Origin of the sequence: Pedobacter frigoris, from assembly GCF_032678645.1 — a bacterium.
Classification (GTDB): Bacteria; Bacteroidota; Bacteroidia; order Sphingobacteriales; family Sphingobacteriaceae; genus Pedobacter; species Pedobacter frigoris_A.
The window spans coordinates 519044-575676 of sequence record NZ_JAVTSP010000004.1 but is presented as its reverse complement, the minus strand read 5'-3'; the positions used below and the strand labels follow the sequence as shown (position 1 = coordinate 575676).

Genomic DNA, 56633 nt, shown 5'->3' with positions numbered 1-56633 from the left:
TAGTATTTCAAATGCTCTTTCAGGGGTAATTGTTGCTTGTGTTTCTAAAGTATGTGCTTTCATTAGTCTATTCTTAATTATTAATTTCTTCTATTACTTTATTGTTCAGTTTTGGAACTGTGTATTGTTGTTTAATATTCTCTAAACTTACGATAATCCCCTTAGTGTAAGCATTATGCTTATAATTAAAAATGGTTTCCAATACATCGGGATCTATATACCTTGAATTGGTTCCATCGATAATTACATTGGTCTCTTTGGGGATTTTAGTCAGCACAACCTGTATGGCTGCTTTGTTGAGGAATGAAACTTCTTCGGCCAGTTTAATTCTGATGTTCTTTTTATTTCCTTCTTCCTGTATCTTATAGAAGTACGGATTACGCATATTTGTACGTAATAAGTAGAATACAGAAAACAGCATACCTATCGCCACACCCTTCAAAAGATCGGTCAGCAATACGGCTATAATAGTGACTACAAACGGGATAAACTGATCCCAGCCTTTGTGAAACATATGCTTAAATAAAGCTACACGTGTTAATTTATAACCAGTCACCAATAAAATGGCAGCTAAACATGCCAAAGGTATCATATTTATAAGACCCGGAATAAGAAGCAAGGATAAAAGTAGCCATACACCATGGAAAATGGCCGACATCTTGGTACGTCCGCCGGCATTTACGTTGGCAGAACTCCTTACGATAACGGAAGTCATAGGTAAACCACCCAATAACCCACTTACCATATTTCCTGCACCTTGTGCCATCAGCTCTCTATTTGTAGGTGACACTCGCTTAATCGGATCTATTTTATCCACGGCTTCAAGACTGAGTAATGTTTCTAAACTTGCCACAACAGCTATTGTAGCAGCTACAATCCATACTTTTCCATTCATTATCTGAGAAAAATCCGGCGCTACAAATAAGCCCTTGAATTCGGCCCAACTATTCACCATGGGAATAGCAACCATTTGATCTGCCTTAAGGGCATAACCAGTATTTTGAAATACTATTGTTAATCCTATACCCAATATAACTACAATAAGGGGTGCCGGGATTACATTTATTTTTTTGAACTTCGACCAAAAAACCAAGATCAATATAGACAGCCCGCTGATTATGATTGCTGCTACACTGAAGTGACTAAGTGCTCCTGATATCGCAGAAAATGTATTCTCATTATCTGTTTGAAAAAAGCTTTCATCTCCGAAAAAATCAGAATCCACTCCCAAAGCATGTGGCAGCTGTTTTAGAATAAGAGTTAATCCGATTGCAGCTAACATTCCCTCAATTACACTTGAAGGAAAGTAATTACCTATTGTGCCTCCTTTTAATAATCCGAGAATCAACTGCATTACCCCTGCCAATACTACTGCAAGCAGGAATGTCTGATATGCCCCAAGCTGATTGATTGCTCCAAGCACAATCGCAGTAAGACCTGCCGCAGGTCCACTAACACTTAATTGGGAGCCGCTTAAACTGGCTACAACTATCCCCCCTACTACTCCCGTGACTATACCTGCAAACAGAGGCGCACCAGATGCCAGTGCTATACCAAGACAGAGTGGCAACGCTACGAGGAACACCACAATACTTGACGGTAAGTCACGCTTTAAATTCTTTTTTAATATATATTTCTTCACTTCCAATCTTGAAAAGATTGAGTTTCCACTTTGCATAAAACGATGTTTTAATGTTTAACTAATTATAATATTGCCCAGCACAACTTGTGTAAACAAGAGCACCAAGCCTATGTTAAATTAGCACCGGTTAGGAGGCGGAGTTGGAACGGAAGGGTGAAATGGATCAACATACCGTTTAAAGTGTTCTATGAAGCTGTTTTTTATACCAAATTGATTAAGTACAAACGAAATATTGTAATCATAATGGAAATCCACTTTATAATCACAAAGTTTTACTTTGGCTTTACCGCCGTCCCCATCTGCACTATGTTCTGCTTCAATCTGCATGATCACAGAATTCATAATTTCCTTATCAATATGACTGAAAAATACAGGTGCACCAGAAATCATCATCTTTGCTGAAAAGATGCCCAGAAAGGCGATGACTATAAATACACTATATTTCCTAAGGAACATTTTAATTTTTCTTTTACATGTCAAAAATAACTCCAAAGATTCCTAACTAACAAATTAACTTGTAAAAAAAATGTAATTTAGTTGTTGCCCCATTTAATTTAAGCAAGGATAACCCGGAAAAAAAATAGTGTTTTATAGATAAATGCAGCTTTTACTGTAATTTAGGCGAATTGACTACAGGTTATTTATATAAATGAAAAAACTACTATTCGGCTTAGCATTCTTATGCCCCTTTCTAGCATATTCACAAAGCAATAATGCGCCTTCATCTTATGATTTACATGAGATTACAATAACAGGGTACCTGCAAACCCAATATCAAAAGGCTCAGTCAGCAGGAATTTTGTCCTTTTCTGGTGGAGATTTCACAAAAAACTCAAGCGAGCGCTTCATGATCAGAAGAGGGAGGTTAAAAATTGACCGGGTTGATAAATACTCCAGTATTGTATTCCAGATAGATGCGACACAAAACGGGGTTCAACTTATGGATGCATTTATACAATTCCATAAACCAGGTTCAAAAACATTCCTGTTCACTGCCGGTTTATTCAACCGCCCTTTCGGTTACTCTATTGTATATTCATCGGGATATAGGGATTTTCCTGAACGGGCCAGGGTTTTTCAGACCTTAATGCCAAGGGAGCGGGACTTGGGTGCAATGATTTCTTTTCGTCCAAAAAAGGATTTTAAGTTTATAACTGCAGAAGTAGCCGTAATAAATGGCAGTGGACACAGTGCAAGGGATTACGACTCTAAGAAGGATATCGTAGGAAATCTGGGTTTTAAATTTGATAGCCTGGCCAATAAAAAACTACATATCGGATTCGGAGGTTCTGTTTATAAAGGATTTGTACGCAGCGACACTGAAACCTATCTCAGCCTTCAAAACAACAGTTACGTAAAAAATACCAGTGCTGACAATGTAAATTGGTATGCAAAGCGCGATTATTATGGAGCCAATCTTCAACTCCAGTATGACAATACTTTTGGGTCTTCTTCTTTAAAAGCAGAATATATAAGCGGAACACAGCCAGGCGTAGGGGCATCCTCATCCATTACCGGACCTGTGGCCAGTACAAGTTTTTCTGCACAGCCTGCGACAGACTTATACCTGCGTTCATTTTCGGGATATTATATATGGTTTACGCAGCAGATTGCAAAAACACATTTAACCGCTCTGGTTGGTTATGATGTCTACGACCCAAATAAACATATCAATGAAAAAGAAATTGGAGCAGCCAACAGTTTCACTACCGCAGGAGATATCAAATTTAGTACTTTGGGATACGGATTAACTTACCTGATAAATCCACGTTTAAAACTTACCGTATACAACGAGCACGTAGTAAATGACCCTACCCAATTGCCACAGTATATTGATGATTTAAAAGATGATGTATTCACTACCAGGCTGCAATATCGCTGGTAATAGTTAGGTTTTTAATAGCATTTAGATGAAGAATAAAATAGAAGTACTTCAGGACAAAATTAAAAAAGCTCAAGCCGGTGGTGGTGAAGCCAGAATAGAAAGTCAGCATAAAAAAGGAAAGTTAACGGCTCGTGAACGCATTCACTTTTTAATGGACGAAAATTCATTTGAAGAAATTGGCATGCTTGTAACACACCGCAGTACGGATTTCGGCATGGAACGTGAAAAGTACCTTGGCGATGGAGTAGTAACAGGATATGGTAATATAAACGGTAGACTGGTATATGTGTTCTCCCAGGACTTTACTGTTTTTGGTGGTTCATTATCGGAAACTCATGCTGAGAAAATATGTAAGATCATGGAAATGGCCATGAAAAATGGCGCCCCCGTGATTGGATTAAATGATAGTGGAGGTGCCAGAATTCAGGAAGGTGTAGTTTCACTTGGCGGTTATGCAGATATTTTTTATAGAAATGTACAGGCCTCAGGTGTCATTCCTCAGCTCTCTGCAATCATGGGCCCTTGTGCAGGCGGTGCGGTTTATTCTCCGGCCATCACCGACTTTATATTAATGGTGGAAAACACATCTTACATGTTCGTAACAGGACCAAATGTGGTAAAAACAGTTACACATGAAGAGGTTAGTTCTGAAGAGCTTGGGGGTGCGACTACACATGCTACAAAATCGGGTGTGACACATTTTGCCTGTGCAAATGAAATAGAGGCTATAAATCATGTAAAAAAACTCTTGAGCTATATGCCTCAGAATTGTGAGGAAATCCCGGCTAACCTACCTTATACTGCTAAGGATGAAACCAGAAATTCATTGGATGTAATCATGCCGGAAAATTCCAATCAGCCATATGACGTAAGAACCGTCATCAATGAAATTGCTGATGAGGAAAGTTTTTTGGAAGTACACAAGGATTATGCAGAAAATATTGTAGTCGGTTTTGCCAGACTGGCTGGCAGAAGCATTGGTATTGTTGCCAACCAGCCTGCCTATCTTGCCGGCGTGCTTGACAACCATGCCTCTACGAAAGCTGCAAGGTTTGTACGTTTCTGCGACTGCTTTAATATTCCTTTACTTGTTTTTGAAGATGTTCCTGGTTTTTTGCCGGGTACTGATCAGGAATGGAATGGAATCATAACAAACGGCGCCAAGCTTTTATATGCATTTAGCGAGGCAACCGTTCCAAGAATCACCGTAATCACCAGGAAAGCTTACGGCGGAGCTTATGATGTAATGAATTCAAAGCATATTGGTGCCGACCTGAATTATGCCTGGCCGACTGCGGAAATTGCAGTAATGGGTGCCAAAGGTGCTGCTGAAATTATATTTAAAAAAGAGATTTCTACCGCTGAAAATCCCGGAGAGAAATGGTTGGAGAAAGAGAAACTTTATTCAGATATATTTGCAAACCCTTACAGAGCAGCGGAAAGAGGCTTTGTTGATGAGGTTATAGAACCATCACAGACGCGGTCTAAACTCGTTAAAGCATTTAAAATGCTGGAAAATAAAGTGGTAAACCTCCCGCGCAAAAAACACGGAAATATACCTCTATAATGAAGTTGAGCCGAACAGACATATTATTAATGGCATTTTGCACTGGCCTGATCGTTGCCAATATCTATTATTGCCAGCCTCTGGTAATTCTAGTTGCAAGAGAATTTGGACTGACAGAAAGTACTGCCGGAAAAATAAGTTATCTCACACAGGCGGGTTATGCTTTAGGCTTATTTTTAATCGTCCCTCTTGGAGATATGTTTGAGCGCAAAAAACAAATTTTATTGATTACAGGCCTGGCAGTTGCCGCTTTGCTTCTGGCAGGCTTTTCACATTCCTTCTTTCTTTTACAGGTAGCGTGTGTGCTCATTGGCGCCAGCTCTATCGTTCCTCAATTAATTTTACCGATGGCTGCAAACCTCAGTTCAGATGAAGAGCGGGGCCAAACCATCGGAATCATCATGAGCGGCTTGCTGATAGGGATCCTTGCATCCAGAGCCGTAAGTGGCAGTATTGGTTTCATCTGGGGATGGCGTTCTGTATATTTTATGGCCGCCGCAATATGCACGCTGTTACTGGGGCTTATGGCTAGAAGATTCCCTGTGAGTAAGCCGTCATTTCAGGGAACCTATGGCGAACTGATGTCGTCCATGTGGCACTATGTCAAAACTCAGCCCGTCTTAAGGGAGGCTTCCCTGATCAATTTTTTAGCCTTTGCCATACTGAGTGCATTCTGGACCACCATGGTTTTATTTCTCGCAAACCCTCCTTTCAGTTTCCAAACACTCCAAATTGGATTATTCGGGATAGCTGGTGCCGCAGGTGCATTGGCAGCCCCTTTGGTTGGAAAGCTGAGTGGTGGTAAAAATCCACGTAAGAATTTAATTATAGGGTTAAGCCTGCAATTGATCAGCATACTTACGTTTTACTTCACCGGGAACCATTTGTTCTTGTTTGTAATCGGAATCATATTAATTGATATTGGACAGCAGGCTATCCACGTTACCAATCAGACAAGGATATATGCTATCTTACCTGAAGCGCGTAATCGGCTGAATACTGTCTTTATGTCCATCAGTTTTGTCGGAGCATCTGTCGGCTCTGCCCTCGGTCTCTGGCTTTGGGACAAAGGACAATGGCCTTTATTTTGTTTGGGAAGTGCGATAGTCATCATCTTGAATATCATTATTTACTATGTTTACAATCATAAACTTCAAAAGTAAATTGCATGTCAACGATTCAAATTGAACAAATAAGGGATGACCTGACCTGGCGAATCAGGCATGAGGCAATGTATCCTGATTTACCATTGGAAGCTGTAAAGTTAGACGACGATGCTGAAGGAACGCACTTTGGACTATATGCGGATGATCAACTCAGTTCTGTAATTTCTATTTTTAATGAAGGGACGGTATATCGGTTCAGAAAATTTGCCACTACAGTGGATGCTCAGGGCAAAGGTTATGGCACAGCGCTATTGAAACACATTATTGAATATGTAACTTGCATGGGAGCCACTATGCTCTGGTGTAATGCGCGTGTGTCAGCGACACCATTTTATGAAAAATTCGGTTTTATTAAAACCAACAAAACATCCCGGAACCACAATATAGATTTTGTCATTATGGAGTTACAACTTGACAATTAACTTGCTGCTCTTGCCTTAGTTTCTATATTTGTTTAGAATTACAACATTAAACATGACAAAGAAAAAAGATGATAAACAGAAACATGTTTCTGTAGTTAATAAGAAATCGCTTCAGTTTTTTGAAAAATACATCAACAATCCTTCACCTACAGGATTTGAATATCCTGGCCAGAAACTATGGCTTGATTATTTGAAACCTTACATAGATGAAAGCTTTATAGATAATTACGGCACTGCTGTGGGCGTAATCAATCCCAAAGCAGATTTCAAGGTAGTAATTGAAGCGCACGCAGATGAAATCTCATGGTTTGTAAACTATATTACGCCCGATGGTCTGATCTATGTGATCAGAAACGGCGGTTCTGATCATCAGATTGCCCCTTCAAAAAGAGTAAATATACATACTGATAAAGGCATGGTTAAAGCTGTATTTGGATGGCCTGCAATACATACCAGAAGTGGTGGCGAAAAAGAAGAAGCTCCTGCACTTAAAAATATATTCCTGGACTGCGGATGTACTTCAAAGGAAGAAGTTGAGAAACTTGGTGTACATGTCGGTTGTGTAATTACCTATGAAGATGAATTTATGATACTGAATGACCGCTACTATGTAGGCCGGGCATTAGACAACAGGGCCGGAGGTTTTATGATAGCTGAAGTTGCCAGGTTACTGCAGGAAAATAAAAAGAAATTACCCTTTGGGTTGTATATAGTAAATTCCGTACAGGAGGAAATTGGATTAAGAGGAGCAGAAATGATTGCCCACAGGATTAAGCCCAATGTAGCGATTGTTACAGACGTAACGCATGATACTTCTACTCCTATGATCAATAAGATTACACAAGGCGACTTATCATGTGGTAAAGGCCCGGTTGTTTCTTATGCTCCGGCAGTACAAACTAATTTAAATAAACTACTCATAGAAACTGCTGAAAAGAATGATATTCCTTTTCAGCGTCAGGCATCATCCCGCTCAACAGGCACCGATACTGATGCTTTTGCTTACTCCAACGGTGGCGTACCCTCAGCATTGATTTCTTTACCTCTACGGTATATGCATACTACAGTAGAAATGATTCATAAAGAAGATGTTGACAATGTGATCAGCCTGATCTACCATTCATTATTGAATATCAAAAAAGACCACGACTTTAAATATTCAAAATAAAATTACGTTGATAATCAAGCGTGTTTGGATCATTCCAGACACGCTTTTTTATTTATATATCATCTCGTTTTATTACATTTATAAATCATCCATCTATAAAAACATCTTATTAATAATAAAACCACCCTTCATTATGAGCGATCAATCAGCAAAATTTATAGAGAAAATTCAGACATCATATAAACCAACTGGCTCCTCTATTTATTTAGGAGCCGGTATATTGGACGGTCAGGTATTGGCAAATGCTGAAGTAAACCTTTCCCTCAAAATGATGAACCGCCATGGCCTGGTTGCAGGCGCAACCGGAACAGGAAAAACAAGGACACTACAGCTTCTTGCCGAACAGCTATCTGATGCCGGCGTGCCAGTATTCATGTTGGATGTGAAAGGTGACCTATCCGGATTAAATCAACCCGGATCAATCAATCCAAAAATAGAGGAAAGAGCCGCTCAATTAAATAAGCCATTTAGTCCGTCAGGGTTCCCTGTGGAGATCTACTCCCTTTCAGGTAAACTGGGGGCTCAGATGAGGGCTACGGTATTAGAATTCGGACCAACTCTACTGGCAAAGATCCTGGATCTTAATGACACGCAGACAGGGGTATTGGCTGTGATCTTTAAATATGCCGATGATAACAAACTACCTGTTATAGACCTGAATGACCTTAAGAAATTGGTATCTTATTTATCCGACGGCATGGGCGCAGACGAAATTAAAGAGTCTTATGGCAAAATATCAGCAGCTACATCGGGAACAATCCTGAGAAAAATAGTCACTATCGAACAACAGGGATTAGGGGCCATGTTTGGGGAAACATCATTTGATATTGAGGATTTATTTGGCAAAACTGATGGCAAAGGAGTAATTAGTTTATTAAATATTTCTGATGTACAAAATCAGCCTGTACTTTATTCGACCTACCTCTTAAGTTTACTGGCCGAGATATTTTATAATATGCCTGAAGTCGGTGACCTGGACAAACCTAAGCTGGTATTTTTCTTTGACGAAGCACATCTCCTTTTTAAAAACTCTTCCAAAACATTTCTTGAACAGATTGAAACAATTATAAGACTGATCAGATCTAAAGGAATAGGCGTTTTTTTCTGTACGCAGGCCCCCACTGATGTACCTGAGAGCGTACTATCTCAACTTGGGAACAGGGTGCAACATGCATTAAGGGCCTTTACTCCAAATGATGTTGATGCACTGAGAAAAACGGTTAATACTTATCCAAAATCAGAATTCTATGAAATTGATAAAACGTTGACTTCATTAGGAACCGGACAAGCCTTGATAACTGTACTGAATGAAAAGGGAATACCAACTGAAGTATCAGCAACCATGCTTACTCCGCCAAGAGCTATAATGGGACCATTGAGTATCGCCGATTACAACAGTTTGATTCAGGCAAGCTCATTGAATGAGAAATACCAAAAATCCATAGATCCCGAAAGTGCGTACGAAATACTTACCAAAAGGGTAAATGATAAACTTACTGAAGAACAGGATGAAGCTGTACAAGAAGAAGTTCCATCTAAAAAAGGCGAAAAAAGCATAGTGGAGCAAGTGATGGGAGCAACCATAACCAGACAGATAGGCAAAGAAATTGTCAGGGGAATCTTCGGGATGTTAACAGGAAAAAAGCCTCGCAGTACAGGAGGAAAAGGGTTTTTCGGATTTTAACTTCCTCAATATCCATATCATACAAAAAAGGATAAATTTAATTTTTCAAAAAACAGAAGTGTTTTTTACCATGAATATAAACCTAATGATTATTTTCGCTGAATGAAACCAACCTTATTAATACTAGCTGCTGGTATGGCAAGTCGCTATGGCAGTATGAAACAAATTGACGGGTTCGGCCCGAATGGTGAAACAATTATTGACTATTCTATATACGATGCAATTAAAGCAGGTTTTGGTAAAGTTGTATTTATCATCAAAGAAGAGTTCTTAGAAGATTTTAAAGCTATTTTTGAAGCAAAGCTTAACGGCAAAATTGAAACAGATTACGTATTTCAAAACTTCGACTTAAAACAATTTGGCATTCAGGAAGAAATCTACCGCGAAAAGCCATGGGGAACTGCTCATGCCATTCTCTCAGGAAGAAACGCAATTAAAGAGCCTTTCTGTGTAATTAATGCTGATGATTATTATGGACTTGACTCATTTCAGAAAATGGTTAAATTCCTGACAACAGAAGCTTCTGATAGCAATTACTCAATTGTTGGATACAAAATGGGTAAAACTTTGTCCGATTTTGGTTCTGTTTCACGTGGTGTTTGCAAAACCAATGATGCCGGTTATCTTGAAGAAATCACAGAAAGAACACAGGTCTATAAAAAAGGAGATAGCATCGTTTACGAAGAAAATGGAGTAGAGTATCCTCTAGAGTTTGACACTCCAGTTTCTATGAATTTCTGGGGATTTACACCTGCTGTTTTTAAACTTACGGAAGAATTGTTCAGGACTTTTGCAATCGAGAATAAAGATAAACCAAAGGCTGAATTTTTTATTCCATTAATTGGAGAGAACTTGGTTAAAACCAATACTGCTTCATTTAAAGTTATACCTACAGACAGTCAATGGTTTGGTGTTACTTATAAGGAAGACAAACCTATTGTACAGGAAAGTATCGACAAATTGATTAAAGAAGGTGCCTACCCTGAGAATCTTTGGAATTAATCAGTTCCAAATAAAGGAATAAAAAGAAAAGCCTCTGATCAACGCGATCAGAGGCTTTTTTCTTTTTGACAAAGCAGATAATTATTTCTTATCGTCTTTTACTTCTTCGAAGTCAACGTCAGTAACATTATCTCCATTATCAGAAGTTTGTGCACCATCATTCGCATTAGCTCCTTCTGGCTGCGCAGTGCCATCCTGGCCTGCTTTATACATTTCTTCTGAAGCTGCATTCCATGCATTTTGAAGTTCTTCCTGAGCCGCATCGATATCAGCAAAGTTTCTTGCTGCATGAGCGTCTTTCAATTTCTTCAAGCCTGCTTCAATAGGAGCTTTTTTGTCTTCAGAAATTTTCTCACCAAACTCCTTCAATTGTTTCTCAGTAGAGAAGATCAAAGCGTCTGCACCATTGATTTTTTCTGCTTCTTCTTTTGCAGCTTTATCTGATTCAGCATTTTTCTCTGCTTCTTCTTTCATTCTTTTGATCTCTTCATCAGTTAAACCAGATGAAGCTTCAATGCGAATCTTTTGTTCTTTACCAGTGGCTTTATCTTTAGCACTTACGTGTAATATACCGTTAGCATCAATATCAAAAGCAACTTCAACTTGAGGAACTCCACGTGGTGCTGGTGGAATACCATCTAATATGAAACGACCAATTGTACGGTTTTGAGCAGCCATTGGGCGCTCACCTTGTAAAATGTGGATTTCTACTGAAGGCTGGTTATCTGCTGCTGTAGAGAAGGTTTCAGCTTTTTTAGATGGAATAGTAGTATTAGCTTCAATAAGCTTAGTCATTACACCACCCATAGTTTCAATACCTAAAGAAAGTGGGGTAACATCTAATAATAATACATCTTTAACTTCGCCTGTTAATACACCACCCTGAATTGCAGCACCAATAGCTACTACCTCATCCGGATTCACACCTTTTGAAGGTTCTTTACCAAAGAAAGCTTTAACAGCATCCTGAATAGCAGGGATACGTGTAGAACCACCAACAAGAATGATCTCATCAATGTCACTTGTCTTTAAACCGGCATTTTTCAAAGCAGATTTACAAGGGTCAATTGTACGTTTAATCAAGTCACTCGCAAGTTGCTCAAATTTAGCACGGCTTAATGTTCTAACTAGGTGTTTTGGACCTGTTGCATCAGCGGTAATGTACGGAAGATTGATTTCAGTAGAGGTTGTACTTGAAAGCTCAATTTTGGCTTTCTCAGCAGCTTCTTTCAAACGCTGTAATGCCATAGGATCCTGGTGTAAATCCATGCCATTTTCGATCTTAAATTCAGCGGCTAACCATTCTATAATGATATGATCAAAGTCATCACCACCTAAGTGAGTATCACCATCAGTTGATTTTACCTCAAATACACCATCACCCAATTCTAATACAGAAACATCATGAGTACCACCACCACAGTCAAACACCACAATTTTCATGTCTTTATGTGCCTTATCCAGACCATAAGCCAAAGCTGCTGCAGTTGGTTCGTTAATGATACGTTTAACTGTTAAACCAGCAATTTCTCCGGCTTCTTTAGTAGCCTGACGTTGTGCATCATTAAAATAAGCAGGCACAGTAATAACTGCTTCTGTTACTTCATGACCCAAAAAGTCTTCTGCAGTTTTTTTCATCTTCTGCAAAATCATCGCTGAAATCTCCTGAGGAGTATATTTACGGTCATCAATTTCAACACGTGGTGTATTATTGTCGCCCTTAACTACTTTATAAGGTACTCTACCAGCTTCTTTTGAAACTTCAGCAAAGCTGCTTCCCATAAAGCGCTTAATTGAAGAAATTGTTTTTGTTGGGTTAGTAATTGCCTGACGTTTCGCCGGCTCTCCTACTTTACGCTCACCATTCTCTGCAAAAGCAACAATGGATGGCGTAGTACGTTTACCCTCACTGTTGGCTATAACTACAGGTTCGTTACCTTCCATTACGGCTACGCAAGAGTTTGTTGTTCCTAAGTCTATACCAATAATTTTTGACATGCTATTTATCTCTGTTTATGTTATGAAATCTTATTATTTTACAACTGTTTAACAAGCAATGTGCCAATTGGTTTTTGGCAGATAATCCATATGATATAGAATAATTAAAGAATTTTATGTCCGAAAGCTGTTACAAAAATGTGACAGTATGACAGAAGCAATGTTTTTAAACGAGCTGATCTAGTCCAAGAAGCTTTTCCAAATGATGATAGCCAATTCCAAAATAAGCCTTTGTTTCTGAAATTTTCTGTAGTATTTCCAACCTGGTGGTTTTAATATTTTTGTTGTAAGATTCAGATCTGGCTGACTTCACACCAACAACCAATACATTCTTCGGAGTATGGGCATCAGAAATGAATTCAAAAACCTTAGTTTTATAACCAAAATATTCCAGGATCAATGCTCTGATCGCATCCGTAACCATCTCAGCCTGTCTCTCCAAAAATATTCCATATTTCGTCACCACAGAGATTTCATTTTTCACTTTATTCTTCTCCATTTCCCTTCTTATCTGCTTATGACAACAAGGCGCAACTACAATAAGTTTAGCATCTGCCTTAATACCTTTGAATATCGCATCATCTGTAGCAGTATCACAAGCATGCAAAGCAATCAGTAAGTCTATATTTTGCACATTGTAATCTTCAATAGTTCCCTGAACAAAATCCAATTGTTCAAATGCAGACTGTTTAGCAATCGTGTTACACAATTGAACCAGGTCTTCACGATATTCAACTCCTGTAACTTCAACATTCTCTTTTAATACCTGGTGGAAATAATCATAAAGCGCAAATGTAAGATAACCTTTGCCAGACCCCATATCTACCACCTTTCCTACAGACCCTGCGGGTAATTCTTTTACCAGACTATTTAAAATCTCAATGTATTGATTGATCTGTTTGTATTTATCCTGAGCATTTTTAAAAACATTCCCTTCAATATCCGTTAATTTCAGCTGAACCAGATAAGGTTTGCCGACCGGCTGAATCAATCTTTTCTTCTCCTTATTATGAGTCAAATCTGGCTTCACTGCTTTGCCGGATGTTTGTTCTCTTATGGAGATGTGCTGTTTTTTCCCATGCTCCAGAATAACTTCTTTTTCCGAAGTAAACAAAGTAGCGATTCTAAAATCATTACTTATAAAATGACCAACTAGAGTAATTCCTTCTGATACCGGAAAGTTCTTAATGATGTCCCGCGTTTTATAGCGGTAAGTAAACGACAGCATGTCCATCCTTTTTATTTTTACTCTCCTAACATGAATTTGTTTTAATTCTTTTTCATTTCCCTGGTAATTACCCAATGAAATCTTAGCAAAAAAATTAGACGAGATGCTATCCGTCAGTTGATCTTTAAATTGTTGTATATGGAGTTGATTGGACATGAAATTTGATTACGAAACAAAGATACCATTTAGAAAAGGAATAGTAAATTAGCTTTATGGAATCATTATTTTTTATTGCTATACTACCGCCGGCGGCAATAAGCTCAGAAATTGATGAAATAAGAAAACAATGTTCAGTTGAGTATAAGATATATAGTGCCCTTAAACCCCCGGTTCATATTACCTTGATTCCACCGTTCAAACTAGATTCAGTATTTGAAGATAAATTAATTGCAAATCTCGAAAGTTGCAGAAATTTTCATTCATTTGTTCAGGAGCTTAACGGTTATGATGGCTTTCCTCCGGGAGTTGTGTTTATTCGTGCTGACAACAATACAGAAATCACCCATCTACATAAAATACTTAGAATAAAACTAAAAAAATACCTGAAAGCAAGCTCAGGATCAATTACCCCACACATTACAATTGCCTACAGAGATGTTCTGCAGCATGTCTACGAAAGAATTATGGAAGCTTATAAGAAAAAAACTTTCCGCGCAAGCTTTAATGTAAATAAATTTGCTCTTCTAAAACATGATGGAAAGAACTGGAATTTAGTTAAGGAATTTGAATCCAGACCACAGGAACAACAATACATTATAAACTTTTAACGCAAAAAACCCAGACCGATATCGGTCTGGGTTTTTGCAATGATGATCTGGGAATGAATTATTCGCCTTTATCTTCTTTAGTTTCTTCAGCAACAGGAGCCTCAGGCGCTGCTTCTTCAGTAACTTCTTCTGCCTTTTCTGCCTTAGCAGCTGGAGCATCAGATTTTTTTGCTTTGCTTCTACCACGACGAGTAGTTTTCTTTTCAGCTGTATCAGCTTCTTTTCCGTAAACTTCGTTATAGTCAACTAGTTCGATCAATGCCATCTCAGCATTATCACCCAAACGATTGTTTAACTTAATGATCCTTGTATAACCACCTGGACGATTAGCAACCTTTGCTGCGATATCACGGAACAATTCAGTAACAGTTTCTTTATCTTGTAAATAGCTAAATACGATACGACGAGAGTGAGTAGTATCATTTTTAGATTTAGTGATAATCGGCTCTACATACATACGCAAAGCTTTTGCTTTAGCCAAAGTAGTAGAGATTCTTTTGTGTTTAATTAACGACGAAGCCATATTAGCTAACATCGCTTTACGATGCGAATCCGTTCTTCCTAAGTGGTTTACTTTTTTACCGTGTCTCATTTTTAAATTTATTCAGTGTATACCGTCTCTATGAACTTAATCCGAGGGAATTATACACTATTAACAATATGTTATTTATTTATTGACTAATTATTCTTCATCAAGTTTGAACTTAGATAAGTTCATTCCGAATGATAAACTTTTAGATTTAACAAGCTCTTGAATTTCAGTCAATGATTTTTTACCAAAGTTTCTGAACTTTAACATGTCAGCAACGTCGTAAGAAACCAAGTCAGCTAAAGTACGGATATCCGCTGCCTTTAGGCAGTTTAATGCACGTACTGAAAGATCAAGATCTACTAATTCAGTTTTTAGGATCTTACGCATATGTAAAATTTCCTCATCGACTTCTTTAGTCTCTTCTTTCGCCTGAGATTCCAACACCAAATTCTCATCAGAGAATAACATGAAATGTTGAATCAAAATCTTTGCGGCCTCTTTCAATGCTTCTTCAGGATGAATAGATCCATCTGTAGAGATGTCAAGTATTAATTTTTCGTAATCCGTTTTTTGCTCAACACGATAGTTTTCAATCGTGTATTTTACGTTTTTCATCGGAGTAAAAATCGAATCAATAGCTATTACGCCTACCACTGCGTCGTTTACTTTATTCTCTTCTGCAGGCACATAACCACGTCCTTTATTGATAGATAATTCTACCTCTAAAGTAACCGACTTCTCCATATTACATATAACGAAATCCGGATTAAGCACTTCAAAGTTGTTAGAAAACTTAGTGATGTCACCAGCAACGAATTGCTCTTGTCCATTCACTACGATAAAAACTTTCTCAGAATCACCTGAATCACCAACTTTTTTAAAGCGAACCTGCTTCAAATTAAGTATGATTTCAGTTAGATCTTCTACAACACCTTTCATCGTAGAAAACTCATGCGATACACCAGAAAAACGAATACTTGTAATGGCATAACCTTCTAATGAAGAAAGCAATATTCTTCTTAAGGCATTACCAATTGTTACACCGAAACCGGGCTCTAAAGGACGAAATTCAAATATACCATCGAAATCAGTCGACTTCTGCATGATTACCTTATCGGGTTTCTGAAATGCTAAAATTGCCATTTATAATGTTTTTAGATCGTTATTAAAATTATGTAACGTAAAAAAATTAGTTGCCAATAAGGCAACTAATTAAATATATTACTTAGAGTATAACTCTACTATAAGGTTTTCTTTGATATTCTCAGGAATCTCATCACGATTAGGATAAGCCAAGAACTTACCTGTTAATTCACGTGCATCCCAGTCTAACCAATTAAATTTATTGATTACTCTTCCTGCTACTGAATTTGTGATGGCCTCTAATGTTTTAGATTTCTCGCGAACAGCTACAACATCACCAGCTTTCAACTGATAAGAAGGAATATTTACTACTTCACCGTTAACTGTTACGTGTTTATGGCTAACTAACTGACGAGCAGCTGAACGTGTAGTTGCAATACCTAATCTGTAAACTGTATTATCTAAACGAGCTTCCAATAATTGCAATAAGTTATCTCCAGTAATACCTTCTCTCGAAGATGCTTTGGTAAACAAGTTACGGAACTGACGCTCCAATACTCCATAAGTATATTTAACTTTTTGTTTTTCCATTAACTGTACTGCGTACTCAGATTGTTTTCCTCTTCTTTTAGACGCACCGTGCTGTCCAGGAGGATAATTTTTTCTGTCTAATACTTTGTCAGGGCCGAAAATTGGCTCTCTGAATTTACGCGCGATTTTGGACTTTGGTCCTGTATATCTTGCCATTGCTTTTTGTTTTAAAGTATCATGCAACCTATAATTGCAGACTCTTAGCTTTAAAAATTAATAAATTAAACTCTTCTCTTCTTAGGAGGACGACATCCATTGTGTGGAAGCGGTGTAATATCTTTGATTGAGGTAACTTCCAAACCTGAAACCTGCAACGTTCTAATTGCTGACTCACGACCTGAACCCGGACCTTTAACAAAAACTTCTACTTTACGCAGACCTAAGTCAAATGCTACTTTACCGCAATCAGATGCAGCTTGTCCTGCAGCGTATGGAGTGTTCTTTTTAGAACCCTTGAATCCCATTTTACCTGCTGAAGACCATGAAATAGTTTGACCGTTGTTATTTGTTAGGGTAACAATGATATTATTAAAAGTAGCATTGATGTGTGCCTGACCAACAGGCTCGATAACAACAATACGCTTTTTGGTAACTTTTTTACTCTTAGCCATAATTATTATTCAGTACTAATTTTATTTAGTAGCTTTTTTCTTGTTAGCAACTGTTTTTCTCTTGCCTTTACGTGTACGAGAATTGTTTTTAGTACGTTGACCACGTACTGGCAAACCTTTTCTGTGACGTAAACCACGGTAACAACCTATGTCCATCAAACGTTTAATGTTCAACTGAACCTCTGAACGTAAAGCACCTTCTACTTTAACGCCGTCATTGATGATCGTACGGATTGCCGATAACTCTTCATCAGACCAGTCCTGTACTTTTTTGCTCAAATCGATACCTGCCTCAGTCAATATACGCTGTGCAGTTGATCTACCTATTCCGAAGATATAAGTTAATCCGATTTCGCCTCTTTTGTTTCTTGGTAAATCTATACCTGATATCCTTGCCATATTTGTATTTAGCGATTTTTGATTTACGATCCTGGATTTACGATTTACGACTAAAGAAGCAATGTTCTTAATAATCCAATCTACTATCGTAAATCTAAAATCTAAATTTTAATTAACCTTGACGTTGCTTAAATTTAGGGTTCTTCTTGTTGATTACGTAAAGTTTACCTTTACGACGAATAACCTTACAATCAGCGCTACGTTTTTTAATTGATGACCTAACTTTCATTTTATTTATATCTATAAGTAATCCTGCCCTTTGATAAATCGTAAGGCGACATCTCTAATTTTACTTTATCTCCCGGTAAAATTTTGATGTAATGCATCCTCATTTTTCCCGAAATATGAGCGATTATTTCATGACCATTCTCCAGTTCTACACGGAACATGGCATTTGATAACGCTTCCTTTATTACACCGTCTTGTTCAATTGAGGCTTGTTTAGCCATATAATATTGATTTTTACTTAATTAGCTGCTATTAAACAGGGTTGCAAAATTAAATAAAAAATTTTAATTATTTACTTTTTTTCTATTAAAACTTCTTCAATTAATGAAAAGGTCGATAAAACATCTGCCTTCCCCTTTTTTACAGCCACTGTATGCTCAAAATGCGCTGAGGGTCTGTTGTCTTTGCTGGTAACTGTCCAACCATCTGACCAAAACTTTACAGCTGCAGTACCGGCGTTAATCATGGGCTCGATAGCAATCACCATACCTTCCTCTAACTTAATCCCGCTACCCCGCTTACCATAATTAGGTACTTCAGGTTTCTCATGAAGTTTAACCCCTACACCATGCCCCACCAACTCCTTCACTACACCAAACCCGTTGCGCTCCGCTAAGTCTTGAACAGCGAACCCGATATCACCTATTCTGGATCCAATTACCGCCTTCTCAACGGCTAATCTCAAACATTCTTTTGTTACCTCAACTAACTTCTTCTTTTCTTCATTTACCTCTCCTATCGAGAAAGTATAAGCTGAATCGCCGAAATAATTATTCTTAATGACACCACAGTCTACAGAAATCAAATCTCCTTCCTGGATTACATAATCACTTGGAAAACCATGAACGACTTGCTCATTTGGTGATATACACAAAGAGTAAGGGAATCCATTGTAATTTAAAAAGGCCGGGATTGCTCCGTGATCTTTGATAAAGGTCTCGGCCAATTCATTCAACTTCTTTGTGGTAATCCCAGGTCCGATAACTTTAGCTACTTCAGCCAAAGTTTTTGAAACCAACAGGGAGCTTTCCCTTATTAACTCTATCTCCTCAAGAGACTTGTAATAGATCTTAGACATTAATGCTCATTAAATCACAGCATTGCTACCACTGGCAGCTGGAATACCAGTTCTACCAGTAACCCTTCCGGTTTTCATCAATCCGTCATAGTGACGCATCAATAAATAACTTTCAATTTGCTGAAGTGTATCTAAAACAACACCTACCAAAATCAACAATGAAGTTCCACCATAAAAATGGGCAAACTCTGATTTGATTCCGAACTTAACTGCGATTGAAGGAAGTATAGCAATAATAGCTAAAAATATTGCTCCTGGAAACGTAATCTTAGAAATGACATCATCAATAAAAGAAGAGGTTGACAATCCTGGTTTAATTCCAGGAATAAATCCACCATTTTTCTTCATATCGTCCGACATCTGAGTCGGATTCACTGTTATTGCTGTATAGAAAAACGTAAATGCAATAATTAAAAATGCAAATGTCAAACTATAAGCCAGAGAAGTATAATCACTAAATTGAACCAACCAAGTATTCTGCAATGAAGGAAAAAACTGAGTCAAAGTTGCAGGAATGAACATTAATGCCTGAGCAAAAATGATAGGCATTACCCCAGCAGCATTAACTTTCAATGGAATATATTGTCTAACTCCACCAAATTGTCTATTTCCAACAATTCTTTTTGCATATTGAACAGGAACTTTCCTAACACCTTGAACAATCATTATTGTAAACATAACAACTGCAAATAAAGCTACTATTTCGATTACAAGGGAAATCATTCCTCCCTCACCTACGAATCTCGAAGTTACTTCTTGATAAAGTGCCATAGGTAATCTTGCGATGATACCCACCATAATGATCAGGGAAATACCATTACCAATACCTTTATCAGTAATTTTTTCTCCCAACCACATTACAAATAATGTTCCTGCAGCTAATACAAACGTAGCTAAAACGAAAAACAGTGTATGATCAATTACAATTGCCTGTTGTGGTACCTGTGTTTTAACATAACCAACAGCTTGCACTGCTGTAATAGCCACAGTCAGATAACGTGTAATTTGATTCAGCTTCTTTCTACCACTTTCACCCTCCTTTTGCATCTTCTGAAATGAAGGTACTGCAATTCCCAATAGCTGAACTACGATTGATGCAGAAATATAAGGCATAACACCCAATGCCAAAATTGACACTCGGGAAAATGATCCTCCGGCAAACATATCCAACAGACCCAAAAGGCCAGATTTTTCATTATCGCCTAAAAGAGTTGCATCCACACCTGGCAAAACCACGTGAGACACAAATCTATATATCAAAAGAATCATGAGCGTAAATACTATACGCTCTCTTAATTCTTGAATTTTCCAAATATTACTTAAAGTAGTAAACAGCTTCTTCATTAATTACAATTTTTCGATTGAGCCTCCAACAGCCTCAATAGCTTTTTGTGCAGTTGCAGAAAAAGCATGTGCTTTAACTTCCAATTTAGATTTAACTTCACCACGACCTAAAACTTTAACAAGATCGTTTTTAGATGCCAAACCATGTTGTTGCAAGGTAGCAAAATCTATGCTTGTTAAATTAAATTTTTCAGCCAAACCTTGTAAAACATCAAGGTTTACACCTACATATTCAACACGGTTAATAGGCTTAAACCCTACTTTAGGTACACGACGTTGTAATGGCATCTGACCACCTTCGAATCCAATTTTTGTTGAATGTCCAGAACGAGATCCAGCGCCTTTATGACCACGGGTAGAAGTACCACCACGACCAGAACCGGTACCACGACCAATTCTTTTACTATTTTTAGTAGAACCTGCTGCAGGTTTTAAATTACTTAAGTTCATTTTTTGAAACTTATTGTGTTGCCCTTCGCTTGCACTAATCAGGGTCAACGGTTAAACATATACAAAGGTTGCAAATGTAATTATATAAACTACATTTACAACCTCTAATAATTATAAATTCTCGATAGCAACTAAGTGATTAACTTTTCTTACCATACCTATGATGGCAGCAGTTGCTTCAACCTCTACGCTCTGGTTCATTTTAGTTAAACCTAAAGCTTGCATCGTTCTTTTTTGGCGTTCGCTTCTATCGATAATGCTTTTTACCTGGGTTATTTTGATCTTCGCCATAATATTATCCGTTAAAAACTTTATTTAAATCTACACCACGTTGTTGAGCTACCGTATATGCATCACGCATTTTGGTTAATGCATCAACAGTCGCTTTTACCACGTTGTGAGGATTTGATGAACCTTTAGACTTTGCTAATACATTATGTACACCAGCACTCTCTAATACAGCACGCATCGCACCACCTGCAATAACACCGGTACCTACTGCTGCTGGTTTGATTAATACAAAACCTCCAGAGAATTTACCTATTTGTTCGTGAGGAACAGTACCATTCAACAAAGGAACTTTTACCAAGTTCTTTTTAGCATCATCGATGCCTTTTGCAATAGCTTCTGTAACCTCTTTCGCTTTACCTAATCCGTAACCTACGATCCCGTTCTCATCACCTACAACCACGATGGCCGAAAAGCTGAAAGTACGTCCACCTTTAGTTACTTTGGCTACACGTTGTATGCTAACTAAACGATCTTTCAATTCGATCTCGCTAGTCTTAACTCTTTTTATATTGATAGTTGACATTCTTATCCTATTTTCAGATTAAAATACTAAACCAGCTTCGCGAGCACCTTCTGCCAGCGATTTAACACGTCCATGGTATAAGTAGCCATTTCTATCGAAAACAACTTCTTTAACACCAGCTGCAATTGCTTTTTCAGCAACCAATTTACCTACAGCTACTGATTGCTCAGATTTGTTACCAGTACCAGAAAAATCTTTTGATAAAGATGAAGCCGATACAATTGTACTGCCGGTTACGTCGTTAATGATTTGAGCATAAATTCCTTTATTGCTTCTATAAACCGATAAACGTGGACGGCTTTCAGAACCTGTTAATCTTTTTCTGATTCCTTTTTTTATACGATCTCTACGAGATAATTTTTTCCCTGCCATGATGATTATTTTTTAGAAGCTGATTTACCTGCTTTTCTTCTTAACACTTCGCCAACAAACTTGATACCTTTACCTTTATATGGTTCTGGAGCACGTAATGAGCGTATTTTTGCCGCTACCTGACCAATCAGTTGTTTGTCTATACTTTCCAAGATAATCTTAGGAGTCTGACCTTTTTCTGAAGTTGTTGTTACTTTAATTTCTTCCGGCAATTGGAACACATAATGGTGAGAATAACCTAAAACAAGATCCAAAGTATTTCCTTGGTTAGTCGCACGGTAACCCACACCAACTAATTCTTGTTGTATTTTATAACCTTCTGTTACACCAACAACCATATTATTCAACAAAGAACGATACAAACCATGTAGCGCTTTATGTCTTTTTTGTTCTGATGGACGCTGTACAGTTAGTACGCCATCTTCTTGACTTACAGTGATATCTGAATCTACTGCTTGAGTTAACTCTCCTTTTGGTCCTTTTACAGTTACTACGTTATCTTTAGAAACAGTAATTGTTACACCAGCAGGTATAGTAATCGGGGCTTTTCCTATTCTTGACATTTTGCTATCCTCCTTTAATTAATAAACGTGACACAAAACTTCGCCACCGATGTTTAGTTTAGCAGCCTCTTTATCAGTCATAACACCTTTAGATGTAGACAAGATTGCGATACCTAAACCATTTAATACTCTCGGCATATTTTCAACGCCGGCATATTGCCTTAAACCTGGTTTGCTAATACGTACTAATGTGCGGATAGCTGGGATTTTTGTGATCGCATTGTATTTCAACGCAATTTTAATTGTTCCCTGAGCTGTTGTATCCTCAAATTTGTAGTTAGCGATGTAACCTTTGTCAAAAAGTACTTTAGTAATTTCCTTTTTAAGGTTTGATGCAGGAATTTCTACAATTCTGTGATTTGCCTTGATGGCATTTCTTACCCTTGTAAGATAATCTGCTATTGGATCTGTATTCATTTTTTATATAATTGTGATAGTGGTTTCCTTCCTGACCTATTCGGGACGACCTGCCATCGGTTAATTTTTTGTTATTGCTTGAGGCCTTAACCCCAAGCACAAAGAAGCTGTATTACCAGCTTGCTTTTCTTACTCCAGGTATTTTACCTGCTAAAGCCATATCACGGAATAACACCCTTGATATACCGAAAGTACGCATGTAACCACGAGGACGTCCAGTCAATTTGCAACGGTTGTGCAAACGAACAGCAGATGAGTTTTTAGGTAACTTATCTAATCCTTCATAATCACCAGCAGCTTTAAGTTCTGCACGTTTTTCTGCATACTTAGCTACCAATTTTTGGCGCTTAATTTCGCGAGCTTTTACACCTTCTTTTGCCATTATTGTTCTGCTTTTTGATTTTTAAATGGTAATCCAAATTGTTTTAAAAGTTCCAATGCCTCAACATCTGTAGTAGCTGTTGTTACAAAAGTGATATCCATTCCTAAAATCTTATTGATTTTATCGATGTTGATCTCAGGAAAGATGATTTGCTCAGTAATACCTAAAGTATAATTACCTTTTCCATCAAAACCTTTATCATTGATACCTTTGAAATCACGGATACGTGGCAAAGCTACGGAAATTAAACGATCTAAAAACTCATACATGTTGTTATCACGTAAAGTTACTCGTACGCCTACAGGCATACCCTTACGTAATTTAAAGTTTGAGATATCTTTTTTAGACTTTGCACCTACAGCTTGCTGACCAGCAATTGTTGTCATCTCTAAAATAGAGCTGTCCATAACTTTCTTGTCAGTTACAGAATAACGGCCAACACCTTGGTTGATAGCAATTTTCTCCAACTTAGGAACCTGCATAACGCTTTTGTAATTGAACTTATCTTTAAGCGCCGTTACAATTTCCTCTTTATATTTACTTTTTAATCTTGGTACGTAAGCCATTATTTGATCTCCTCTCCTGATTTTTTACTAACCCTAACTAATTTCCCATCAGCATTAAGCTTTCTGCCAACGCGTGTAATGTTTCCTGATTTAGGATCAATTAACGCCACGTTAGAAATATGAAGAGCAGCTTCTTTTTTAATGATACCACCATTTGGTGTAGCAGCATTTGGTTTTGTATGTTTTGATACAAGGTTAACGCCCTCAACTAATATTCTGCTTTTAGTAGCTAATACTGAAAGCACTGTACCTTGTTGACCTTTTGAATCGCCGGCAATAACCTTTACTAAATCTCCTTTACGGATTTTTACTTTTGGTGTAGTTACTTTATTTTTCATTTTATAATACCTCCGGTGCTAATGATACAATTTTCATGAATTGTTTTTCACGCAGTTCTCTCGCTACCGGGCCAAAAATACGTGTACCGCGCGGCTCATCTTGTGCATTTAATAATACTGCTGCATTGTCGTCGAAACGGATGTAAGAACCATCTTTACGTCTGATCTCTTTCTTTGTTCTTACAACAACTGCTTTAGAAACTGTTCCTTTCTTAATGTTTCCAGAAGGTAATGCACTTTTAACGGTAACAACGATTTTGTCACCAATAGAAGCATATCTCTTTCCAGTACCACCAAGTACACGGATAACCAATACTTCTTTTGCGCCGCTATTGTCGGCTACGTTTAATCTTGATTCCTGTTGTACCATGTTATTTAGCCCTTTCTAAAATTTCCACTAATCTCCAGTTCTTGTTTTTACTCAGCGGACGAGTCTCCATGATCAGTACTGTATCACCAATACCGCAATCGTTTTTCTCGTCATGAGCCATAAATTTGGTAGTTTTCTTAACAAACTTACCATAGATCGGGTGTTTCACTTTACGCTCTACCGCTACAACAATAGATTTATCCATCTTGTTGCTTACCACCAACCCGGTTCTTGTTTTTCTTAATTGTCTTTCCATTTCGACTCTAAAGTTATTTAGTTTCAGTAGCAGACTCAGCTTTACGCTTAGTCACTTCAGTGTTTAATCGGGCTATATCTCTTCTTACCTTTTGTATACGGGAAGGATTTTCAATAGCCGATATTGTATGCGCAAATTTCAACTTTACTAAGTTTTCCTTTTCTTCTGCAATCCTGGCTACTAGTTCTTCTTGTGAAAGCCCTGTTATTTCTGAGTTTTTCATTTTATTAATTTTTATGTTGCGGGTCTAGAGGTTGTAATAACAAGTTACTTACAACATTCAACCCAAAACCTTCTATGCTTCTACGTAATCTCTACGTACTACAAATTTTGTTTGGATCGGTAATTTTTGAGCCGCTAGTCTCATCGCTTCTTTAGCAATTTCTAAAGGAACTCCTTCGGCTTCAAAAATAATACGTCCGGGTCTAACTACAGCTACCCAGTATTCTGGAGCACCTTTACCTTTACCCATACGTACCTCAGCTGGTTTCTTAGTCACCGGTTTGTCCGGGAATATTCTAATCCACACCTGGCCTTCACGTTTCATGAAACGAGTTACCGCAATACGGGCTGCCTCTATCTGACGACTGGTAATCCAAGTCGACTCTAAAGATTTAATCCCGAAAGACCCGAATGATAATTCAGCACCACGAGTTGCTAAACCTTTCATTCTGCCCTTTTGCATCTTTCTGAACTTCGTTCTTTTTGGCTGTAACATTTTATTCTAATATTATCGTTAAACGATCTGTTAACTAATTATTTACGAGGACCTCTATTTTGAGTATTTCCACCTCTATTATCTCTTCCTGCACCAGGACCGCCTTGACCAGGGCCTCTTCCGCCACGATTACCACCACCGCGGTTATCGTTTCTTCTGTCGCCGCCGCCACGGTTATCTCTGTCTCTACCTCCGGCAAATGCACCTTCTGGTCTGCCACCTTTACCTGGAGCATTGCTCACGGCACCGATGTTTGGAGAAAGATCACGTTTACCGTAAACCTCACCTTTGCAGATCCAAACTTTCACACCTATTTTACCATAAGTAGTTAAAGCTTCAGCTAGTGCATAGTCAATGTCTGCACGGAAAGTATGCAAAGGAATTCTTCCTTCTTTATACTGTTCGCTACGAGCCATCTCAGCACCACCCAAACGACCAGAAGTCATTATCTTGATACCTTCAGCGCCCATACGCATTGTTGATGCAATAGTAGATTTCATTGCTCTACGGAATGAGATCCTTGCCTCTAATTGTTTTGCAACACCTTCTGCTACTAATTGTGCATCAAGTTCAGGACGTTTAATTTCAAAAATGTTGATCTGAATTTCCTTTTTAGTCAATTTTTTCAACTCTTCTTTGATCTTGTCAACTTCCTGTCCTGCTTTACCGATCACAATACCCGGACGAGCTGTGTGAATTGTAACTGTAATACGTTTTAACGTACGCTCAATTACAACTTTAGCTACACCGCCTTTTGCGATACGTGCAGAAAGGTATTTTCTTATTTTCTCGTCCTCAACTAATTTATCAGCATAGTTGTTGCCACCGAACCAGTTAGAATCCCAACCCTTGATGATTCCTAACCTGTTTCCTATTGGATGTGCTTTTTGTCCCATTTCTGTTAATTAGTTTGAGTTTCAACGTTTTTACTATCTACTATCAAAGTCACGTGGTTTGAACGTTTACGTATTCTGTAACCGCGTCCTTGAGGTGCTGGTCTTAATCTTTTTAACTGACGACCACCGCCTACCATTATCGTTTTCACGTATAATTGGTTTTCTTCAGGGCGAGAACCTTCATTTTTAGTTTCCCAGTTTTTGATAGCTGATAACAAAAGTTTCTCAACTCTTATTGCTGCATCTTTATTGGTAAACTTTAAAATATGTAAAGCTTTCTCAACACGCTCACCTCTGATAAGATCTACAACCAAACGCATCTTACGTGGTGAGGTTGGACAATTGTTTAATTTCGCTACTGCTTCCATCTCTTAATTATTTTTTCTTTTCAGAGTGACCCCTAAATGTTCTGGTTGGAGCAAACTCTCCCAGCTTGTGACCAACCATGTTTTCTGTTACGTATACCGGTATAAATTTATTACCGTTGTGTACTGCAAATGTATGACCCACAAAATCTGGTGAGATCATTGATCTGCGTGACCAAGTTTTAATTACAGACTTCTTGCCTGAATCATTCATAGATACTACTTTCTTCTCTACGTTATGGTCAATATAAGGTCCTTTTTTAATCGAACGAGCCATTATTTCTTCCTTTTCTCTATGATGAAACGATTTGAGTATTTTTTAAGTGAACGGGTTTTGAAGCCTTTAGCATACATACCGTTTCTTGAACGAGGCTGACCTCCTGATGAGCGACCCTCACCACCACCCATTGGGTGATCCACAGGGTTCATCGCTACCGGACGCGTTCTAGGACGACGACCTAACCAGCGGCTACGACCTGCTTTACCTAATACTTCATTTGCATGATCAGAATTCGAAACAGCTCCTATTGTTGCAAAACAAGCTGTCAAGATTAATCTTGTCTCACCTGAAGGCATTTTTAATGTAGCATATTTACCATCACGAGCAGCTAACTGAGCATAAGCTCCTGCACTACGTGCCAATTGAGCTCCACGACCTGGATGAATCTCCACATTGTGTACAATTGATCCCAATGGGATATTAGCTAACTTCAAAGTATTTCCAACTTCTGGAGTTGCAGTATCACCCGATACTACTTTCTGCCCTACTTGCAATCCTTCCGGTGCAATAATATAACGCTTCTCGCCATCTGCATAATGTAGTAATGCAATGCGTGCAGTACGGTTTGGATCGTATTCAACAGTAGCTACTGTTGCAGGAATATCAAACTTATCACGTTTAAAGTCAATTAAACGATAAGATTTTTTGTGACCACCACCCATATAGCGCATAGTCATCTTTCCTGTATTGTTACGTCCTCCCGATTTCTTAGAAGATACAACCAATGATTTTTCGGGCTTGGTTGCTGTAATCTCCGTAAAACTGGCACCAACTCTAAAGCGGGTTCCCGGAGTAACTGGTTTAAATTTTCTTAAGCCCATAGTTATAAATTATTCAATTCTTATTAAATATTCGCGTAATAATCTATTGTTTCACCTGCTTTAAGTGTCACGATAGCTTTTTTGTATTTCGGGCTGCGACCAGTAACTAATCCGCCTTTTGTATTTCTAGACTTAACTTTACCGTCTACAACCATTGTGTTAATAGCCAAAACGTTAACGCCGTACATCTTTTCAATAACTTGCTTAATCTGCAATTTATTAGCTTTGTGATCTACTTTAAAGGTGAAGCGGTTAGACTTCTCTGTTAATGCAGAAGCTTTTTCTGTTAATATCGGTTTTCTTAAAAGTTCCATATTACTTGGCAAATGCCTCCTCCAATGTTTTAAGAGAATCAGCAGTTAACAAAAGCTTACCACAATTTAATACATCATATGTATTCAACTGATCTGCAGTAATTACTTTCGCTTTCTGAATGTTTCTGCTTGATAAATAGATATTGTTATTTTGTGAAGGTAAAACCAACAATGTCTTTTCTCCTGATAAATTCAAAGCACTAACTAAATTGATATAGTTTTTAGTTTTGATCGAATCAAAAGTGAAGTCTTCTAAAACAACAACATTTTGATCCTGTGCTTTGTAAGATAATGCAGACTTACGAGCCAACACTTTCAATTTCTTATTCAATTTAAAGCTGTAATCACGTGGCTGAGGACCAAACACACGACCACCACCATTGAACAATGGAGATTTAATACTTCCGGCACGAGCACCACCAGTACCTTTTTGTTTATATAATTTACGGGTTGAACCAGCAATTTCATTACGTTGTTTAGACTTGTGCGTTCCCTGACGTTGATTAGCCAAATACTGCTTTACATCTAAATAAATTGCGTGGTCAACAGGCGTTATGCCAAATACCGACTCAGGAAGCTGCACCTTGGCACCTGTCTCTTTTCCTGAAATGTTTAATACTTTAACTTCCATCTGCTTACTTATCTAAGATTACGTAAGAACCCTTAGCTCCTGGAATGGAACCACTAACTACAACAAGATTTTGATCAGCATAAACTTTCAAAACCTGTAAGTTTTGAATTTTCACTCTGTCTCCACCCATTCTTCCCGCCATACGCATGCCTTTAAATACACGTGAAGGATAAGAAGCAGCACCCAATGAACCCGGTGCACGCATTCTATTGTGCTGTCCGTGAGTTTGTCCACCAACACCAGCGAAACCATGACGTTTTACAACACCCTGGAAACCTTTACCTTTTGATGTACCAACAACATCCACGAAATCGCCTTCATTAAAGATGCTAACCGTTACAGTATCACCTAAATTTAATGATTCTTCAAATGGCTCGAATTCAACCAATTTGCGTTTTGGGGTAGTGTTTGCTTTCGCAAAGTGGCCTTTTAAAGGCTGAGTTGTGTTCTTCTCTTTAGCTTCGTCGAAACCTAACTGAACTGAAACGTAACCGTCTTTCTCTGCGGTCTTTACCTGTGTAACTACACAAGGCCCAGCTTCGATCACCGTACAAGGAATATTCTTCCCATCGGCGTCGAAAATGCTGGTCATTCCTACTTTTTTTCCAATAATACCTGACATTTTCTATTTTAATTTAACACCCATCGAAGCAGTAGGGCTTCGTTCAAGGTGGATACACATCCCCGTTAAGGGACGGCAAAAATAGGAAAGAAATCTTAATTTTCAAATAGTTAGCTCATTATTTTTTCAAATAAGTGCAAAATATTTTTTCCGACGGATTTACTATGTCAATAAATACTGTCTCAACCGACCAGCTTATTGCTCAAACTAAATAGGATAACACACAAAACAAATAAACCAATCAAAACATAGAGGTAGTCCCGCTCTATCAGAAAACTAAATACGGAGAAAACAACACGTAAAATAGGTGTAAAAATCAGCAATAATGTTCCGAATTGGATAATCGCGCTGCCATCCAGACTCCTCAATCCAGAAAAAATTGCACTTATTGATGATAATCCTGACTTACCCGGATTAAATTTTTCATAATCTACTAGCCCTGAATAATTTGAAAAAAGATAAATTAACCCGCCGACAAATACCACACTCATCGATGAAATTACTCCCACACGCAGCAAGGTACCAAGTATAACCTGGACATCTTTATCTGCAAAAAAATTCTTACTGTCTTTAATCATAGCCTGCCTGTTAATCCATTGTAAATCATTTGCAGTGCTAAAAATGTAACAACAACCGCAAAAACAACTTTCAATTTATCCGTTTTAGTTTTCACAAGAATCTTTGATCCGATAGTAGCACCAAGCAATACACCTATTGTGACCGGCATCGCAATTCCAGGATCAATTTGTCCCCTATGCAAATACACAATTGCACTCGCAGCCGCTGTAACGCCCATCATAAAATTACTCGTAGTCGTAGATACTTTAAATGGTATCCGCATGATATTATCCATCGCTATCACTTTAAGTGCACCGGAACCTATTCCCAGCAATCCTGATATAATACCAGCAATAAACATCATAAAAAAGCCACCCAATACATTATGCACAGCATATTTCTTTACACCACCTTCGGTTGGATAGGTTCCATTTAGTTTAAAAAAGAGAGCTAGTTTACCAGAAGTATCATTATCAGACCGATCTATCTTTTTCCTCACCATCATCGCAGCTGAAAACAACAGAATCAAACCGAAGATAACTGCAATATAACCAGGATCAATGAATACGGTTACAACAGCTCCGATAATTGCGCTGACAGTGGTGGCAATCTCCAGAAACATCCCTATCCGTATATTCGTGATACCTTCCTTTACGTAGGCCGCAGCAGAGCCTGAAGATGTAGCGATAACTGAAATTATTGATGCCCCTATCGCATAATGAATATCAACACCCAGGCCTAACGTTAACAGTGGAATGATTATTACTCCGCCACCAAGCCCGGTTAAAGACCCAACTAATCCAGCAAGGAAAGCTCCGGCAAGAACTATGATAGTAAATAGTAATACAGACATTGCTTGCAAATATACTATCTCCCAACAAAACACAATAAAATTAAATTATGAATGTTAAATTAGACGTAAACTAATCGAACATGAAAAAAATTCTATCCCTATTTATTGCGGTGCTATTAACCGGACTTTCTGGCAAGGCTCAGTTAACAAATGATACTAGTAAAACAGATCCAAGCCTAAGGGGTCAATACCAGTTGATGATATCAAAATCCAAAACACTAAATGGATACAAATTGGTAAACCCAGGCAGACTATCCACATTTTGGCAAAACGTGAGAGATACGATGACAACCTCACACAAACAACTTGCAGAAATCCGCAAAAAACTAAATGAGCAGGAGAAGGAAATACTCATGCTCAAGAAAAACATATCAGGGACAGAGTCGTCGTTAGCCAGCACCAATGCCAGGCTAAATGAGATTACATTCCTTGGCATAGCATTTACTAAATCCAATTACAATATTGTCGTATGGAGCTTAATAATAGCTTTGGGAATCGCCTTAGCAATTGTCATTCTTCGATCCGCTAAACACATCCATGAATCGAAATATAGAACCAATCTATATGAGGAGATTTCGCAGGAATACCAAAGCTACAAAGTAAAAGCTAACGAAAAAGAAAAGAAACTCGCACGTGAGCTACAAGACGAACGCAATAAAATCGAAGAACTAAAAGGCAGAGGATAAACCTCTGTAAACTACCAATAAAAAGGCCTTCTTGAAATTTCAAGAAGGCCTTTTTATTACGGTTAACTATATAAAGTTAAACTTTGATCTCCACTTCAACACCGCTAGGTAATTCAAGTTTCATCAACGCATCAACTGTTTTAGAGTTAGAGCTATAAATATCTAACAAACGTTTGTATGCACATAATTGAAACTGCTCACGTGCTTTTTTGTTCACGTGTGGTGAACGCAAAACTGTGAAAATTTTCTTTTCTGTAGGCAACGGAATCGGTCCGCTAACCACTGCACCCGTAGGTTTTACTGTCTTAACGATCTTCTCAGCAGATTTATCTACCAGGTTATAATCGTAAGATTTCAATTTAATTCTGATTCTTTGGCTCATCTTATTTTTATTTAAAGCAGATGGTTAGAGCTATTAATAACCATCTGCAATGTTTCATTTATTAATCGGCTGATTTAACTCTGCCTTTTGACTTAGCAATTACTTCGTCCTGTACGTTTCGTGGAGCTGCTTCATAATGGTCAAATTCCATTGTTGAAGTTGCACGTCCTGAAGTGATCGTACGTAACTGAGTTACATAACCAAACATTTCAGACAATGGCACAGTTGCTTTAATTACCTGAGATCCGTTACGGGTATCCATACCTAAAAGCTGACCACGACGACGGTTCATATCACCAATTACATCACCCATATTCTCTTCTGGAGTCAGGATTTCAATTTTCATGATCGGCTCCATCAATACCGGGTTACATTTAGGTAACGCTTCACGGTAAGCCATTCTAGCTGCAAGCTCAAATGACAATGCATCTGAATCGACTGCGTGGAATGAACCATCAATTAAACGAACCTTCATGTCTGGTAGTGGATAACCAGCCAATACACCGTTAGCCATTGCTGCTGCAAATCCTTTTTCTACTGAAGGAATAAACTCACGAGGAATTGAACCACCTGAAATTTCATTTACGAACTGTAAACCACCTTTTTCGAAATCTGCATCAATTGGAGAAATAACAACCTGGATATCCGCGAATTTACCACGACCACCTGATTGTTTTTTATACGTCTCACGGTGCTGAGTTGTACCGAAGATTGCTTCTTTGTAAGCTACCTGAGGAGCTCCCTGGTTAACCTCAACCTTAAACTCGCGTCTGAGGCGGTCAATCAGGATATCAAGGTGAAGCTCACCCATACCAGAGATAACAGTCTGACCAGTTTCCTCATCAGTTTGTACTCTAAAGGTAGGATCCTCTTCAGCAAGCTTAGATAATCCCATGCCTAACTTATCAATATCAGCTTGAGTTTTAGGCTCAATTGCCAAACCGATAACTGGCTCAGGGAAATTCATAGACTCAAGAACGATAGGATTTTTCTCTTCGCAAAGTGTATCACCAGTTTTGATATCTTTAAAACCTACAACAGCAGCAATATCACCAGCACCTACGTTAGGAATTGGGTTTTGCTTGTTGGCATGCATTTGGAATATACGTGAAATACGCTCCTTGTTCTCTGAACGTGCATTGTAAATGTATGATCCTGCTTCTAAGTTACCTGAGTACACACGGATAAAACATAAACGACCTACGAATGGATCTGTTGCAATTTTAAAAGCTAAAGCTGCAAAAGGCTCTTTTTCATCAGGTTTACGCAACACTTCTTCACCTGTATCCGGATTAGTTCCAACGATACCCTCTGAATCCATTGGTGAAGGCAATAACTCCATCACATAATCAAGCATAGTTTGTACACCTTTATTTTTGAAAGATGAACCACAAACCATAGGTACAATTTTAGCATCCAATACAGCTTTACGTAAAGCATCAAGGATTTCACGCTCTGTAATAGAGTTAGGATCTTCGAAGAATTTCTCCATCAATGACTCATCATAATCCGCTACAGATTCCAATAATTTCTCTCTCCACTCTGCAACCTCATCAATCATATCATCAGGAATCGGCACTTCAGTAAAGGTCATACCTTTATCATGCTCATTCCAAACAATACCACGGTTGTTGATCAAATCAACCACACCTGTAAAGTTATCTTCAGAACCGATAGGCAATTGCAAAGGAACTGCATTACTACCTAACATGCTTTTAACTTGTCCAACAACTTTTAAGAAATCTGCTCCGGAACGGTCCATTTTATTAACGAAACCAATACGTGCAACATTATAGTTGTTAGCCAAACGCCAGTTGGTTTCAGATTGAGGCTCAACACCATCAACTGCAGAAAACAAGAAAACCAAACCATCTAATACACGTAACGAACGGTTTACCTCAACGGTAAAATCCACGTGTCCAGGTGTATCGATAATGTTGATGTGGTAATTCTGATCTCTGTATTTCCAACCTACTGTTGTAGCAGCCGAAGTAATGGTTATACCACGCTCCTGCTCCTGTGCCATCCAATCCATTGTAGCTGCACCTTCATGCACCTCACCAATTTTATGGCTAACACCAGCATAATAAAGGATACGCTCCGTTGTTGTGGTTTTACCCGCATCAATGTGAGCTGCAATCCCGATATTTCTTGTAAATCTTAAATCTCTTGACATTATATAAGTTCAATTATTAGAAACGGAAATGAGAGAACGCTTTGTTAGCTTCAGCCATTTTATGCGTATCTTCTTTCTTTTTAACTGCTGCACCTTCACCTTTAGCTGCTGAAACAATTTCACCTGCTAATTTCTCTTTCATGGTTTTCTCTCCACGTTTACGTGCATAAGAAATTAACCATTTCATACCTAAAGCGATTTTGCGGTCTGGTCTTACTTCAGTAGGAACCTGGAAGTTAGCTCCACCTACACGGCGTGACTTAACCTCTACAGCAGGCATTACATTAGCTAAAGCACGTTTCCATACTTCTAAGCCATTCTCGCCAGATTTTTTCTCTGCTAATTCAACAGCATTATAAAAAATATCATATGCGATAGATTTTTTACCATCGTACATCATATTGTTCACAAATCTTGTCACCTGAACATCGTTAAATTTTGGATCAGGAAGGATAATTCTCTTTTTTGGTTTTGACTTTCTCATTTTTCTTTCCTCCTAATTATTTCTTTTTACCTTTTGTTGGTGCCGCAGCTACTTGTCCTGGTTTAGGACGTTTAGTACCATATTTTGAACGACGTTGGTTACGACCAGCAACTCCTGAAGTATCTAGTGCTCCACGGATGATGTGATAACGTACACCTGGCAAATCTTTAACACGACCACCACGGATCAATACGATAGAGTGTTCCTGTAGGTTGTGACCTTCTCCAGGAATGTAAGCATTAACCTCTTTACCATTGGTTAAACGTACACGTGCTACTTTACGCATTGCTGAGTTTGGTTTTTTAGGGGTAGTAGTATATACACGTGTACATACACCTCTTCGCTGTGGACAGCTGTCCAACGCTGGAGACTTACTCTTGAACTCCAGTGCTACTCTACCTTTTCTAACTAATTGTTGAATGGTTGGCATTGTTCTTTTTTGTTTTTCTTATTTTATGTTTAAAAACTTTACCCCTCAATAAGGGACTGCAAAGGTAAGACAATACATTTTATAAATCAAGGGGTTAACACAAATTATTAGACATAAAAAAATAGGGCGTCCATCCAGAGCGCCCTATTACTTATTAACTTCCCTAAATTTTATCATTCTAATCAAAAAAAGAACGACAAAGTCTTTATAATAATGTAAATATTAAATCACTAAAAAAATACAGTTTACATATCCCTTTCGTCATGAACGAATTATATTAAACTTTTCAAAGTTATAAACAGAAAGGTACAATCTATTGTACTTTAATACCTAAGTATTGCACTTTATGGTTTTTAAACGGAAGTCGAATGATAAGACGTTCTGTAATCAAGAGCCGTGATTCCGGTCATCTTTTTAAAAAAACGGCAGAAATATCCCTGGCTGTTAAATTCCAGCTCCACCGCAATTTCCTTAACGGTAAGTGTAGTTTCACTCAGCAAGCTTTTACTCTCCAACAGCAACCGGTCCTGAAGCAACTCATAAACAGTCTTACCCAACAACGGTTTAGTTATATTGTTAACCCGACGACCAGGCAATCCAATGGCGTCATAGTAATAGTCAGGATCTTTATGCTTCTTATACTCTCTCTCTATTAAAGACTTTAATTTTTTAACAACAGAAAATCGCCTGTCCAAATTCCCAACAGTACCGATAAATGGATTACATTGTTCTGCGCAAAGCAACATTCCGTTAAGTAAGTTAGTAATCATCATGGCATTAGGATTCAATTGACGGGCCTCTAGCTGCAGCAAACTAAATAATCCCATAAAAGTTTCGCATGATAATTCTTTAAGATCAAGATAAGGCTGACGGTAAAAATTATTCAAAAGAGTATCATTCAAATTTCTAAGCGCCTCTTCATTCAACAATATCATCCACCCGTCTTCTGCATATTGCTTGATCTGATGAAGCTGGCCCGACCTTACAAAAAACAGTCTGCCTGGGAGCAAATCATAATCAATATGATCAATGCTCTGAACACCCCTGCCCTTTGTCGCCCACACTACCACATCAAAAGCATGCCGATGTGGCTCATAAGAATAATATTGAGAAATACTATCAAAACGACAAACATCAATTAACTTCCTCCCAAATAGCTTATGGAAAGGCAATACAGAATGTATATATTCAGCAGCAGGTTGGTTCATTTGAAAGCACTATATATTAATTTACTATTATCCTATTCTTTTATTAGCCTGACAATGCAGACAATTACTTCTTTTTCATCAATCATGACCAGATCAACTGGTCTTGTTTTGGGATGATGTTTTTACAATAAAATTTAGGCTATATAGTATAATCAATAATGATGACCTCAAATCATAAAGCATTGAGATTCATCTAACTGAATTTACTTAAAACAAATTTAAATAATAATAATTACATTAAACAAACTTAATATAAAAAAATAGTGACAATGCGTTTTAACTGAAAAAGCGTCATTAATGGAAAGTATTTAAATATAGTTTTTCTATTTTTTTTCTTGCCCAATCTGTTTTACGCAAAAACTTTAAACTGGAGTTCATAGTTGGATTGTTGTTAAAGCAATCAATTTTAACCCAACGACCAAGTTCTTCCCATCCATAATGCCACACCAGTTGCTTAAGGATAAATTCAAGCGTCTTGCCATGCAATGGATTGTTTTTTTGCTCTTCTAATGCCATGATGTAAAAATAATAAGAATAACTAAATTTGACTACCTTATAGAATATTAAACATGAATTATAAATTAGGAGACTTTGTACGTTTCGTAGACGAGAACTTAGAAGGTTACATTACCAGAATCATTGATAAAGATACCATCGGCGTAACTGACGCCAATGACTTCGAAATTCCCGTGCTTGCGTCCAAAGTAACATTGGTACACGGAGAAGTACCCGAGGATGAAATTACTGCAGCCAGACAAACTCCCACAACCCCACAAACTCCTTTTGTAACTGAAGGTGTCTATTTGGCCATTGTTTCCGATCAGCACAGCAATTCTGTTGGTCATTTTCACCTGGTAAATGAAACATCATTTCAATTGCCGGTCAGCTTTAGTACAGAACAGGGAGGAAATTTCAAAGGCGAGTTTGTAAATGTCATTGCAGCCGGCTCGACGAAAAGAATATATTCAGCTCAGCTTGGCGATATTCATTCATGGCCAAAATTCAGACTCGAAGTACTATTTCACACCAGCTTAAATGTTGAACCCAAATCACCTATCGTCTTTCATCAGTCTATCAAAGGCAAAGACTTATCCGTTGCAAAACAGGAGATAACATTATTGAAACAAAAGGGCTGGTTGATTAAACTTGACCAGCCGGAAGCAATAATAGATGCAGAGAAACTAAAAGCCAGCTTCTTTAAATAAAAAAAAGGGGCCAGACAAATCGTCCGGCCCCTATCTTAGTAAAAGAATATCTTAATTCTTACTCCAGCTATTATTCGAGCTATTTACATCTGGAAGCACGTGCTTAGGATCTAAAACTACTCCAACAACCTCCTCCTCTGTAGCATACCGCACACTCCAGAAACTATTTCTCATCCAAACATCCACAGGAAGCCTCACCACATCTTTTTTACCACTTTTTGTCGTAATTTCAAGAATGATCGGCATTGGCATCTGTTCCAGATTAGACACAACAATATTGTATCCTACAGTCTTTCCATCCTTCTTCTCTTCTGTTACTTTCGTAATTGCTTGATCCATTTTCCAGTTCTCTAAAAACCAACCTCTCCAGAACCACGATAGATCCTCTCCTGCTCCATTCTCCATAGAGCGGAAAAAATCAAATGGAGTTGGATGTTTAAATGCCCACTGGGCTATATAATTTTTAAATGCGTAATCGAAACGGTCAGCTCCCAATATCTCATTTCTCAATATGTCCAATCCCAATCCTGGTTTATAATACAGATTTACACCGATATTCCGTTCTCTCATCGCATCCGGAGTCAACATTATATGCTCATTCTGCTCGCTTTGCAAACCCTTCGCTACATCATGCATGTCCTGAGGACCTTTTTTATATTCTCCGTCGTTAAATGCATCTGTAGAAATCCCATTGATGAACGTATTAAATCCTTCGTCCATCCAGCCATATTTTCTTTCATTACTACCTACAATCATTGGAAACCAGGTATGACCAAATTCATGGTCTATCACACCCCATGCGCTTCCATTTTTTGCTTTCCAACCACAAAATACAATACCCGGATATTCCATCCCGCCTACATTACTCGCTACATTTATTGCCATTGGATAAGGATATTCAAACCACTTATTTGAATAGTGCTCAATGGATGCTTTTACATATTCTGCAGCCCTTCCATAACCATCCTTTCCATTGCTCTCTACTGGATGTGCAGCTACAGCAAGTGATTTTTTACCACTTGGCAAATTAATCCGTGCTGCATCTAAAATAAATGCTTTGGAAGATCCCCAGGCTGCATCTCTTGCATTTTTTATCTTATATTTCCAGGTAAGCTTGTCTTTAGCAGGTCGTGATTTAGGGTCATTAACCTCAGACTCGGATCTTATAGTTACTGTTTTATCACTGCTTTTTGCCGCATTCCATCTTTGCAATTGCGTAGCCGTAAAGACCTCCTGAGGGTTTAAAAGTTCGCCGGATCCCATTACAATATGACTTGCAGGCGCAGTTATAGCAAAATCAATATCTCCATATTCACAATAAAACTCTCCAGCCCCCCAATAAGGCAGAGTATTCCAGCCCAATATATCATCATACACACACATCCTTGGAAACCACTGTGCAATCGAAAAAATCTCACCGTTCTTAGTCGCTAAATGGCCCATTCTGTCTGAACCATTCACAGGCACTGTAAATGAGAAATTCATTTTAACTGTAATTACATCCCCATTTGCTGCCATAGGTTCATCAAGTCTGATCTGCATCCTTGTATCCTCTATTAAAGAAGTAAACTTTACTGGTTTCAATTTCTGAACAACAGACAGACCATCGATTTTATATCCTCCTTCAAGCTTCTCTCCTCTTGCTCCATAACGGCTACCTGCAGGGATCAAAGCATTACCCCTCGATTCGGGTGCAAATAAATTCTGATCTAATTGCAGCCACAAGAAAGGAAGTTTGTCAGGACTATTATTTTTATAAGTTATCGTTACCGTACCGCTAACCTTGTTATTGGCTTCATCAAGATTGGCTACAATGTTATAGTCCACCCTATTTTGCCAATATTTTGGTCCAGGATACCCATTAGCTGAACGATATTCATTACCATTCTGAGTGTAGAATAATGGTCCAAAGGCGGCATGAGCATCATATTTTCCTGATATAGCCCCTGGTTGTTGAGACATGGCAGTTAAACCAAAGACGCACAATAGCGCCAATAGTAAGGTTGACTTATTTAACATAGTATAACGTTGGTTTAAAGTTTTACCATAAAGGTATAAAAACCAATGAGCTACTTTGTCATTGTAACGGTATTATTAATTACTTTTTAACTTTGGGACAGCGGGTGGCCTTCTCTGTGCGGGCGGCAGTTTCAACCAGGTATGATAAGCCTTAACGGTATAATATGCGTAATTGAACGGCCGTTCCGTTTGCACAAGAACTACAGATGGACGATATAACGACATAAAATCTTTCAATTCCTGCCCTTTCAGCTTCACCAAATCAGAAACATACTTTTCAGTGAAAACATTGTTGATCTCTGTTTCATAAAAATCCCGCTCTTCTAATTTCTTAACCTGTTCCTGTTGCCTTTTATATTTCCCATATCCAAGATTAAACTTTAGTCCACCAGCCCGGTCATTATTTCCTTTTCCCCTCAGCGCATCGGTTTCAATCCGCTTGAATTCTTTGGCTTCTGGATCCGGAGACAAAATCGATGAATTAACCTTAGCTCCCCTAATGGAAACTTCTTTTAGATTGGTAGAACTGGCTGGCAAATAAATTGCCCTGGGCGACAAATTAATCAAATAAACTGTATCAGTATGATATCCAACATAGGAAAATTCCAGTAAATCACCAATCTTTGCTGCAATGTTAAAATTCCCGCCACTCATCGTCTTTGTAGATTGTTTATTGGATAGATTTCTGACGTAAACGCCTGATATTGGCAATCTCTTATTTTCAAAGTCGTAAACTTTACCTGAAGCAGAATTTTGCGCCATCAATATTGAAGGTAACAAACACAAAACAAGAAGCATTAATTTCTTAATCATACCCAAAAGTAATGCTGTTTAAACATTAACCTTAGTATTTAACAAACTTTAACAGGAAATTGTTCGACCTATTTTTACTTCAATAGCTTTTCATAAGCTGCTTCATTAAAACTAAGCAAAACAGCTTTTCCATCCAATTCTATTATCGGACGTTTTATAGCACTGGTATTTATCAGCAATATCTCAATCGCACTCTTTTGATCAACCACTTCCTGCTGCTGCTCTATCGGCAATTTTCTCCAGGTAGTTCCTTTTTTATTCAATACATTTTCCCAGCCAAATGTATCACACCATTCATTCAGCTTCTCTGCAGTAACACCTTTCTTCTTAAAATCATGAAACTCTGGTTTAAACCCATTTTCAGCAAGCCAGTCCATAGCTTTCTTCACAGTATTACAATTTGGTATCCCATATACAGTCATGCCGGCAAATTTAAATGATAATTCGTCACATTTTTTAAGGGTTTTATCACATTTTAAAAATTCAATTAATTAAGCTTTGTACTATTGCCTCTGAAAACGCAATTAACATCAGCAAAATGATAAAATTAAAAGAATCCACAAAAATTGAGCTTCTTGCTTTTACAGGCTGTATTATACTGGCCCTTCTATTCTCAACCGCTCAAGCCATCAGTGAACATTATAGTACCCCAAACCACGTCTATTACAATAACTTCTGGATCTCTCTGCTCTTCAGTTATATGATCACCTGCATTGCGTATCTTATTTTATGTCTTTATGTTCAAAGTGAAATGGAACTCGGAGATACCGTCCCGTCAAACGCCATCATATTAATCTGCATACTCATAAATGTTTGTTTCATTACAGAAATCATAAACATCTATTTCACCATTCTGCTTTCTTTACGAATGGCCGTAATTTATTTCACTGCCAATAAACACAACCCTGGCAATAAATTACACAAAGAAACCCTGGCTCTATTTGCCTGCTCCATTTTTATTCACGCAAGCGTATTACTATTGAATGGAGATCGTTACATTAAAGCTTTTTTCCTAATAATTGCACCTATAGCTATTCTACATTATCTATACGATATGTATATCTATCTACCCGGCATCAGACAAAAACGCTTTGGCTGGCTAAGATATATCGGCTTTAGCATCATTGCCACTGCCATTACTTATATTCCGGTTTTTGGGCTTGCAAACATTTTTTACGGCCGTGGGTCCGTCAATAGCGGTATGCTCGAAATGGAAATGGCTCTTAATCTGTTTGTCCAACTCATTGTCGTTACCCTCTTGGCCTGGAATATATACAGGTCAAGATTCAGAAAAAACAACGAGGAACTTATCACCCTAAAAACTGAATTGGGTAAATCGGACGCCAACCTAAACTTCCTGAAATCACAGATCAATCCTCACTTCCTCTTTAATTCATTAAATACGCTATACGGCACTGCACTTCAGGAAAAAGCAGAAAGAACAGGTGAAGGAATCCAGAAACTTGGCGATATGATGCGGTTTATGCTGCAGGAAAACATTGAGGATAAAATTCTCTTAAGCCGTGACGTTGATTACCTCAACAATTATATTTCAATTCAAAAATTAAGAACTTCAATCTCATCCGACATAGTTATTGAAACCCAGATAGAAGAACAGATCAGCAATTTACAGATTACTCCAATGCTACTCATACCATTTGTTGAAAATGCATTTAAACATGGAATCAGTTTGCAATACCCTTCCCACATAAAAATCACACTGCAAACAAGCAAAAACACACTTTATTTTGACGTGCACAACAGTATCCATTTAAAAAAAGACAACGACCCTGAAAAATTACAAAGTGGCATAGGCCTTCAAAATGTAAAACAACGCCTCGCGCTGATATACCCTAATAAACACGAACTCATCATCAGGGAAAATGCCAAAGAATTTTTTGTCCACCTCACATTGCAACTCGAAGGAAATATTTAGCTTTAATTCATGATTGCAATCGCCATAGATGATGAACCGATAGCTTTGGATGTGGTCAAATCACACGCATCCAAAGTTCCCTTTATAAACCTTCTGGCCTCCTTTACAAATGCTTTTTCTGCAGTTGAGTATTTACAGGAAAATAAAATTGATCTGATTTTTTTGGATATAAAAATGCCCGACATCAATGGCATTGATTTTCTTAATAGCTTAAGCAATCCTCCAATGGTAATCTTTACAACCGCATACTCTGAACATGCGGTAAAGAGTTTTGAGCTGGATGCGATAGATTACCTGTTAAAGCCTTTTTCACTTGCCAGATTTTTAAAAGCCTGTAACAAGGCTCAGGAATTATATAACCTTCGTAATAAAGCAGAAACTATAGAGAACGACTTCTTTTTCATTAAAGATGGCTATGAACAAATAAAAGTATTCTTAGAGGATATACTATACATAGAGGCTTCCGGAAATTACACTTTAATTCATAGTCTAAATAATAAATTAATCAGCACAAGAGTACCCTTAAACGAAATGTTGCTGATGCTACCCCCTAAAAAATTTATTAGAACACACCGTGCCTTTATAATAGCTCAAAACAAAATCACAAAATTTGACCGCAGTCAAATCTGGATCGATAACGAAATTATCCCCATAGGCCCCAGTTATGCGCAGTGCCTGACGGATTTATCCTAAAATCCGGCAAATAGTTTAACAAAAATCTGCAAATAAGATATTATCGTTAATATTGTAATTATATTTAATTGACGCTTTATTTATTAACTTATATATGTTTAAACTATCCTTTAAGCAGCAAGTATTAACGGGCTTTGGTATATCACTGTTATTTGTCCTGTTATCTGCAATAACGTCACATTTAAGTATAAAAAATTTAAATGAAGATACAAAATGGCAAAGTCATACTTACGATGTCATCAATCTCGTAAAAGATATTGAAACAAGTGTCTTAAACTCAGAAACAGGTATACGCGGATTTATACTCTCCGGTCAAAGGCAGTATCTCGCCCCCTACAATCAAAGTGTTTCTAAAATACTCCCGGCTATTCTGGAATTACAAAATCTAGTGTCTGACAATCCGCAACAGCGCGCCAGAATTGACTCGCTTAATTCTTATGCCCACGCTAAAATCGATGAAATGCGCGAGGTATTAAGAATCAATGATACCAAGGGTCAGGAAGTGGCCGCGTCAAGGGTAATGACAGGTATCGGTCAGACATACAAAAACCAAATCCTGCACGTTAGCAGAAAAATCATTGAAACTGAATATCAGCTGCTAAAAAAAAGAAAAGCAGCCACGACAGCCAGCATTCAGCAAAGCGAATGGATTGTCCTGGCCAGCGCAGCCATTATATTTTGTCTGATTCTTTTTCTCTTCTCCTATATCCGAAGAACATTCGATCAGCAAAAAGAAACCGAAATACAAATCAGAGACTCTAATCTACAGCTTGAAAAAATATCTGCAGAAAATGAACAGAAAAACTGGTTACTTCTGGGTGCAACTGCCGTCAATGAAGCTATGCGCGGCGAACAGGAAGTCGAAGAATTGGCAGCAAATATAGTGACATCAATATGTAATTATATAGATGCCCCGGTAGGATCCTTATTCCTGGTCAATGGTGCTAAAAAAACCATTAAATTCACTGGTGGTTATGCTTTTCAACCCTCAAGAGGAAATATAAAGGAATATCACTTTGGGGAAGGACTTGTTGGGCAATCAGCCTTTGAAAAGCAACCTAAACTTTTTAGGGACATACCTAAGGATTATATTAAAATTCAATCTGGCCTTGGAGACACACTGCCACAATGCATATTTTTACTTCCCATACTATTCGAGAATGAAACACTGGCAGTCATAGAATTTGGATTGGCCGCTGAACCAAATGACTCTGTTTTATTATTTTTGAACACCATTACCGAAAGCATTGGAGTAGGAATTAATAGCGCTGTAGCGAGAGTAAAACTAAGAGCACTTTTTGAACAAACACAACAACAGGCTGAAGAACTTGAAAGCCAGCAGGAAGAATTGCGCACCACAAATGAAGAGCTTGTCTACAAGTCCGAACAGCTTCAGGCATCAGAAGAAGAGTTGCGGGTTCAGCAAGAAGAACTCAGACAAACCAATGCAGAACTGGAGGAGAAAGCCCAACTGCTTGAAGAACGCAATATTCTCGTAAATCAAGCCCGTGAGGCCATGAGTCTTAAAGCAGAAGAACTTGAAATATCCAGCAAGTACAAATCTGAATTCCTTGCCAATATGAGCCATGAACTCAGAACCCCATTAAACAGTATCCTTATACTGGCGAGAATATTAAAAGAAAATCGACCTGAAAACCTAAATGAGGATCAGATTAAATACGCAGGTGTAATTCATAACGCTGGTACTGACCTCCTTACTTTAATCAATGACATTCTCGACTTATCAAAAATCGAATCGGGAAAAATAGACTTATCTATTGAACCCCTTAAACCGATAGTTGTCAAAAATGACATGGAAGCCCTGTTTGCTGAGCTTGCGAGAAGTAAAAAGATCAACTTCCAAACAATTGTTGAGCAAAACCTACCGGAACTGATCATTACAGATCAAGCCAGGTTGGAACAGATCGTGAAAAATCTCCTATCCAATGCCTTTAAGTTTACCCCTGAACATGGTAACATTACTTTAAAAATTTCTGGATCAGGAAAAAAAACAAGCTATTTCTCAGAGCAATTAAAAAATACTAAGGAAAATATAATAGCAATATCTGTACAGGACTCGGGCATTGGAATCCCTGCAGATAAACAAAAACTTATATTTGAAGCTTTCCAACAAGCAGATGGATCTACCAGCAGAAAATATGGGGGCACCGGCCTGGGCCTGTCTATCAGTAAAGAACTTGCCTATATACTTGGTGGAGAAATACAGGTTGAAAGTGAAACAAACGTTGGAAGTTTATTCACACTATTTATTCCCGAGCGTAACATAATAGCTGAAAACAACTCCACTCCGGAAATACCAAAACAGGACGAACAACCCATACAAAAACCCGCCCAACTCGCTAAAGATCCTATACCATCACCTGCAAGCAATTTAGATGGACAACCTCAAACACTCCTTATAGTTGAAGATGATGTTGTCTTTGCAGACGTACTATATGATTATGCACTAGAAAAAGGGTTTAAGCCAATTCTTGCTCATAGCGGAGATAAAGGACTTGAGATGGCTGTATCAGAACTGCCGGATGCGATCGTATTAGATATCATGTTACCTGTAATGGACGGATGGACCATACTTAAAAAACTAAAGTCTGATCCAAGAACAAAACATATTCCTGTACACATGATGTCGGCAGGTAATGAAAAAGAAAGTAAAGCGAAACAGGAAGGAGCAATTGGCTTCCTTAAAAAACCAGTAGAGAAGGAGCAACTCGATGAAGCATTTAAGTTGTTGAGTACCGCCCATGCAAAATATAACTTCAATAAGGTATTGTTAATTGAAGATCAAGAATTACATAGCGCACTACTCACCGAACAACTTACTGAAAAAGGTGTTGAAGTGAAACAGGCATTCAGTGGAGAGGAAGCCCTGGGACTTTTAAGAAACCATACATTTGATTGCATCATATTAGACCTTAAACTCCCTGATATATCGGGCTTTGATCTTCTGGATATGATCAAATCACAACCGGCATTGGCACATGTTCCAGTCATTATCAACACTGCAATGGAACTTGACGACGAAAAGATGGCCCACATCATGAAGTATACCGAGGCCATGGTCTTAAAATCAAATAAATCTAACGACAGATTAATTGACGAGGTAAGCTTATTCATGAATAAGCTCAAACAAGCTGAGGCCAATACGACAACAGCTTCAACCTCTGGCAATAAAAATAAGGGCGTTTCTACTATTGAAAAAGCACTCAAAAATAAAACTGTACTGATTACAGATGATGATATGAGAAATATTTTTGCGCTTTCAAGTGCATTGCAGATGTATGATATGAACATTTTAATTGCCAATAACGGGCGGGAAGCATTGGAAAAACTAAATGAAACAGAGCAGATAGACTTGGTTTTAATGGATATCATGATGCCGGAAATGGATGGATACGAAGCCATGAAGGCCATTCGCAGTGAAAAGCGCTTCTCAAAACTCCCAATCATTGCGCTTACAGCTAAAGCGATGAAAAATGACAGAGAAAAATGCATTGAAGCAGGTGCAAATGATTACATATCTAAGCCTGTGGATATGGACAAACTTTTATCAATGCTTAGAGTTTGGCTAAGTTAATATGAATGATCAAACTACCGATACCATTACATATGATCAATTAACCGATTTGGTTGATCTTATAAAGAACATCCATGGCTTTGATTTTGGAGATTATTCTGCCGCATCCTTAAAACGAAGGGTTACACGTATCATGCAGCTTCAAAGATTAACATTATTCGATCTAAGGACGTTGCTGACAAATGACAATGACTACTTTGAATCATTTCTTATTGAAGTTACTGTAAATGTAACTGAAATGTTCAGAGACCCACACTTTTTTAAATCAGTTGCCAGCAATGTAATTCCATACTTAAAATCCTATCAGCGAATAAAGGTGTGGAATGCAGGCTGCTCTACCGGAGAAGAGCTCTATTCATTTGCCATATTATTTTCAGAAGAAAACCTTTACGAACGGTGTTTTTTTTACGGAACAGACATCAATATGGATGTGTTGGAATATGCCAGAAATGGCATTTATGACCCGCAAAAAATGAAACAATACGCCGAAAACTATAACAAAACAAGCACAAAACACACCTTATCTGACTATTACACAGCAAAATACGATGCAGTAAAGATCAATCATTCGCTAAAAAAGAACGTACTGTTTTCTGTCCACAATCTGGCCTCAGATGGTGTATTCAATGAATTTCAGGTGATTTCATGCCGTAACGTATTAATATATTTTAATTTAGAACTTCAAAAAAGAGTAATAGAGCTATTTTACAATAGTTTAGCTAATTTTGGTTTTTTATGTCTTGGTTCTAAAGAGACGCTGAGAAGCACGGAACTTGGACGGTTTAAAACGATCGACAAAAAAAATAACATTTACCAAAAAATAGCTTAGCGCTAAAACTGAAAAAACCTACCATGGAAAAAATTAACATATTGATTGTTGATGACCGACCCGAGAATATAATTGCTCTTGAGGCACTGCTGCAAAGGGATGATATTAACCTGATCAGTACCACAAATCCCAATGAAGCATTAAGAATTTCATGGGAAATGGACATAGCCATTGCTTTGGTAGATGTTCAGATGCCGGAAATGGATGGTTTTGAACTTGTCGAGATCCTAAAAAGCAATCCACGCACCAAAGACATACTCATCATATTCGTTACCGCAATATCAAAAGAAACAAAGTATGCCGTTAAAGGTCTGAATACAGGTGCTGTAGATTATTTATACAAACCACTGGACCCTTTCGTTACTTCTGCCAAAGTTGATTCCTTTATACAATTCATTCGAAATCAAAGGGAAATAAAACAAAAGAACAAAGAACTTGAGGCCTACCAAAAAGAGCTGATAAAGGCAAAGGAGCAGGCAGAACAGGGAAAGAGAATTAAGGAGAACTTTCTGGCCAACATGAGCCATGAAATCCGTACCCCAATCAATGGGATCATTGGAATTGCACACCTGCTCGAAAGAACACCATTGAATGAAGAACAAAAAGAGATGATCAATCTTTTGGATATCTCTTCCAGCTCGCTGTTAGGCGTAATTAATGACATCCTTGATCTCTCAAAAATAGAAGCCGGTAAATTCAAAATCAACCGTACGGAAACTGATATTGAAAATATATGTAGTGGCGTAGTTAATTTACTACGCATCAGAGCCAAGGAAAAGAAGCTTGATTTGGTGATAGATCTCGATCCTGAATTACCAAGACATGTATTGGCAGACTCATTACGGTTAAATCAGATTCTCATGAACCTGATCGGCAATGCTATTAAATTTACGACCACCGGCGGTGTTACTTTAAAAGTTGAAATAGTAAACAGCAAAGGGAACAACATTCGCATTAAATTTTCTGTAATTGATACCGGAATAGGAATTGCTTCTGATAATATCGAAAAGATCTTTGAAACTTTTGAACAGGCAGACGAACAAACTACCGTCAAGTTTGGAGGAACCGGATTAGGCTTGTCTATCGTTAAAAATCTGGCTAAGCTTAAAGGTGGTTTGCTGGAAGTATTTAGTGAGGAAAACAAAGGCAGTACTTTTTGTTTTACCAATTGGTATGAAGTGGTACGTGAATCAACACCAGATCTAAAAAGCGTTAAAGAAGAGCTTACCCCACTTCCAAATATCAAGGTGCTTGTTGCAGAAGATAATCCAATCAATAAATTCCTGATCGTTAAGATACTCAAAGACTGGATGATCAATGCCGACGTGGTTGAGAATGGTAAGGATGCGATAGACAAGCTAAAGGAAAATCACTACGATATTGTTTTAATGGATACCTTCATGCCGGTAATGAACGGACTAGATGCAATTAAACTGATTCGTGATGGCTATGTTCCGGGCAAAGAAAATATTCCCATCATTACTTTCTCTGCCGCTGTAATGGACAATGATAAGAAAACTGCAATTGATGCCGGTGCGACTGATGTTATGAGTAAGCCATTCGAACTGGAAGTATTGCATCAGAAAATCACTAAATACACTACTTATTGAACGCAGTCATCGTCAGCGCCGGACCAACAGTAACAAAACTTTTGATCAATTCAACACTCTTATCAATAAGTGCTGGCAGCTCGGGTTGCTCATCTCTATCAAAAGGAGCAAGGACATAATCCGCTTGTCGTCCTTTTGGGAAATTATCACTGACTCCAAACCTCAATCGCGGATATGCTTGTCCCCCGCACAACCCTTCAATGCTCTTTAATCCATTATGCCCCGCACTGCTACCCTGAAGTTTCAATCTTAACTTACCAAGCGGCAATGCCAGGTCGTCGACAATCACAAGTATATTTTCCAAAGGGACCTTTAATTCATGCATCCAGTAATTTACAGCCTTGCCGCTCAAATTCATATAGGTAGTTGGTTTGATAACATATAGCTTTTTCCCCTTAAAAGACAGCTCAGAATAGTAGGCCAACCTCAAATTGGAGTAAGTGCCCCCTAATTGCTTAACCAACTCATCAGCTATGTTAAATCCTATATTATGTCTTGTATTTGCATATTCAGGGCCTATATTCCCGAGACCGACAATCAGATATTTCATAATGTGACAAAGATAATAGTAAAAACAAAAAAAGCAGTCCCATTCAGGACTGCTTTTTCATAGCTAATGCGGTAAATTATTTTTTACCAGCTTGCTGCTCTGCTTGTTTCAATGCTCTAGACATTCCTACAGAAACGATTGTATCTTCAGGAGTGTTGGTTATCACGTAGTTACCTTTAGAAAGGTCACGTACACGGAACAAGTTACCAACTTCTAATTTAGCAATGCTCACTTCAACTGTCTGAGGCATATCTTTTGGTAATGCTTTAACACGAAGTTTACGTAATTTTTGAACCAGTTTACCACCCATTTTAACACCTGGAGAAGTTCCGGTCAATTTGATAGGGATCTCCATAAGGATTTCTTTCTCATCAAACAACTGTAGAAAATCTACGTGTAACAAAAGGTCAGTAAGTGGGTGAAATTGTAATTCTTTAATGATAGCTTTGATTTTTTGAGTACCTAAAGTAATCTCAACAAAGTTAGCTTCCGGAGTATAAATAGCATCCTTTAATTCGGTTGTTACTACAGCAAAATGTTGTTGCTCTTTACCACCATACAATACTGCAGGAACTTTGCCTTCATAGCGAAGCTCTTTAGCATCGCGTTTCCCTACGTTCTCTCTTGGAGAACCGCTAATTGCGATTGTTTTCATTTTTATATATTTATTTTTGTTAAATTAAACGTTAAAAAGATCACTGATAGAACCATGTTCATTTACATTGGCAATTGCCTTTGCAAACAAAGGAGCTGTACTCAGTACTCTTATTTTTGGACTCTGTTGCTTTAAAGGAATTGTATCTGTTACAATCAGCTCTGTCAGCATAGAATTCTCTATAGTCTCATACGCCTTTCCAGACAATACCGGATGCGTACATACAGCCCTCACACTCTTAGCGCCTTTCTCCATAATCAGAGCCGCGGCCTTTGCCAGTGTACCAGCTGTATCACAAATATCATCAATCAACACAATGTCCATCCCTGTAACATCACCAATGATAGACATAGATTCAATTTCATTGGCACGTTTACGGCGCTTATCACAAATAACTACCTCTGCATTAAAGAACTTTGCAAAAGTACGTGCTCTGTAAGATCCGCCCATATCTGGAGAAGCTATCGTAAGATTCTCTAAACCCAGACTCTTGATATAAGGAACAAAAATCACTGAACCATCTAGGTGGTCAACCGGAATATCAAAGAAACCCTGTATCTGAGCCGCGTGCAAATCCATCGTCATGATCCTGTGGATCCCTGCAGATTTCAACAAATTAGCGACAAGTTTTGCTCCAATTGCCACACGTGGCTTATCTTTCCTGTCTTGTCTGGCCAAACCATAATAAGGAACAACTGCAGTGATATAGTGCGCAGAAGCTCTCTTAGCAGCATCTACCATCAACAACAATTCCATTAAATTATCAGAAGGCTGGTAAGTAGACTGAATCAGGAACACATCACATCCCCTCACCGTTTCATCATAAGAAGGCTGGAATTCACCATCACTAAACCTGTTTAGCGTAACGTCACCTAGAGGTTTGCCGTACTGTTCGGCAATCTTGATTGCTAAATCTTTTGTACCGGTTCCGGCGAAAAGTTTAACTGGGTTAAATTGCAATGGCATGATCGATTGGATATCAATGCTGGTTAAAAAAAATCGGATTGCGCTGTTTAATTCACAATCCGAATATTGTTTGTTGTCCGACCTGGATTCGAACCAAGACAAACGGTACCAAAAACCGTTGTACTACCCTTATACTATCGGACAATCTTCCATTTAAAAGGCTTGCTTCGAAATGGAATGCAAATCTACGCAGATTTTTCATTTCTGCAAGTCCCAAATAAAAAAAATGTGAAATATTTTTTGCCCGCCAGCTTTCAAAAGCAATTATTCCCAGTAAATCAGCACCTTAAATCACACATTTTTTTTTCGATTAAATGCGTCCATTCGCCTATATACATTGATCAACTGCCAACAATGGCATTATCCTAACCTCTGCACAGTGAAAACTCTCGGTCTAAATGACCACAAAAACTTGTAAAAGTGGCTTTACAAGCTTTAAAATTTGTTAAACTCCTTATTACTTTATACGATTATCAATCTTATTCTTTATTTTCGGCTGCGCTTTAGTAGGCTCACTATTAATAACTACTTAATAAAGAAATGAATTATTCAAAGATTAATAACATTACCGGCTGGATCTGTTTTGGAATTGCCGCTTTAACTTACATTTTAACATTAGAACCTTCAGTAAGTTTCTGGGATTGTGGCGAGTTTATCGCCTCAGCATTAAAAATGCAGGTAGTTCACCAGCCTGGTGCCCCATTATTCCTGATGATTCAGCGCTTTTTCTCTCTATTTGCTTTTGGTGACGTAACTAAAGTTGCATACTTTATGAACGTAGGTTCTGCTATTGCAAGTGGCGCAACGATATTGTTTTTATTCTGGACCATCACGGCGCTGGCAAAAAAAGTATTGATAAAAGAGAATGAAGAAATCACAAAGGCCAACCTGATCAGCATCATGGGTGCTGGTGCCGTGGGCGCTCTTGCTTATACATTTTCTGACAGCTTCTGGTTCTCAGCCGTTGAGTCAGAGGTATACGCACTTTCGTCTTTATTTACCGCAATTGTTTTCTGGGCTATATTAAAATGGGAAGCTGTTGCTGAAGAGCCACGTGCCGACCGCTGGTTATTATTCATTGCTTATATCATGGGCCTATCAATAGGTATTCACTTATTGAACTTATTAACTATCCCGGCAATTGCTTTCGTTTATTATTTCAAAAAGAACAAAAAACCAACTTCGTCCGGTGTAGTTAAAGCAGGTATAGTAGGTGTACTTATCCTTGCAGTTATTCAATACGGCATCATACAATACCTGGTATCGTTTGGCGCTTATTTCGATCTTTTCTTTGTCAATAGTTTAGGAATGGGATTTGGTTCGGGAGTTATCTTCTTTGCCCTCCTGCTAATCGGTGCTTTAGTTTGGGGTATACGTTACTCCATTAAACACCAGAAGAAGATCCTTAATCTTGCACTATTGTCGACCGTACTGATCATCTTTGGTTATGGTTCTTTTGCCATGATCATTATTCGTGCAAAAGCCGACCCTAACTTAAACAATAGCGATCCGGACAATGCCTTCTCATTCCTTGGCTACCTAAACAGGGAGCAATACGGAGACAGGCCATTGCTATTTGGACCTAATTATAACTCACAGCCTGTTAACTATAAAGAGGGTAAAACTCTATATAGAAAAGGCGCAGAGAAATATGAAGTTGCAGGCAAAAAAACCGAGACTGAATATGACAAAACTACTCCGTTCCCACGTATGTATAGTGATGATCCAAGGCACATAGAATACTATAGGGAGATGATGGGACTGGATGAAACCCACTTTCCGAATCTGGTAGACAACTTCGGATTTTTCTTTAGTTACCAGATTGGACAAATGTACATGAGATACTTTATGTGGAATTTTGTGGGCCGTCAAAATGACGACCAGGGACAAGGAAGTCTATATGAAGGCCAATGGCTAAGCGGGGTAAAGCCTATAGATGCGATTCGATTAGGCGATCAAAGTCACCTCCCTCCTTCCATAACTGAAAGTAAGGCTTACAATCGTTTCTTCTTCCTTCCGCTCATCATTGGTTTAATCGGAGCAATATGGCACTTTAAACGTGATCAAAAAGACGCTGGCATTGTTGCTTTATTATTTTTCTTTACAGGCATCGCAATTGTGCTCTACCTGAATCAAAAGCCTCTGGAACCAAGAGAACGGGATTATGCTTATGCAGGTTCCTTCTATGCATTTGCAATATGGATCGGAATTGGCGTGCTCGCCATCAGGGAATGGTTATTTAAAAAGATTACCCCCGCTACTGGTGCTGTTTTAGCTACTGTGATCGGACTTTTTGCTGCTCCTGTCATCATGGCCGCTCAGGGATGGAATGATCATGACCGCTCAACTAAAATGGTAGCCCATGATATTGCCGTTGATTACCTTCAGTCATGTGCCCCAAATGCAATCTTATTCACCTATGGTGATAACGATACTTATCCGCTGTGGTACGCACAGGAAGTAGAAAATATCAGACCGGATATAAGATTGGTAAACCTGAGCTTATTTGACACCGATTGGTATATCAATGGTATGAAGCGCAGACAAAACGAGTCCGATCCACTGCCACTATTAATGAAAGAATCTCAATATGTTCAGGGTGTAAGAGATGTGATGTACTTCCAGGATGCGAACATTGCCGGATCAGTAGAATTAAAGGATATCGTTGATTTGTTATTGTCAGACAATGACGAAGACAAACTGCCAATGAATGATGGCAAAAAGGTTAACTTTATTCCGACAAAAAACTTCAAACTTACGGTTAACCGTGAAGATGTAATCAAAAATGGTGTCGTTAGCGCTGCTGATTCTGCTAAAATCGCACCAGAGCTGGAATGGAAATTTAATAAAAACTACGTAACCAAAGGTACGCTGGCTATGCTTGATCTATTAGCCCATAACAATTGGAAGAGGCCAATCTATTTTGCCAGTACAGTACCTTCAGAGCAATACAATGGACTTGACAATTACCTTTACAATGAAGGCTTAGCACTTCGTCTATTACCATTAAAAGCGGATACCACTGTCAACAGAAGTGAGTTGATCAACACCCCGGCACTCTACAATAATTTGATGAACAAATTTGTATGGGGCAATGTTAAAAATGCAAGTTATCTTGATACACAGTCATCTGACGATATCTCCATTTTCACTAACGTGTTCAACAATGCCATCACTGGTTTACTTAGAGAAGGAAAAACTGAGGACGCTAAAAAGGTAGCAAATCGCTATTTTGAAGTAATGCCTGAAAAGTTCTACGGCATGCGTTCTATGATGGGAACTTACTTCATGGCAGAAAATCTATATGACCTTAATGACATTCCTAAAGCAAATGCTTTGATTGAAAAAGCTGCAGATTATATACAAAAAGAACTTACCTACCTTGCAGACGTATCTCAAAGCAAGAATAAGTTTATAGGTAATCAAAATGTTCAGTTGGGTATGTCGTTCTTAAATCAAATGTCAAAAACAACAGCCAAGTATAAACAGACTAAACTGACTGAGAAATTGAACAACCAATTTGCAGCTCTGGAATCGAGATTTTCAAGATATTTTGCGCCCCAATAAGGGGGGGCGCTCCTATGCTGTTCTCCGGCTGCATAATTTGGCTCTGAAGGAAGCCAAAAGACGCTATGCCGGTTCACAACATACTCGCTTCCGACGAACGATAGTAGCATGATGAGAATAGTATCACGGAAATGCAAAGCGAAAGAGCTATTAAAAGATATCAATAAAACACATTTAATTAAAAAGCCCTGCGATTGTGAATCGCAGGGCTTTTTTTTATTTTGTCTAATATAATTACCCATGGTCTCCTCAGCATATGACATATGTCAGCAGGCGATAAAAGCATCTAGCCTGGCTATGCTTACCTTTCAAAAAGTCGCTGGTTAACCCAGAGCGAGTGTTCTGTGAACCGGCATAGCGTCTTTTGGCTCCCTTCAGAGCCAAATTATGCAGCCGGAGGATCAGAATGCGAACTTACTCGTTAACAACTCCCATTGCACAGAACTTCTCAATTCTGGTGGCAATCATTTTCTCGGTTTTCTCTTTTTTAAGCTCTTTAAGATCCTTCAAAATCTGTTCTTTAACGGTCTCTGCCATTAACTCCGGGTTCTGATGTGCCCCACCAAGTGGTTCTTTAATAATCCCGTCAATTAGTTTGTTATTGTACATGTCATCAGAAGTCAGTTTCAGACATTCTGCAGCACGTTCTTTATAATCCCAGCTCCTCCATAAGATGGACGAACAAGACTCTGGAGAAATTACCGAATACCAGGTATGTTCCAACATATAAACTTTGTCGCCAATACCAATACCTAAAGCACCTCCTGAGGCACCCTCACCTACAACAAAACAAATGATAGGCACTTTTAATATAGACATCTCGAGCAAATTACGCGCAATAGCTTCACCTTGTCCACGCTCCTCCGCCTCAAGACCCGGGTAAGCACCCATCGTATCAATAAAAGAGATTACGGGCTTATTGAATTTTTCGGCTAAACGCATTAAGCGCAATGCCTTTCTATAACCTTCAGGATTTGCCATACCAAAATTACGGTATTGACGTTCTTTGGTATTTTTACCTTTCTGATGGCCAATGATCATCACTGTTTGTCCATTGATGGTAGCGAAACCACCTATAATGGCCTTATCGTCTTTAACGGTTCTATCACCGTGCATTTCTATAAAGTCATCACAAATCAAGCTGATGTAATCCAGCGTTTGAGGTCGTTCAGCATGCCTTGACATCTGAACTTTTTGCCAACCGGTAAGGTTGCTATATAAAGATTGCTGTGTCTGTGCCAGCTTTTCTTCCAGTTCTGTTAGGGTAGCAGACATATCTACTTTTGTTTTATCGGCAACCTGTTTAACCTTCTCAATTTGCTGAACAAGTTCAGTCAAAGGCTTTTCAAAATCAAATGATGTTTTTATCTGTTCCATAAGGGGCTGTAAAAATAAGGATTTTATTTTAAATCTCTCACAGGCTGTTTATGTTTCATTGCCTGACCCAAATAATCAGCTATTCTCCCTGCATTACTGTATAGCTCGACATTATTTGTACCCTATATTAACCATGCTTTTCTATTACTAAATATTTGCTATTATATTGCCTTTATTTTGCTAAAAGCAAAAGGATAGCAAAAGAAGAGCAAAAGGAAAGCAAAACAATAGCAAAAGAAAACTGCTATACATTAGCTGTTCATTACCTGTAAATACACCAATCAACCGGACTTGAGAATAAACAAATTTATTCAAGGAACTCTAAAAACTACGAGTACTTTTGCAGGTAAAAAACCAATCTGGTTACATTCTCGTAATTAGATATTAATATCAAGAATCATAGATCTCGTCATAATTGTATTACATTAGCTAATTATCACAGGGATAAAAAGCATCATTTCATCTATAAAA

Annotated in this window: 65 protein-coding genes (1 of these 65 cut by a window edge); 16 read left to right on the top strand and 49 right to left on the bottom strand. The window is 38.2% G+C overall.

Going from position 1 to position 56633, the window contains the following annotated elements:
• From R2Q78_RS15995 to R2Q78_RS15985, 3 genes are all read right to left on the bottom strand, one after another.
• A protein-coding gene (locus tag R2Q78_RS15995) for a carbonic anhydrase family protein (protein WP_316793533.1) crosses the window boundary here: on the bottom strand, positions 1-63 show its 5' portion. The gene continues 573 nt to the left of window position 1, outside the view; only the first 63 of its 636 coding nucleotides appear in the window; the start codon lies at positions 61-63; its stop codon lies off the left edge, out of view.
• A 10-nt stretch (positions 64-73) separates the two neighbouring features.
• Entirely contained in the window at positions 74-1678 is a 1605-nt protein-coding gene (locus R2Q78_RS15990; protein WP_316793532.1) for a SulP family inorganic anion transporter, read from the bottom strand.
• An 81-nt stretch (positions 1679-1759) separates the two neighbouring features.
• Positions 1760-2098, bottom strand: a complete 339-nt coding sequence (locus R2Q78_RS15985; protein WP_316793531.1) for a hypothetical protein — start codon at positions 2096-2098, stop codon at positions 1760-1762.
• 193 nt (positions 2099-2291) lie between these two features.
• Here R2Q78_RS15985 and R2Q78_RS15980 point away from each other — a divergent pair, with 193 nt between their 5' ends.
• From R2Q78_RS15980 to R2Q78_RS15950, 7 genes are all read left to right on the top strand, one after another.
• On the top strand, positions 2292-3527 hold the full coding sequence (locus R2Q78_RS15980) for a porin (protein WP_316793530.1): 1236 nt from the start codon (positions 2292-2294) through the stop codon (positions 3525-3527).
• Between the two features lie 25 nt (positions 3528-3552).
• Positions 3553-5094, top strand: coding sequence for an acyl-CoA carboxylase subunit beta (locus tag R2Q78_RS15975; RefSeq protein WP_316793529.1), 1542 nt, complete (start codon positions 3553-3555; stop codon positions 5092-5094).
• A complete protein-coding gene (locus tag R2Q78_RS15970) occupies positions 5094-6257 on the top strand; it encodes an MFS transporter (protein ID WP_316793528.1) in 1164 nt (387 codons plus the stop codon). Before R2Q78_RS15975 ends, R2Q78_RS15970 begins: the two co-directional genes overlap by 1 nt.
• 5 nt (positions 6258-6262) lie before the next feature.
• Complete coding sequence (locus R2Q78_RS15965) at positions 6263-6682, top strand: GNAT family N-acetyltransferase (RefSeq protein WP_316793527.1); 420 nt, start codon at positions 6263-6265, stop codon at positions 6680-6682.
• A gap of 52 nt (positions 6683-6734) precedes the next feature.
• Positions 6735-7850: a M42 family metallopeptidase gene (locus tag R2Q78_RS15960; protein WP_316793526.1), complete on the top strand. Its 1116-nt coding sequence runs from the start codon at positions 6735-6737 to the stop codon at positions 7848-7850.
• Between the two features lie 133 nt (positions 7851-7983).
• Positions 7984-9534, top strand: a complete 1551-nt coding sequence (locus R2Q78_RS15955) for a helicase HerA-like domain-containing protein (RefSeq protein ID WP_316793525.1) — start codon at positions 7984-7986, stop codon at positions 9532-9534.
• A 102-nt stretch (positions 9535-9636) separates the two neighbouring features.
• Positions 9637-10536: an NDP-sugar synthase gene (locus R2Q78_RS15950; protein WP_316793524.1), complete on the top strand. Its 900-nt coding sequence runs from the start codon at positions 9637-9639 to the stop codon at positions 10534-10536.
• An 81-nt stretch (positions 10537-10617) separates the two neighbouring features.
• On the opposite strand, the gene dnaK is transcribed toward R2Q78_RS15950, so the two are convergent.
• Together dnaK and R2Q78_RS15940 are read right to left on the bottom strand one after the other, a co-directional pair.
• Positions 10618-12534 carry a molecular chaperone DnaK gene (gene dnaK, locus R2Q78_RS15945; RefSeq protein ID WP_316793523.1) on the bottom strand — a complete coding sequence of 639 codons (1917 nt, stop codon included), beginning with the start codon at positions 12532-12534 and terminating at the stop codon, positions 10618-10620.
• A gap of 166 nt (positions 12535-12700) precedes the next feature.
• A complete protein-coding gene (locus R2Q78_RS15940) occupies positions 12701-13918 on the bottom strand; it encodes an SAM-dependent methyltransferase (RefSeq protein ID WP_316793522.1) in 1218 nt (405 codons plus the stop codon).
• A 56-nt stretch (positions 13919-13974) separates the two neighbouring features.
• Between R2Q78_RS15940 and R2Q78_RS15935 the strand changes: the two genes are divergently transcribed.
• Positions 13975-14529, top strand: coding sequence for a 2'-5' RNA ligase family protein (locus tag R2Q78_RS15935; protein WP_316793521.1), 555 nt, complete (start codon positions 13975-13977; stop codon positions 14527-14529).
• A 58-nt stretch (positions 14530-14587) separates the two neighbouring features.
• On the opposite strand, the gene rplQ is transcribed toward R2Q78_RS15935, so the two are convergent.
• From rplQ to R2Q78_RS15780, 31 genes are all read right to left on the bottom strand, one after another.
• Positions 14588-15121 (bottom strand): 50S ribosomal protein L17, encoded by a 534-nt coding sequence (gene rplQ, locus R2Q78_RS15930; RefSeq protein ID WP_316793520.1) that lies wholly within the window; start codon positions 15119-15121, stop codon positions 14588-14590.
• 90 nt (positions 15122-15211) lie between these two features.
• Entirely contained in the window at positions 15212-16204 is a 993-nt protein-coding gene (locus R2Q78_RS15925; RefSeq protein ID WP_136835516.1) for a DNA-directed RNA polymerase subunit alpha, read from the bottom strand.
• A 78-nt stretch (positions 16205-16282) separates the two neighbouring features.
• Positions 16283-16891, bottom strand: coding sequence for a 30S ribosomal protein S4 (rpsD, locus tag R2Q78_RS15920; RefSeq protein WP_136835517.1), 609 nt, complete (start codon positions 16889-16891; stop codon positions 16283-16285).
• Between the two features lie 65 nt (positions 16892-16956).
• Positions 16957-17346 (bottom strand): 30S ribosomal protein S11, encoded by a 390-nt coding sequence (gene rpsK / locus R2Q78_RS15915; protein ID WP_136835518.1) that lies wholly within the window; start codon positions 17344-17346, stop codon positions 16957-16959.
• Between the two features lie 21 nt (positions 17347-17367).
• Positions 17368-17745 carry a 30S ribosomal protein S13 gene (gene rpsM / locus R2Q78_RS15910; protein ID WP_316793519.1) on the bottom strand — a complete coding sequence of 126 codons (378 nt, stop codon included), beginning with the start codon at positions 17743-17745 and terminating at the stop codon, positions 17368-17370.
• A 112-nt stretch (positions 17746-17857) separates the two neighbouring features.
• On the bottom strand, positions 17858-17974 hold the full coding sequence (gene ykgO, locus R2Q78_RS15905; protein ID WP_008244551.1) for a type B 50S ribosomal protein L36: 117 nt from the start codon (positions 17972-17974) through the stop codon (positions 17858-17860).
• 1 nt (position 17975) lies between these two features.
• Positions 17976-18194 carry a translation initiation factor IF-1 gene (gene infA / locus R2Q78_RS15900; RefSeq protein WP_048907428.1) on the bottom strand — a complete coding sequence of 73 codons (219 nt, stop codon included), beginning with the start codon at positions 18192-18194 and terminating at the stop codon, positions 17976-17978.
• A 71-nt stretch (positions 18195-18265) separates the two neighbouring features.
• Entirely contained in the window at positions 18266-19051 is a 786-nt protein-coding gene (gene map / locus R2Q78_RS15895) for a type I methionyl aminopeptidase (RefSeq protein ID WP_316793518.1), read from the bottom strand.
• Positions 19052-19060: 9 nt separating this feature from the next.
• Positions 19061-20395, bottom strand: coding sequence for a preprotein translocase subunit SecY (secY, locus tag R2Q78_RS15890; protein ID WP_136835520.1), 1335 nt, complete (start codon positions 20393-20395; stop codon positions 19061-19063).
• A gap of 3 nt (positions 20396-20398) precedes the next feature.
• Positions 20399-20845 (bottom strand): 50S ribosomal protein L15, encoded by a 447-nt coding sequence (gene rplO, locus R2Q78_RS15885; protein WP_316793517.1) that lies wholly within the window; start codon positions 20843-20845, stop codon positions 20399-20401.
• 111 nt (positions 20846-20956) lie between these two features.
• Positions 20957-21136 carry a 50S ribosomal protein L30 gene (gene rpmD / locus R2Q78_RS15880; RefSeq protein WP_136835522.1) on the bottom strand — a complete coding sequence of 60 codons (180 nt, stop codon included), beginning with the start codon at positions 21134-21136 and terminating at the stop codon, positions 20957-20959.
• A gap of 4 nt (positions 21137-21140) precedes the next feature.
• Positions 21141-21659: a 30S ribosomal protein S5 gene (gene rpsE / locus R2Q78_RS15875; RefSeq protein ID WP_008244566.1), complete on the bottom strand. Its 519-nt coding sequence runs from the start codon at positions 21657-21659 to the stop codon at positions 21141-21143.
• A gap of 18 nt (positions 21660-21677) precedes the next feature.
• Complete coding sequence (rplR, locus tag R2Q78_RS15870; protein WP_068892467.1) at positions 21678-22031, bottom strand: 50S ribosomal protein L18; 354 nt, start codon at positions 22029-22031, stop codon at positions 21678-21680.
• 5 nt (positions 22032-22036) lie between these two features.
• A complete protein-coding gene (gene rplF / locus R2Q78_RS15865; RefSeq protein ID WP_316793516.1) occupies positions 22037-22594 on the bottom strand; it encodes a 50S ribosomal protein L6 in 558 nt (185 codons plus the stop codon).
• An 18-nt stretch (positions 22595-22612) separates the two neighbouring features.
• Entirely contained in the window at positions 22613-23011 is a 399-nt protein-coding gene (gene rpsH, locus R2Q78_RS15860) for a 30S ribosomal protein S8 (RefSeq protein ID WP_048907435.1), read from the bottom strand.
• 112 nt (positions 23012-23123) lie between these two features.
• Positions 23124-23393 (bottom strand): 30S ribosomal protein S14, encoded by a 270-nt coding sequence (rpsN, locus tag R2Q78_RS15855; RefSeq protein ID WP_012780786.1) that lies wholly within the window; start codon positions 23391-23393, stop codon positions 23124-23126.
• Positions 23393-23959 (bottom strand): 50S ribosomal protein L5, encoded by a 567-nt coding sequence (rplE, locus tag R2Q78_RS15850; RefSeq protein ID WP_316793515.1) that lies wholly within the window; start codon positions 23957-23959, stop codon positions 23393-23395. The genes rpsN and rplE overlap by 1 nt, the downstream gene beginning before the upstream one ends.
• Positions 23959-24297 carry a 50S ribosomal protein L24 gene (gene rplX, locus R2Q78_RS15845; RefSeq protein ID WP_136835526.1) on the bottom strand — a complete coding sequence of 113 codons (339 nt, stop codon included), beginning with the start codon at positions 24295-24297 and terminating at the stop codon, positions 23959-23961. The genes rplE and rplX overlap by 1 nt, the downstream gene beginning before the upstream one ends.
• 1 nt (position 24298) lies before the next feature.
• Positions 24299-24667 carry a 50S ribosomal protein L14 gene (gene rplN / locus R2Q78_RS15840; protein ID WP_008244575.1) on the bottom strand — a complete coding sequence of 123 codons (369 nt, stop codon included), beginning with the start codon at positions 24665-24667 and terminating at the stop codon, positions 24299-24301.
• Position 24668: 1 nt separating this feature from the next.
• Complete coding sequence (rpsQ, locus tag R2Q78_RS15835) at positions 24669-24923, bottom strand: 30S ribosomal protein S17 (RefSeq protein ID WP_048907439.1); 255 nt, start codon at positions 24921-24923, stop codon at positions 24669-24671.
• Between the two features lie 13 nt (positions 24924-24936).
• Complete coding sequence (gene rpmC / locus R2Q78_RS15830; RefSeq protein WP_136835527.1) at positions 24937-25146, bottom strand: 50S ribosomal protein L29; 210 nt, start codon at positions 25144-25146, stop codon at positions 24937-24939.
• A gap of 72 nt (positions 25147-25218) precedes the next feature.
• On the bottom strand, positions 25219-25641 hold the full coding sequence (gene rplP, locus R2Q78_RS15825) for a 50S ribosomal protein L16 (protein ID WP_008244578.1): 423 nt from the start codon (positions 25639-25641) through the stop codon (positions 25219-25221).
• Positions 25642-25679: 38 nt separating this feature from the next.
• Positions 25680-26537, bottom strand: coding sequence for a 30S ribosomal protein S3 (gene rpsC / locus R2Q78_RS15820; RefSeq protein WP_136835528.1), 858 nt, complete (start codon positions 26535-26537; stop codon positions 25680-25682).
• Between the two features lie 5 nt (positions 26538-26542).
• On the bottom strand, positions 26543-26905 hold the full coding sequence (gene rplV, locus R2Q78_RS15815; RefSeq protein ID WP_012780780.1) for a 50S ribosomal protein L22: 363 nt from the start codon (positions 26903-26905) through the stop codon (positions 26543-26545).
• A 7-nt stretch (positions 26906-26912) separates the two neighbouring features.
• The gene (gene rpsS, locus R2Q78_RS15810; protein WP_008244581.1) at positions 26913-27179 is read right to left on the bottom strand and encodes a 30S ribosomal protein S19; all 267 of its coding nucleotides are present in this window, start codon (positions 27177-27179) and stop codon (positions 26913-26915) included.
• Positions 27179-28003, bottom strand: a complete 825-nt coding sequence (gene rplB, locus R2Q78_RS15805) for a 50S ribosomal protein L2 (RefSeq protein WP_316793514.1) — start codon at positions 28001-28003, stop codon at positions 27179-27181. Before rplB ends, rpsS begins: the two co-directional genes overlap by 1 nt.
• 23 nt (positions 28004-28026) lie before the next feature.
• Positions 28027-28317, bottom strand: a complete 291-nt coding sequence (gene rplW, locus R2Q78_RS15800; RefSeq protein ID WP_285059055.1) for a 50S ribosomal protein L23 — start codon at positions 28315-28317, stop codon at positions 28027-28029.
• A gap of 1 nt (position 28318) precedes the next feature.
• Positions 28319-28948 (bottom strand): 50S ribosomal protein L4, encoded by a 630-nt coding sequence (gene rplD / locus R2Q78_RS15795; RefSeq protein ID WP_136835531.1) that lies wholly within the window; start codon positions 28946-28948, stop codon positions 28319-28321.
• Between the two features lie 4 nt (positions 28949-28952).
• On the bottom strand, positions 28953-29570 hold the full coding sequence (gene rplC / locus R2Q78_RS15790) for a 50S ribosomal protein L3 (RefSeq protein ID WP_136835532.1): 618 nt from the start codon (positions 29568-29570) through the stop codon (positions 28953-28955).
• A 182-nt stretch (positions 29571-29752) separates the two neighbouring features.
• A complete protein-coding gene (locus R2Q78_RS15785) occupies positions 29753-30148 on the bottom strand; it encodes a DUF1634 domain-containing protein (protein WP_316793513.1) in 396 nt (131 codons plus the stop codon).
• Positions 30145-30981: a sulfite exporter TauE/SafE family protein gene (locus R2Q78_RS15780; protein WP_316793512.1), complete on the bottom strand. Its 837-nt coding sequence runs from the start codon at positions 30979-30981 to the stop codon at positions 30145-30147. The genes R2Q78_RS15785 and R2Q78_RS15780 overlap by 4 nt, the downstream gene beginning before the upstream one ends.
• A gap of 80 nt (positions 30982-31061) precedes the next feature.
• Between R2Q78_RS15780 and R2Q78_RS15775 the strand changes: the two genes are divergently transcribed.
• Complete coding sequence (locus R2Q78_RS15775) at positions 31062-31667, top strand: hypothetical protein (RefSeq protein ID WP_316793511.1); 606 nt, start codon at positions 31062-31064, stop codon at positions 31665-31667.
• 76 nt (positions 31668-31743) lie between these two features.
• Here the strand turns inward: R2Q78_RS15775 and rpsJ are convergent, their stop codons facing one another.
• From rpsJ to R2Q78_RS15745, 6 genes are all read right to left on the bottom strand, one after another.
• Positions 31744-32049 carry a 30S ribosomal protein S10 gene (gene rpsJ, locus R2Q78_RS15770; RefSeq protein ID WP_008244591.1) on the bottom strand — a complete coding sequence of 102 codons (306 nt, stop codon included), beginning with the start codon at positions 32047-32049 and terminating at the stop codon, positions 31744-31746.
• A 61-nt stretch (positions 32050-32110) separates the two neighbouring features.
• Positions 32111-34225: an elongation factor G gene (gene fusA / locus R2Q78_RS15765; RefSeq protein WP_316793510.1), complete on the bottom strand. Its 2115-nt coding sequence runs from the start codon at positions 34223-34225 to the stop codon at positions 32111-32113.
• A 16-nt stretch (positions 34226-34241) separates the two neighbouring features.
• The gene (gene rpsG, locus R2Q78_RS15760; protein WP_136835537.1) at positions 34242-34709 is read right to left on the bottom strand and encodes a 30S ribosomal protein S7; all 468 of its coding nucleotides are present in this window, start codon (positions 34707-34709) and stop codon (positions 34242-34244) included.
• Between the two features lie 16 nt (positions 34710-34725).
• Positions 34726-35139, bottom strand: coding sequence for a 30S ribosomal protein S12 (gene rpsL / locus R2Q78_RS15755; RefSeq protein ID WP_008244597.1), 414 nt, complete (start codon positions 35137-35139; stop codon positions 34726-34728).
• A 353-nt stretch (positions 35140-35492) separates the two neighbouring features.
• Positions 35493-36347: a helix-turn-helix transcriptional regulator gene (locus tag R2Q78_RS15750; protein WP_316793509.1), complete on the bottom strand. Its 855-nt coding sequence runs from the start codon at positions 36345-36347 to the stop codon at positions 35493-35495.
• Between the two features lie 294 nt (positions 36348-36641).
• Entirely contained in the window at positions 36642-36863 is a 222-nt protein-coding gene (locus R2Q78_RS15745) for a VF530 family protein (protein WP_316793508.1), read from the bottom strand.
• A gap of 53 nt (positions 36864-36916) precedes the next feature.
• Between R2Q78_RS15745 and R2Q78_RS15740 the strand changes: the two genes are divergently transcribed.
• Positions 36917-37552, top strand: a complete 636-nt coding sequence (locus R2Q78_RS15740; RefSeq protein WP_316793507.1) for a hypothetical protein — start codon at positions 36917-36919, stop codon at positions 37550-37552.
• Positions 37553-37603: 51 nt separating this feature from the next.
• Here R2Q78_RS15740 and R2Q78_RS15735 read toward each other — a convergent pair whose 3' ends face one another.
• The 3 genes from R2Q78_RS15735 to R2Q78_RS15725 all read right to left on the bottom strand — a co-directional run bounded on the left by R2Q78_RS15735 (position 37604) and on the right by R2Q78_RS15725 (position 40806).
• Complete coding sequence (locus R2Q78_RS15735) at positions 37604-39571, bottom strand: M1 family metallopeptidase (RefSeq protein ID WP_316793506.1); 1968 nt, start codon at positions 39569-39571, stop codon at positions 37604-37606.
• Positions 39572-39646: 75 nt separating this feature from the next.
• On the bottom strand, positions 39647-40384 hold the full coding sequence (locus R2Q78_RS15730) for a hypothetical protein (RefSeq protein ID WP_316793505.1): 738 nt from the start codon (positions 40382-40384) through the stop codon (positions 39647-39649).
• Positions 40385-40458: 74 nt separating this feature from the next.
• The gene (locus R2Q78_RS15725; RefSeq protein WP_316793504.1) at positions 40459-40806 is read right to left on the bottom strand and encodes an arsenate reductase; all 348 of its coding nucleotides are present in this window, start codon (positions 40804-40806) and stop codon (positions 40459-40461) included.
• A 116-nt stretch (positions 40807-40922) separates the two neighbouring features.
• Here R2Q78_RS15725 and R2Q78_RS15720 point away from each other — a divergent pair, with 116 nt between their 5' ends.
• The 5 genes from R2Q78_RS15720 to R2Q78_RS15700 all read left to right on the top strand — a co-directional run bounded on the left by R2Q78_RS15720 (position 40923) and on the right by R2Q78_RS15700 (position 49047).
• Entirely contained in the window at positions 40923-42320 is a 1398-nt protein-coding gene (locus R2Q78_RS15720) for a sensor histidine kinase (RefSeq protein ID WP_316793503.1), read from the top strand.
• 9 nt (positions 42321-42329) lie between these two features.
• The gene (locus tag R2Q78_RS15715) at positions 42330-43013 is read left to right on the top strand and encodes a LytTR family DNA-binding domain-containing protein (protein ID WP_316793502.1); all 684 of its coding nucleotides are present in this window, start codon (positions 42330-42332) and stop codon (positions 43011-43013) included.
• Positions 43014-43107: 94 nt separating this feature from the next.
• Positions 43108-46608 (top strand): response regulator, encoded by a 3501-nt coding sequence (locus R2Q78_RS15710; RefSeq protein ID WP_316793501.1) that lies wholly within the window; start codon positions 43108-43110, stop codon positions 46606-46608.
• Between the two features lies 1 nt (position 46609).
• Entirely contained in the window at positions 46610-47437 is an 828-nt protein-coding gene (locus R2Q78_RS15705) for a protein-glutamate O-methyltransferase CheR (protein WP_316793500.1), read from the top strand.
• A gap of 23 nt (positions 47438-47460) precedes the next feature.
• Positions 47461-49047, top strand: coding sequence for a response regulator (locus R2Q78_RS15700; RefSeq protein ID WP_316793499.1), 1587 nt, complete (start codon positions 47461-47463; stop codon positions 49045-49047).
• Here the strand turns inward: R2Q78_RS15700 and pth are convergent.
• The 3 genes from pth to R2Q78_RS15685 form a co-directional block, all read right to left on the bottom strand.
• Positions 49037-49597: an aminoacyl-tRNA hydrolase gene (gene pth / locus R2Q78_RS15695; RefSeq protein WP_316793498.1), complete on the bottom strand. Its 561-nt coding sequence runs from the start codon at positions 49595-49597 to the stop codon at positions 49037-49039. The genes R2Q78_RS15700 and pth overlap by 11 nt on opposite strands.
• Before the next feature lie 76 nt (positions 49598-49673).
• Positions 49674-50252, bottom strand: a complete 579-nt coding sequence (locus R2Q78_RS15690) for a 50S ribosomal protein L25/general stress protein Ctc (RefSeq protein ID WP_316793497.1) — start codon at positions 50250-50252, stop codon at positions 49674-49676.
• Positions 50253-50276: 24 nt separating this feature from the next.
• Positions 50277-51218, bottom strand: coding sequence for a ribose-phosphate pyrophosphokinase (locus R2Q78_RS15685; protein ID WP_136835551.1), 942 nt, complete (start codon positions 51216-51218; stop codon positions 50277-50279).
• Positions 51219-51758: 540 nt separating this feature from the next.
• Between R2Q78_RS15685 and R2Q78_RS15680 the strand changes: the two genes are divergently transcribed.
• A complete protein-coding gene (locus tag R2Q78_RS15680) occupies positions 51759-54785 on the top strand; it encodes a DUF2723 domain-containing protein (RefSeq protein ID WP_316793496.1) in 3027 nt (1008 codons plus the stop codon).
• Positions 54786-55199: 414 nt separating this feature from the next.
• On the opposite strand, the gene R2Q78_RS15675 is transcribed toward R2Q78_RS15680, so the two are convergent.
• The gene (locus R2Q78_RS15675; protein ID WP_316793495.1) at positions 55200-56162 is read right to left on the bottom strand and encodes an acetyl-CoA carboxylase carboxyltransferase subunit alpha; all 963 of its coding nucleotides are present in this window, start codon (positions 56160-56162) and stop codon (positions 55200-55202) included.
• Positions 56163-56633 lie beyond the last annotated feature (471 nt).

Excerpts from the sequence above, each read along its gene's own strand:
- R2Q78_RS15725 (WP_316793504.1), bottom strand. The coding sequence starts at position 40,806 with ATGACTGTATATGGGATACCAAATTGTAATACTGTGAAGAAAGCTATG.
- rplW (WP_285059055.1), bottom strand. The coding sequence starts at position 28,317 with ATGGAACTTTTAAGAAAACCGATATTAACAGAAAAAGCTTCTGCATTA.
- R2Q78_RS15965 (WP_316793527.1), top strand. The coding sequence starts at position 6,263 with ATGTCAACGATTCAAATTGAACAAATAAGGGATGACCTGACCTGGCGA.
- rplO (WP_316793517.1), bottom strand. The coding sequence starts at position 20,845 with ATGAACTTAAGTAATTTAAAACCTGCAGCAGGTTCTACTAAAAATAGT.
- R2Q78_RS15730 (WP_316793505.1), bottom strand. The coding sequence starts at position 40,384 with ATGATTAAGAAATTAATGCTTCTTGTTTTGTGTTTGTTACCTTCAATA.
- R2Q78_RS15785 (WP_316793513.1), bottom strand. The coding sequence starts at position 30,148 with ATGATTAAAGACAGTAAGAATTTTTTTGCAGATAAAGATGTCCAGGTT.
- R2Q78_RS15960 (WP_316793526.1), top strand. The coding sequence starts at position 6,735 with ATGACAAAGAAAAAAGATGATAAACAGAAACATGTTTCTGTAGTTAAT.
- R2Q78_RS15955 (WP_316793525.1), top strand. The coding sequence starts at position 7,984 with ATGAGCGATCAATCAGCAAAATTTATAGAGAAAATTCAGACATCATAT.
- R2Q78_RS15780 (WP_316793512.1), bottom strand. The coding sequence starts at position 30,981 with ATGTCTGTATTACTATTTACTATCATAGTTCTTGCCGGAGCTTTCCTT.
- R2Q78_RS15990 (WP_316793532.1), bottom strand. The coding sequence starts at position 1,678 with ATGCAAAGTGGAAACTCAATCTTTTCAAGATTGGAAGTGAAGAAATAT.
- R2Q78_RS15775 (WP_316793511.1), top strand. The coding sequence starts at position 31,062 with ATGAAAAAAATTCTATCCCTATTTATTGCGGTGCTATTAACCGGACTT.
- map (WP_316793518.1), bottom strand. The coding sequence starts at position 19,051 with ATGTCTAAGATCTATTACAAGTCTCTTGAGGAGATAGAGTTAATAAGG.
- R2Q78_RS15735 (WP_316793506.1), bottom strand. The coding sequence starts at position 39,571 with ATGTTAAATAAGTCAACCTTACTATTGGCGCTATTGTGCGTCTTTGGT.
- rpmD (WP_136835522.1), bottom strand. The coding sequence starts at position 21,136 with ATGGCGAAGATCAAAATAACCCAGGTAAAAAGCATTATCGATAGAAGC.
- rpsG (WP_136835537.1), bottom strand. The coding sequence starts at position 34,709 with ATGAGAAAGTCAAAACCAAAAAAGAGAATTATCCTTCCTGATCCAAAA.
- R2Q78_RS15940 (WP_316793522.1), bottom strand. The coding sequence starts at position 13,918 with ATGTCCAATCAACTCCATATACAACAATTTAAAGATCAACTGACGGAT.
- R2Q78_RS15985 (WP_316793531.1), bottom strand. The coding sequence starts at position 2,098 with ATGTTCCTTAGGAAATATAGTGTATTTATAGTCATCGCCTTTCTGGGC.
- R2Q78_RS15750 (WP_316793509.1), bottom strand. The coding sequence starts at position 36,347 with ATGAACCAACCTGCTGCTGAATATATACATTCTGTATTGCCTTTCCAT.
- rplD (WP_136835531.1), bottom strand. The coding sequence starts at position 28,948 with ATGGAAGTTAAAGTATTAAACATTTCAGGAAAAGAGACAGGTGCCAAG.
- R2Q78_RS15740 (WP_316793507.1), top strand. The coding sequence starts at position 36,917 with ATGAATTATAAATTAGGAGACTTTGTACGTTTCGTAGACGAGAACTTA.
- rplB (WP_316793514.1), bottom strand. The coding sequence starts at position 28,003 with ATGGGCTTAAGAAAATTTAAACCAGTTACTCCGGGAACCCGCTTTAGA.
- rplE (WP_316793515.1), bottom strand. The coding sequence starts at position 23,959 with ATGGCTTACGTACCAAGATTAAAAAGTAAATATAAAGAGGAAATTGTA.
- R2Q78_RS15715 (WP_316793502.1), top strand. The coding sequence starts at position 42,330 with ATGATTGCAATCGCCATAGATGATGAACCGATAGCTTTGGATGTGGTC.
- rplQ (WP_316793520.1), bottom strand. The coding sequence starts at position 15,121 with ATGAGACACGGTAAAAAAGTAAACCACTTAGGAAGAACGGATTCGCAT.
- dnaK (WP_316793523.1), bottom strand. The coding sequence starts at position 12,534 with ATGTCAAAAATTATTGGTATAGACTTAGGAACAACAAACTCTTGCGTA.
- fusA (WP_316793510.1), bottom strand. The coding sequence starts at position 34,225 with ATGTCAAGAGATTTAAGATTTACAAGAAATATCGGGATTGCAGCTCAC.
- rpsK (WP_136835518.1), bottom strand. The coding sequence starts at position 17,346 with ATGGCTAAGAGTAAAAAAGTTACCAAAAAGCGTATTGTTGTTATCGAG.
- rplR (WP_068892467.1), bottom strand. The coding sequence starts at position 22,031 with ATGGCAGGGAAAAAATTATCTCGTAGAGATCGTATAAAAAAAGGAATC.
- R2Q78_RS15720 (WP_316793503.1), top strand. The coding sequence starts at position 40,923 with ATGATAAAATTAAAAGAATCCACAAAAATTGAGCTTCTTGCTTTTACA.
- R2Q78_RS15975 (WP_316793529.1), top strand. The coding sequence starts at position 3,553 with ATGAAGAATAAAATAGAAGTACTTCAGGACAAAATTAAAAAAGCTCAA.
- R2Q78_RS15675 (WP_316793495.1), bottom strand. The coding sequence starts at position 56,162 with ATGGAACAGATAAAAACATCATTTGATTTTGAAAAGCCTTTGACTGAA.
- R2Q78_RS15935 (WP_316793521.1), top strand. The coding sequence starts at position 13,975 with ATGGAATCATTATTTTTTATTGCTATACTACCGCCGGCGGCAATAAGC.
- rpmC (WP_136835527.1), bottom strand. The coding sequence starts at position 25,146 with ATGAAAAACTCAGAAATAACAGGGCTTTCACAAGAAGAACTAGTAGCC.
- rplC (WP_136835532.1), bottom strand. The coding sequence starts at position 29,570 with ATGTCAGGTATTATTGGAAAAAAAGTAGGAATGACCAGCATTTTCGAC.
- R2Q78_RS15680 (WP_316793496.1), top strand. The coding sequence starts at position 51,759 with ATGAATTATTCAAAGATTAATAACATTACCGGCTGGATCTGTTTTGGA.
- secY (WP_136835520.1), bottom strand. The coding sequence starts at position 20,395 with ATGAAGAAGCTGTTTACTACTTTAAGTAATATTTGGAAAATTCAAGAA.
- R2Q78_RS15710 (WP_316793501.1), top strand. The coding sequence starts at position 43,108 with ATGTTTAAACTATCCTTTAAGCAGCAAGTATTAACGGGCTTTGGTATA.
- rplX (WP_136835526.1), bottom strand. The coding sequence starts at position 24,297 with ATGAAAAATAAAGTAACTACACCAAAAGTAAAAATCCGTAAAGGAGAT.
- rplV (WP_012780780.1), bottom strand. The coding sequence starts at position 26,905 with ATGGAAGCAGTAGCGAAATTAAACAATTGTCCAACCTCACCACGTAAG.
- infA (WP_048907428.1), bottom strand. The coding sequence starts at position 18,194 with ATGGCTAAACAAGCCTCAATTGAACAAGACGGTGTAATAAAGGAAGCG.
- rpsE (WP_008244566.1), bottom strand. The coding sequence starts at position 21,659 with ATGTCAACTATCAATATAAAAAGAGTTAAGACTAGCGAGATCGAATTG.
- R2Q78_RS15980 (WP_316793530.1), top strand. The coding sequence starts at position 2,292 with ATGAAAAAACTACTATTCGGCTTAGCATTCTTATGCCCCTTTCTAGCA.
- ykgO (WP_008244551.1), bottom strand. The coding sequence starts at position 17,974 with ATGAAAGTTAGGTCATCAATTAAAAAACGTAGCGCTGATTGTAAGGTT.
- rpsQ (WP_048907439.1), bottom strand. The coding sequence starts at position 24,923 with ATGGAAAGACAATTAAGAAAAACAAGAACCGGGTTGGTGGTAAGCAAC.
- R2Q78_RS15705 (WP_316793500.1), top strand. The coding sequence starts at position 46,610 with ATGAATGATCAAACTACCGATACCATTACATATGATCAATTAACCGAT.
- R2Q78_RS15950 (WP_316793524.1), top strand. The coding sequence starts at position 9,637 with ATGAAACCAACCTTATTAATACTAGCTGCTGGTATGGCAAGTCGCTAT.
- rplN (WP_008244575.1), bottom strand. The coding sequence starts at position 24,667 with ATGGTACAACAGGAATCAAGATTAAACGTAGCCGACAATAGCGGCGCA.
- rpsM (WP_316793519.1), bottom strand. The coding sequence starts at position 17,745 with ATGGCAAGGATATCAGGTATAGATTTACCAAGAAACAAAAGAGGCGAA.
- rpsH (WP_048907435.1), bottom strand. The coding sequence starts at position 23,011 with ATGAATACAGATCCAATAGCAGATTATCTTACAAGGGTAAGAAATGCC.
- R2Q78_RS15970 (WP_316793528.1), top strand. The coding sequence starts at position 5,094 with ATGAAGTTGAGCCGAACAGACATATTATTAATGGCATTTTGCACTGGC.
- R2Q78_RS15690 (WP_316793497.1), bottom strand. The coding sequence starts at position 50,252 with ATGAAAACAATCGCAATTAGCGGTTCTCCAAGAGAGAACGTAGGGAAA.
- rpsJ (WP_008244591.1), bottom strand. The coding sequence starts at position 32,049 with ATGAGCCAAAGAATCAGAATTAAATTGAAATCTTACGATTATAACCTG.
- rplP (WP_008244578.1), bottom strand. The coding sequence starts at position 25,641 with ATGTTACAGCCAAAAAGAACGAAGTTCAGAAAGATGCAAAAGGGCAGA.
- rpsC (WP_136835528.1), bottom strand. The coding sequence starts at position 26,537 with ATGGGACAAAAAGCACATCCAATAGGAAACAGGTTAGGAATCATCAAG.
- pth (WP_316793498.1), bottom strand. The coding sequence starts at position 49,597 with ATGAAATATCTGATTGTCGGTCTCGGGAATATAGGCCCTGAATATGCA.
- R2Q78_RS15685 (WP_136835551.1), bottom strand. The coding sequence starts at position 51,218 with ATGCCATTGCAATTTAACCCAGTTAAACTTTTCGCCGGAACCGGTACA.
- R2Q78_RS15745 (WP_316793508.1), bottom strand. The coding sequence starts at position 36,863 with ATGGCATTAGAAGAGCAAAAAAACAATCCATTGCATGGCAAGACGCTT.
- R2Q78_RS15925 (WP_136835516.1), bottom strand. The coding sequence starts at position 16,204 with ATGGCAATTTTAGCATTTCAGAAACCCGATAAGGTAATCATGCAGAAG.
- rpsN (WP_012780786.1), bottom strand. The coding sequence starts at position 23,393 with ATGGCAAAAGAAGGTGTAAAAGCTCGCGAAATTAAGCGCCAAAAATTG.
- rpsL (WP_008244597.1), bottom strand. The coding sequence starts at position 35,139 with ATGCCAACCATTCAACAATTAGTTAGAAAAGGTAGAGTAGCACTGGAG.
- R2Q78_RS15700 (WP_316793499.1), top strand. The coding sequence starts at position 47,461 with ATGGAAAAAATTAACATATTGATTGTTGATGACCGACCCGAGAATATA.
- rpsD (WP_136835517.1), bottom strand. The coding sequence starts at position 16,891 with ATGGCAAGATATACAGGACCAAAGTCCAAAATCGCGCGTAAATTCAGA.
- rpsS (WP_008244581.1), bottom strand. The coding sequence starts at position 27,179 with ATGGCTCGTTCGATTAAAAAAGGACCTTATATTGACCATAACGTAGAG.
- rplF (WP_316793516.1), bottom strand. The coding sequence starts at position 22,594 with ATGTCAAGAATAGGAAAAGCCCCGATTACTATACCTGCTGGTGTAACA.